Origin of the sequence: Streptomyces sp. 2P-4 (assembly GCF_030167965.1) — a bacterium.
GTDB classification, from domain to species: Bacteria; Actinomycetota; Actinomycetes; order Streptomycetales; family Streptomycetaceae; genus Streptomyces; species Streptomyces globosus_A.
Genome location: NZ_CP095011.1, coordinates 1,884,701 through 1,942,371, shown reverse-complemented (window position 1 = coordinate 1,942,371; position 57,671 = coordinate 1,884,701). Strand labels below are relative to the sequence as shown.

Sequence of the window (57,671 nt, the reverse complement as noted above, 5' to 3'; positions counted from 1 at the left end):
TCGACCTGCTCGTCCCGGTCATCCTCGGCGTCATGGCCGTCCGCTTCATCCGCCATCCCGACCAGCCCGACGCCAACGGCCGGATCGGCGTCGGCCTGTCCGCGCTGGCCGTCGGCGTCCTCGGCCTCGTCCACATCGCCTGCGGCGCGCCCGGCCGGGGCGAGGGCACGACCGCCATGCAGGACGCGGGCGGCCTGATCGGCTGGGCCGCGTCCAAGCCGCTGATCTTCACCATGGGCGCCCCGCTGGCCGTGCCGATGCTGGTCCTCCTGACGGTCTTCGGGCTGCTCGTCGTCACCGCGACGCCCGTCAACGCCATCCCGGAGCGGCTGCGCCGGCTCGGGATCCGGCTCGGCGTCATCGCCCCGAACGAGTACGACGAGGAGTACGGGCCGTCCCCCGCCGCCCGGCGCGGCCGCCACGACCCCGAGCAGTGGCGGGCCCGCGGCGGCCCGGCCGACGCCGGCCCGGACCCGGTGGACATCGAGGAGCAGGCCCTGGCCGCCCGCCGGCGCCGCCCGCGCCGCACGCCGGTCGACCCCGCGGTCGAGCGGGAGATGGACGCCGTCGACGTGGCCGCTGCCGCCGCTGCCGCCCTGGACGGGGTCGTCCTCGGCGGGATGCCGCCTTCGCCGGTGGTCGCCGACCTCACCCAGGGCATCACCCCCGGGCAGGACGGCGCGGAGCCCACGGCGCCGGTGCCGCCGGCCCGCGCCGGCGCGCCCGCCGGTGCGCGCGGCGCCGCCGCCGCGGAGCCGGCCGGCGGGCTGCCGCACGACACCACGGCCGCGGCGTCGGGGACGCTGTCCGTGCCCGACCTGACCAAGGCGCCGCCGGAGCCGCAGCCGCTGCCGCCCCGGGCGGAGCAGCTCCGGCTGCGCGGGGACATCGCCTACGCCCTGCCCTCGCTGGACCTGCTGGAGCGGGGCGGGCCGGGCAAGACGCGCAGCGCGGCGAACGACGCCGTCGTCGCCTCCCTGCGCAACGTCTTCTCCGAGTTCAAGGTCGACGCTGACGTCACCGGCTTCACCCGCGGCCCGACGGTCACCCGCTACGAGGTCACCCTCGGCGCGGCCGTCAAGGTGGAGCGGATCACCGCGCTGACCAAGAACATCGCGTACGCGGTCGCAAGCCCCGACGTCCGGATCATCAGCCCGATCCCGGGCAAGTCGGCCGTCGGCATCGAGATCCCGAACACCGACCGCGAGATGGTCAACCTGGGCGACGTGCTGCGCCTGGCGGACGCCGCCGAGGACGACCACCCGATGCTCGTCGCGCTCGGCAAGGACGTCGAGGGCGGCTACGTCATGGCCAACCTCGCGAAGATGCCGCACGTGCTGGTCGCCGGCGCCACGGGCTCCGGCAAGTCCTCCTGCATCAACTGCCTGATCACCTCGATCATGGTGCGGGCCACGCCGGAGGACGTCCGCATGGTGCTGATCGACCCCAAGCGGGTGGAGCTGACGGCGTACGAGGGCATCCCGCACCTGATCACGCCGATCATCACCAACCCCAAGCGGGCCGCCGAGGCCCTCCAGTGGGTCGTGCGCGAGATGGACCTGCGCTACGACGACCTGGCGGCCTTCGGCTACCGGCACATCGACGACTTCAACCAGGCCATCCGCGAGGGCAAGATCAAGCTGCCGCCGGGCAGCGAGCGGGAGCTCAGCCCGTACCCGTACCTCCTGGTGATCGTCGACGAGCTCGCCGACCTGATGATGGTCGCCCCGCGCGACGTGGAGGACTCCATCGTCCGCATCACCCAGCTGGCCCGCGCGGCCGGCATCCACCTGGTGCTCGCCACGCAGCGCCCCTCGGTCGACGTGGTGACGGGCCTGATCAAGGCGAACGTGCCCTCGCGGCTCGCGTTCGCCACCTCCTCGCTCGCCGACAGCCGGGTCATCCTGGACCAGCCGGGCGCCGAGAAGCTCATCGGCAAGGGCGACGGGCTGTTCCTGCCGATGGGCGCCAACAAGCCGGTCCGCCTCCAGGGCGCCTTCGCCACCGAGGAGGAGGTCGGCAAGGTCGTCCGGCACTGCAAGGACCAGATGGCGCCGGTCTTCCGGGACGACGTCACGGTCGGCCAGCAGCAGAAGAAGGAGATCGACGAGGAGATCGGCGACGACCTGGACCTGCTCTGCCAGGCGGCCGAGCTGGTGGTCTCCACCCAGTTCGGGTCGACGTCGATGCTCCAGCGCAAGCTGCGCGTGGGCTTCGCCAAGGCGGGCCGGCTGATGGACCTGATGGAGTCGCGGGGGATCGTCGGGCCGAGCGAGGGCTCCAAGGCGCGCGACGTCCTGGTGAAAGCGGACGAACTGGACGGAGTGCTCGCGGTCATCCGAGGCGAGGCGCCGTAGGCGCGGCGGGGCGGGGCCGGGCGGATTTCGCGGGCAACCGTTTCCCTTGGGCCCACGTCTAGTTGAGGGGGGTGGCGGCACCGTCCGGTGCGGTACCCGGTGCGCGTGCGGGTCCGGGCGGCCGCCGAAGCGGCACGGGCCCCGGCACGCCATTCGGATGGCGTACGGAGTCCACCCCTCCGGTTGCTCCTCCCTTTCGTCACCCCCCTAGACTGGACATCCAGCAGGTGGCTACACGCTCGAAAGGCGCCCTCGTGTCCATCGGCATCTCCAACTCCCCCGAAGATGAGCGTCCTTCGACCGGCGACCGGTCCGAGGACCGCCCCACCGAACGCACTTCCGAAGGGCCGTCCATCGGGACGGCCCTGAAGAAAGCCCGCATCGTCGCCGGGCTCACCGTCGACGAGGTCAGCTCCACGACGCGCGTGCGCATCCCGATCGTGCACGCGATCGAGGCCGACGACTTCACGCGGTGCGGCGGCGACGTGTACGCCCGCGGCCACATCCGCACCCTCGCCCGCGCCGTCGGACTCGACCCGGCCCCCCTGGTCGAGGCGTACGACGCGGCCCACGGCGGCCGGCCGGCGCCGACTCCGGCCGCGCCCATGTTCGACGCGGAGCGGATCCGCCCCGAGCGGCAGCGGCCCAACTGGACCGCCGCCATGGTCGCCGCCATCGTCGCCGTGATCGGCTTCGTCGGCTTCACCGCCTTCGGCGGCGGCGGGGCCGGGGAGAAGCGGCCCCAGGCCGAGGGCTCCTCCGCCCCCAAGGCCGCGCCCAAGCAGCCCGCCGGCAAGCCGGCACTGCCCCAGCAGAGCCCGGCGGCGCCGAAGCCGGAGCCCTCCGACAGCGCCATCGCCGCCGCGCCCAAGGACCTCGTCACGGTCGTCCTGACCGCCAGCGACGGCGACAGCTGGATCTCCGCCAAGGACCACAGCGGCCGGCTGCTCTTCGACGGAACCCTGGACATCGGCGAGTCCAAGACCTTCACCGACAAGGAATCCATCGACCTCGTGATCGGGGATGCCGGTGTCGTCACGCTGTTCGTGAACGGCAAGGAGATCAAGGACGAATTCCAGCCGGGCCAGGTGGAACGTCTCACATACACCAAGGACGATCCCGTCCAGGGACCGGCCCAGGCGGGCTGAGCTGCACGGAATACGGAATTCCGGATCCCCGGGGTGTCGCACGGCACCCCGGGGATCTTGGTTTGCCGGGCCTTGGGGCGGGGGTCGCCGTTCGGACAAAGTAGTCTTGAGTCCATGCCCGAACGCCGTACCGTCGCCCTTGTCACTCTTGGCTGCGCCCGTAACGAGGTGGACTCGGAGGAGCTCGCAGGCCGCTTGGCGGCGGATGGCTGGGAGCTCGTCGAGGACGCCGCCGAAGCGGACGTCGCCGTCGTCAACACCTGCGGCTTCGTCGAAGCCGCGAAGAAGGACTCCGTGGACGCCCTCCTCGAGGCCAACGACCTCAAGGACCACGGGCGCACCCAGGCCGTCGTCGCCGTCGGCTGCATGGCCGAGCGCTACGGCAAGGAGCTCGCCGAAGCCCTCCCCGAGGCCGACGGCGTGCTCGGCTTCGACGACTACGCCGACATCTCCAACCGCCTCCAGGTGATCCTCAGCGGCGGCAGCGTCGAGGCGCACACCCCGCGCGACCGCCGCAAGCTGCTGCCGATCAGCCCCGCCGAGCGCCAGCAGGCCGCCGACGTCGCCCTCCCCGGGCACGCCCAGGAGCCCGTCCAGGCCCCCGCCGACCTCCCCGAGGGCGTCGCGCCCGCGTCCGGCCCGCGCGCCCCGCTGCGCCGCCGCCTGGCCACCAGCCCGGTCGCCTCCGTCAAGCTCGCCTCCGGCTGCGACCGCCGCTGCTCCTTCTGCGCCATCCCGTCCTTCCGCGGGTCCTTCATCTCCCGCCGCCCCTCCGACGTGCTCGGCGAGACGCGCTGGCTCGCGGAGCAGGGCGTCAAGGAGGTCATGCTGGTCTCCGAGAACAACACCTCGTACGGCAAGGACCTCGGCGACATCCGCCTGCTGGAGACGCTGCTGCCCGAGCTCGCCGCCGTCGACGGCATCGAGCGCGTCCGCGTCAGCTACCTGCAGCCCGCCGAGATGCGGCCCGGCCTGATCGACGTGCTGACCTCCACCCCGAAGGTCGCCCCCTACTTCGACCTGTCCTTCCAGCACTCCGCGCCCGACGTGCTGCGCGCCATGCGCCGCTTCGGCGACACCGACCGCTTCCTGGAGCTGCTGGACACCATCCGCGGCAAGGCGCCGCAGGCCGGCGTCCGCTCCAACTTCATCGTCGGCTTCCCCGGCGAGACCGAAGCCGACTTCGCCGAGCTGGAGCGCTTCCTCACGCACGCGCGGCTCGACGCCATCGGCGTCTTCGGCTACTCCGACGAGGAGGGCACCGAGGCCGTCGGCTACGAGAACAAGCTCGACGAGGACACCATCGCCGAGCGGCTCGCCCACATGCAGCGCCTCGCCGAGGAGCTCACCTCCCAGCGCGCGGAGGAGCGGATCGGGGAGACCCTGGAGGTACTCGTCGAATCCGTCGAGGCGGTCGACGAGGACGGCGACGGCGCCTACGGGCGCGCCGCGCACCAGGCCCCCGAGACCGACGGCCAGGTCCTCTTCACCGACAGCACCGGCCTGGTGCCCGGCCGCATGGTGACCGCCAAGGTCGTCGGCACGCTGGGCGTGGACCTGGTGGCCGAGCCCCTGGAGCTGGAGGAGGCGGCCGGATGAGCGGAGTCCCGGCATCCGCGGCGGGCGGGACCGGCCGCCGGCCCGTTCCCGGCGCGAAGCTGGGGGCCGCGGCAGTGAACCAGGCCAGCCTGTGGAACATCGCCAACATCCTGACGATGATCCGGCTCGTCCTGGTGCCGGGATTCGTGCTGCTGCTCCTCGCCGATGGCGGGTACGACCCGGTGTGGCGTGCGCTGGCCTGGGCCGCGTTCGCCGTCGCCATGATCACGGACATCTTCGACGGGCACCTGGCCCGTACGTACAACCTGGTCACGGACTTCGGGAAGATCGCCGACCCCATCGCCGACAAGGCGATCATGGGGTCGGCGCTGGTCTGCCTCTCCTGGCTGGGAGAGCTGCCCTGGTGGGTGACCGGGGTGATCCTGGGGCGGGAGCTCGGTATCACCCTCATGCGCTTCTGGGTGATCCGCTACGGGGTGATCCCGGCCAGCCGCGGCGGGAAGCTCAAGACGCTGGCGCAGGGCACCGCGGTGGGCATGTACGTCCTCGCGCTGACCGGGGCGCTGGCCACCATGCGGTTCTGGGTGATGGCGGTGGCCGTCGTGCTGACCGTCGTCACCGGTTTGGATTACGTCCGCCAGGCCGTCGTGCTCCGGCGCAGGGGCCTGGCGGCCGAGCGGGCGGCCGCAGCCGAGGAGGCGGCCGCGAGGTGACGGACGCGGTGCGGGGCTCCGCAAGGGGCGCAGGCGCCCCGCGGACGGCGGTGGACCCGGCGCCCGCGGCGCGGACGGCCGCGGAGATCGCCGCGGAGGCGCTCCGGCTGCTTGCGGACGGTGACCAGACCCTCGCTGTCGCCGAGTCGCTGACGGGGGGCATGGTCGCCGCCTCGTTGACGTCCGTACCCGGTGCTTCCCGGTCGTTCCGCGGATCGGTCACGGCGTACGCGACCGACGTGAAGGCGCGGGTGCTCGGCGTCGACGCCGGCCTGCTGGCCGCCGAGGGTGCGGTGAACCCGCAGGTGGCGGTCGAGATGGCGGCCGGCGTGCGGCGTGTGCTCGACGCCTCTTGGGGGATCGCGACCACCGGCGTCGCCGGCCCGGACCCGCAGGACGGGCAACCGGTGGGGACGGTTTTCGTCGCCGTTTCCGGACCGCTGTTCGAGAAAAGCGCCGCGTTGAGGTTGAACGGCTCCCGGGAGGAAATCCGTAGGGAGAGTGCACGCACAGTGCTCGAACTCCTCTTGAGCGAACTCCGCGAGAATGTGCGGGGGCAGGATACGGAACAGAACGGGGGGATTTGATGTTTGCAGCCCTGAGTGAACACGACATCGCTCCCCGCACGGCCGCGGCGCGAGGCGGTACGGTGGGGCGTGAAGGATGCGGCTACACGGTCAGAGGAGGGAGCCACCGATGATTCTGCTCCGTCGCCTGCTGGGTGACGTGCTGCGTCGGCAGCGCCAGCGCCAGGGCCGTACTCTGCGCGAAGTCTCCTCGTCCGCCCGAGTTTCTCTCGGCTATCTTTCCGAGGTGGAGCGGGGGCAGAAGGAGGCGTCCTCCGAACTGCTCTCCGCGATCTGCGACGCGTTGGACGTACGGATGTCCGAGCTGATGCGCGAGGTCAGTGACGAGCTGTCGCTGGCCGAGCTGGCACAGTCGGCCGCGGCAAGCGAACCCGTACCGGTGCCGGTACGCCCGATGCTCAACTCGGTCTCCGTGACGTCCGTCGCGGGCGGGCCGGAGCGGGTGACCATCAAGGCGCCTGCGGAAGCGGTGAACGTCGTAGCCGCTTGAGCGCGAGTGCGCGTGCCGTGAAGGCAAGAGCGTGGCCGGAGCCCCGGCCGGTGCGAGAGCACCGGCCGGGGCTCCTCGCCGTTTCGGGTGCGGGTGCGCAGGGTGTGCGGGAGGATGGACCGCGTCCGGTCGCGGCCTGAACCCGGGAGGCAGCCGTGCGGCGGTTGGCCGTGCCCCTCGCGCTGGCGGCGGGCGTGCTCTGGTGCTGGGCGGTGCTGCGGCTGGTGCTGGAACCGGAGGCCTCCGGGACGCTGGAGGGCGCGGTGGCCGTGGGCGGCTGGGGGCTGGGCGTACTGCCGGTCCACTGCGCGCCGCACCGCGGCCGGCGGAAGGGCCGGGCCGACGGCGGCGGGGCCGCGGCGGGCGGGCGGCCCGATGCGGCGGAGGGCGTACCGGGACCGTACGGCCGCGACTGACGGGACATCAGTCGGGGTGCGGGCCGGACTGGCAGCCGGGACACCAGTACGTCGGGCGGTCGTCCTGGTCGGCCCTGCGCACGGGGGCGCCGCAGCGCAGGCAGGGCAGGCCCAGGCGCCCGTAGACGAACAGGGCGCGGCCCGGCCGGCGGCTGCCGGTGGTGTTGCGGCCCTCGCCCGGGCCGGTGTTGGCGGCGAGCAGCCGCTGCGCCGCTGCGGCCATGCGGACGGCGGTCCTCGGCGCATCGGGCAGGGCGCCGACCGGCGTCCAGGGGGTCGCCCCGGCCATGAAGCACAGCTCGCACTTGTACACGTTGCCGATGCCGGCCAGGTTGCGCTGGTCGAGCAGGGCCTCGCCGAGCGGCCGCTCCGGGGCGGCGAGCAGGTTGGCGGCGGCCCGGTCCGCGTCCCAGTCCGGGCCGAGGAGGTCGGGGCCGAGGTGGCCGACGACGCGGTCCTCGTCGGCGGTGCGCAGCAGCTCCACGACGGGCAGGCGGTAGCCGACGGCCGTGCGGTCGGCGGTGCCGAGGACGGCGCGGACCTCGTACAGGGGGCCGCCGCGCCATTTCCGGCCGGAGGGGAAGACGTGCCAGGCGCCGTCCATGCGCAGGTGGGTGTGGAGGGTCAGGCCGCCCTCGAAGCGGGCGAGGAGGTGTTTGCCGCGGGGGACGACCTCCAGGGTGGTGCGTCCGGTCAGGTCGGTGGTCGCCAGGCGCGGGACGCGCATGTCCCAGACGGCCAGCTCGCGGCCGGCGAGGGCGGCGTGCAGCCGGGCTGCGGCGCGCCAGACGCTGTCTCCTTCGGGCATGGGCCCATTGTGGGCCCGCGGGCACCGGGGAGACGGGCCGAGCCCCTGCGGCCGGGTGGCGCCGCAGGGGCTCGTGAGGGGCCGGGAGGGTTCACCGGGCCGCGGATGCGGCCTGCGGGCTACTTCCAGACGAGGCCCTTGCCCTTGCCGAGGTACGGGTTGCCCCAGTACTCGGCGCCGGAGACCTTGGTCTCGGCGGACGGGGCCAGGGCGACGGCGCAGCCCGTGGCGGTCTGGCCGTTGGTGAAGCCCTTCGGCAGGGAGTCGTTCGGGCACTTCTCGAACTTGCCGATGACGGAGAGCTTGCCGGCCTCGCTGCCGTCGCCGAGCAGGCCCTTCATGTGGCCGACGCTGGTGTACGACAGGTCGACGGTGCCGACGTTCTTGATCGAGTACCGAATGTAGTACGGGACCTTGCCCTTGACCTGGTCGCCGAGCTTGAAGACGTCGAGGTCGGAGGGGTTGCCCTGCTCGATCGCGGTGACGGTGAGGGCGATCGTGCCGCCCTTGGTCTTGCCGTAGTCGAACGGGACGGTGGCCGTCTCGCCGATCTTGAAGGTCTGGCCGGGCTTGGCCGTGTCGCCGGGCGTGCCGCCGGCCGGCGCCCCGCTGCTCTGGCCGGCGTCCGGGGTGGCCGGTGCGGCGCTCTGGTCGCCGCCCGCGGGGGCGGAGGAGGCCGGGGCCGACGGCGCGGGGGCGAGCTCCTCGTTTCCGTTCTTGCAGCCGGTCAGCGTCAGGGTGCCGGCGACCGCCAGGCCGATGACGGCGGTGGTGGCTCGTCGCGTGTTGCTCACAGCTCTTCGTCCCCCATGTAGGTGCACTTTGATGTGGCATCGTCACGAGCGATGCCTGCGGGAATCTTGATAGCCGAGGCGCGGGGCCGCATTCCAGCCATGGCGGGGTCTGTGACATGCTCCGTACATAAGTGCGACGTAAGTGCAACGGCCGAGACCTCACCGAAGCCTTACGGCCGCAGCCGCAGCCCCCGCGGACTCGCGTGGAAGCCGGCCGCCTCCAGCACCCCGCCCAGCGGCGACGTCAGCGCCGGCGCCGCATTGATCCGCTCCACCGTCAGCGCCGGGAGCGTCCCCGCCCGCGACGCCTCCGCCAGCGCGCCCGCCGCTGCGGCCAGCCTCGGATCCTCCGCCTCCGGCCATGCCAGCAGCGTCTTCCCGCCGCGCTCCAGGTACAGCACCAGCTCCCCGTCCACCAGCACCACCAGCGAGCCCGCCTTGCGGCCCGGCTTGTGCGAGGCCCCCGCCGGGGGCTCCGGCCACGGCAGGGCCGCCCCGTACGCGTTCGCCGGGTCCGCCGCGGCCAGCACCACCGCCGCCAGCGGTGGCGGATTGCGCTCCGCCGACCGCAGCCGGTCCACCGCACCGTCCATTGCGAACTGCGCCGCGCCCAGCCCCTCCACCACGTACCCGCGGCGGGCCTGCCCGCTGTCCTCGAACGCCGACAGCACCCGGTACACCGCGCTGAAGCCGCCCTCGACGCCCTCGGCGGCCACCGCCCCCCGCGTCACCACCCCGTGCCGGTCCAGGAGCGTACGGGCCAGGGCGTGCGCCCGGTGGGTCGGATCCGGCGCCTGCTCCGGCACCAGCGACCAGCGGCCCGAGACCGTGGGCGGCCCCTGCCGCACGGCCTGGGCCGCGCCCACCGCGCCGTACCGCCCGCGGGGCACCGTACGGCGCGCCCGGTGGGCGGTGGCCCCGGCCGTGCGGCCCGAGCCCAGCACCGCCCGCAGCGGCGCCAGCGTGTCGTTCGTCAGCCGGCCCGACCAGGCCAGGTCCCACAGCGCGTCCGCCAACGCCGGCTCGGAGGCCTCCGGATGGCGGGCCCGGACCGCCTGCGCGACCTGGCGGAAGAACAGCCCGTACCCGCCCGACAGCGCCTCCAGCACCGCCTCGTGAAGCGGCGTCAGCTCCAGCGGGTGCGCGGCAGGCAGCAGCAGCGGCGCCGCGTCCGCCAGGTACAGCGACACCCACCCGTCCTTGCCGGGCAGGGCCCCGGCGCCGGCCCACACCACCTCCCCGGTGGTGGTCAGCTCGTCCAGCATGGCCGGCGAGTAGCCCGCCACCCGCGAGGGCAGGACCAGCCGCTCCAGCGCCGACGCGGGCACCGGGGCGCCCTGCAGCTGCTCGATCGCCCTGGCCAGGCCGTCGATGCCGCGCAGCCCGCCGCCCAGGTGCTGCCACTGCGGCAGGAACACCGCCAGCGAGGCCGGCGGCACCGGCTCCAGCTCCTCGCGCAGCGCGGCCAGCGAGCGCCGCCGCAGCCTGCGCAGCACCGCCGCGTCGCACCACTCCTGGCCGATCCCCGCCGGATGGAACTCCCCCTGCACGACGCGCCCCGCCGCCGCCAGCCGGTGCAGGGCCCCCTCGGTGACCGCCGCCCCCAGCCCGAACCGGGCCGCCGCGGCGACCGTGGTGAACGGGCCGTGCGTCCGCGCGTACCGCGCGAGCAGGTCGCCCAGGGGGTCCTTCACCGGCTCGGTGAACGCCTCCGGCACGCCCACCGGCAGCGCCGTCCCCAAAGCGTCGCGCAGCCGCCCCGCGTCCTCGACGGCCGCCCAGTGCTCCTCGCCCGCGATGCGCACCCGGATCACCCGGCGGGCCCGCTCCAGACCCCGGGGCCACGCCTCCTGGGCACCCCGCCGGACCAACTCCCCGTCCGTGAGCGGTCCCAGCAGCCGCAGCACATCGGCCACGGATTCCTCGTCCCTGGCCCGCCGGTCCGGCGAGAGCCACTGCAGCTCCTGCTCCAGCTCCGCCAGCACCCCGGCGTCCAGCAGCTCCCGCAGCTCCGCCTGGCCGAGCAGCTCCGCCAGCAGCCGCGAGTCCAGCGACAGCGCGGCCGCCCGCCGCTCCGCCAGCGGCGAGTCCCCCTCGTACAGGAACTGGGCGACGTACCCGAACAGCAGCGACCGCGCGAACGGCGACGGCTCCGCCGTCGTCACCTCCACCAGCCGCACCCGCCGCGCCTCGATGTCCCCCATCAGCTCGGCCAGCCCCGGCACGTCGAAGACGTCCTGCAGGCACTCCCGCACGGCTTCCAGCACGATCGGGAACGACCCGAACTCCGAGGCCACCTGGAGCAGCTGGGACGCCCGCTGCCGCTGCTGCCACAGCGGCGTGCGCCGGCCCGGATTGCGCCGCGGCAGCAGCAGCGCCCGCGCCGCGCACTCCCGGAACCGCGAGGCGAACAGCGCGGAGCCGCCCACCTGGTCGGTGACGATCCCGGCGACCTCCCCGTGGTCGAAGGCCACGTCCGCCGCGCCCAGCGGCGCTTGATCGTCGTCGAACGCGAAGGAGTGCACGGACGCCGGATCGTGGTCGAGGAGGTCCGCCGACAGCAGGTCGGCGTCCGGCAGGCGCAGCACGATGCCGTCGTCCCCGTGCATCACCTGCGCGTCCATCCCGTACTTCTCCGCGAGCCGGGCGCTCAGCGCCAGCGCCCACGGGGCGTGCACCTGCGCACCGAACGGGGAGTGCACCACGACCCGCCAGTCCCCGAGCTCGTCCCGGAACCGCTCGACCACGATCGTCCGGTCGTCCGGCACGTGCCCGCAGGCCTCCCGCTGCTCCGCCAGGTACGCCAGCACGTTCTCCGCGGCCCACCCGTCGAGCCCCGCCGCCAACAGCCGCAGCCGGGCGTCCTCGGCGGTCATCGCACCGACCTCGCGCAGGAACGCGCCGACCGCCCGGCCCAGTTCCAGCGGGCGGCCCAGCTGGTCGCCCTTCCAGAACGGCAGCCGCCCCGGCACCCCGGGGGCCGGCGTGACCAGCACCCGGTCCCGGGTGATGTCCTCGATCCGCCACGACGTGGTGCCCAGGGTGAACACGTCCCCCACGCGGGACTCGTACACCATCTCCTCGTCGAGCTCGCCGACCCGCCCGCCGCCCTTCTTCGGGTCCGCGCCGGCCAGGAAGACGCCGAACAGCCCCCGGTCGGGGATGGTGCCGCCCGAGGTGACCGCCAGCCGCTGCGCCCCGGGCCGGCCCGTGACCGTCCCCGCGACCCGGTCCCACACCACCCGCGGGCGCAGCTCCGCGAACGCGTCCGACGGGTAGCGCCCCGCCAGCATGTCCAGCACCCCGGTGAACGCCGACTCCGGCAGCGCCGCGAACGGCGCGGCCCGCCGCACAAGCGCCAGCAGCTCGTCCAGCTGCCAGGTGTCCATCGAGGTCATCGCGACCACCTGCTGCGCCAGCACGTCCAGCGGGTTCGACGGGATGCGCAGCGACTCGATGGCCCCCGACCGCATCCGCTCCGTCACGACCGCCGCCTGCACCAGGTCGCCCCGGTACTTGGGGAACACCACCCCCGTCGAGACCGCGCCCACCTGGTGCCCGGCGCGGCCCACCCGCTGGAGCCCCGACGCCACCGACGGCGGCGACTCCACCTGCACCACCAGGTCCACCGCGCCCATGTCGATGCCGAGCTCCAGGCTGGAGGTGGCGACCACCGCGGGCAGCCGGCCCGCCTTCAGGTCCTCCTCCACCAGAGCGCGCTGCTCCTTGGACACCGAGCCGTGGTGCGCCCGCGCCAGCAGCGGCGGAGCGCCCAGCGCCGCCCCCGACTGCGCCATCACCTCGGCCGGAGGCGCGCCCTCCGGCAGCCGCTCGCCCACCGCGCGCTCGTACGCGATCTCGTTCAGGCGGTTGCACAGCCGCTCCGCGAGGCGGCGCGAGTTGGCGAACACGATGGTGGAGCGGTGCGCCTGCACCAGGTCGGCGATCCGCTCCTCCACATGCGGCCAGATCGACGGCCGGTCGCCGCCCTCCCGGCCCTCCGCGGCAGGGGAGCCGCCCAACTCGCCCAGGTCCTCGACCGGGACGACCACCGACAGGTCGAACTCCTTCTCCGACGGCGGCTGCACGATCTCCACCCGGCCGCGCGGCGAGAGGTACCGGGCCACCTCCTCCACCGGGCGCACCGTCGCCGACAGGCCGATCCGGCGGGCCGGGCGCGGCAGCAGCTCGTCCAGCCGCTCCAGGGAGAGCGCCAGGTGCGCGCCGCGCTTGGTCCCCGCCACCGCGTGCACCTCGTCCAGGATGACCGTCTCCACCCCGGACAGCGCCTCCCGCGTCGCCGACGTCAGCATCAGGAACAGCGACTCGGGCGTGGTGATCAGGATGTCCGGCGGCCGGGTCGCCAGCGCGCGGCGCTCGGCGGCCGGGGTGTCCCCCGAGCGGATCCCGACCCGGACCTGCGGCTCCGGCAGCCCGAGCCGCACCGACTCCTGCCCGATGCCGGTCAGCGGGCTGCGCAGGTTCCGCTCGACGTCGACCGCGAGGGCCTTCAGCGGCGACACGTACAGCACGCGGCAGCGCTTCCTCGGCTCCGCGGGCGGCGGTTCGGAGGCCAGCCGGTCCAGGGCGGCGAGGAAGGCCGCCAGCGTCTTGCCGGAGCCGGTCGGCGCGACGACCAGGACGTCGGACCCCTGCCCGATGGCCCGCCAGGCGCCCTCCTGGGCGGCGGTGGGCGCACGGAAAGCCCCCGTGAACCAGGAGCGGGTCGCGGGGGAGAACGCCTCAAGCGCAGAGCCGGCCATGCCCCCATCCTGCACCCCGGCACCGACAAGGGCCGTGACCTGCGCACTCGCCGCAGCCGCCGGGCCCGGCCGACCGGACCCGCCGCCGGCCGGGCCGCGGCCGGCGCGCAGAATGGAGGGGTGGCGCGAGCGGACGGCAGGGAGTGGGCGCGGCACTGGCGGTACGCGGAGCTGCCGGGCCTGGACCTGCTGCGCGCCCGGTACGTCAGCCACTCCTTCCCCCGGCACGCCCACGACGGGTACGTCATCGCGGCCGTCACCGGCGGCGTCGAGGAGGTCGGCCTGCCCGGCGGCACCCTGCGCGCCGGCCCCGGCAGCATCGTCCTGATCAACCCCGAGGTCCCGCACACGGCGCGTGCCGGCGTCCCCGAGGGCTGGACGTACGCCACCCTCTACCCCTCCCGCGAGCTGGTCGGCCGCGTCGCCGCCGAGATCGCCGGGCTCCGCGGAACGCCCGGATTCACCGTCGACACCGTCGCCGACCCGCAGACCTCGCACACGGTCACGGAGGTGCACCGGGCCGCCGAGGAGGGCAACGCCCTCGCCGCCGACACCCTGCTGCACACCGCGGTGGCCCGGATGCTGGCCCGGCACGCGGGCCCGCTGCCGGCCGTGCCCGCCGCGAGCGCCGGGGCCGCGGGCGCGGCGCGGGCCCGGGCGGTGCTGCTGGAGCGCATGGCCGACCCGCCGTCGCTGGAGCAGCTCGCCGCAGAGCTCGGGACCAGCCCGTTCGCGCTGCTGCGGGCGTTCCGCGAGCGCTACGGGATGCCGCCGCACACCTGGCTGACCGACGCCCGGGTGCGGCGGGCGCGCCGCCTGCTGGACGCGGGCACCGCCCCGGCCGAGGCGGCCGTCGCCGTCGGCTTCACCGACCAGCCCCACCTGAACAGGCACTTCACCCGCATCGTCGGGGTCCCGCCGGGCGCCTACCGGCGCGAGCGGGCCGGATAGCCGCGCCGCGCCCCTGCCCGCGCCTCCGCCCGCCGGGCCTGCAAGAACGTACAAGACCGGACCCGCCCGCCGTGCGTACCGTCGGGGGGTGCAAGAACGTCAGACGGTGATACGACAGGACCGGCCCGCCCCCGGGGACACTTCCGGGGCGGCGGGTGCGGGCGGCGCAGCGGAGCCCGCCGGGCGGCCGCGCGGCCGGGTGGTGCGCGACGCCCTCGGGGTCGGGGTGGCCGTCGGCCTGTCCGGCTTCGCGTTCGGGGTGACCGCCGCCGGATCCGGGGTGAGCGCCCTCCAGGCGTGCGTCCTGAGCCTGTTCGTCTTCACCGGTGCCTCGCAGTTCGCGCTGGTCGGGGCGCTCGCCGCGGGCGGCAACCCGTTCACGGCCGCCGCCGGCGCCTTCTTCCTCGGCACCCGGAACGCCTTCTACGGGCTGCGCCTGTCGCAGCTGCTCGCCCTGCCGCGGGCCGTGCGCCCGCTCGCCGCGCACTGGGTGATCGACGAGACCGCCGCCGTCGCGCTGGCCCAGCCCGACCGCCGCTCGGCGCGCCTCGGGTTCACCGTGACCGGCCTGACGCTGTACGTGCTGTGGAACCTCACCACCCTGCTCGGGGTGCTCGGCGCCGAGGCGATCGGGGACACGGCCGCCTGGGGGCTGGACGCCGCCGGCCCCGCCGTCTTCCTGGCCCTGCTGGCGCCGATGCTGCGGACCGGCACCGAGCGCGCCGTCGCCGTGCTCGCCGTCGTCCTCGGGCTGGGCCTGCTGCCCGTGCTGCCCGCCGGGCTGCCGGTGCTCGCCGCCGCGCTCGCCGCCCCCGCGATCCTCTGGCTGAAGGGACGCCGCAAGTGAACGTGTGGCTCGCCATCGTGCTGACCGCCGCCGGCTGCTACGCCGTCAAGCTGGCCGGGCTCCTCGTGCCCGCCGGGGCGCTGGAGCGGCCCCTGGTGCGCCGGCTCGCGGGACTCCTGCCGGTCGCCCTGCTCGCAGCGCTCACCGCCCAGCAGACCTTCGGCGCCGGGCAGCAGGTCGTCCTCGACGCCCGCGCGGCGGGCCTGGCCGCCGCCGGGATCGCGCTGCTGCTGCGGGCCCCGTTCCTGCTCGTGGTCGGGGCGGCCGTCGCCGTCACCGCGGGCGTGCGCGCCCTGGGCGGGTAGGGCCCCGGCGGCCGGGCGGGATACTGGGGTCATGCGGTTGACGATTTTCTGGGAGCGGATGGCCGAGCACTTCGGGGCCGGCTACGCCGACTCCTTCGCGCGGGACCACGTCATGTCCGAGCTCGGCGGGCGCACCGTCCACGAGGCGCTGGAGGCGGGCTGGGAGGCCAAGGACGTCTGGCGCGCGGTGTGCTCCGCCGTGGGCGTGCCTGATTCGCTGCGCTGACGCCGTCGGCCGTTTGCCCGTACGCCAGGCGGGTGGGACAGACTGGGCGGCGTGGCAGCCACCGACGACACGACCGAGCGCACCGGGCCGCCGCCCGCGCGCAGCGACGACGAGGCCCGGCCGGGAGGCGGCGACCCCGCCCCGGGCCCGGCCGCCGGCCCCGCCGCGGCGCCCGCGGCGACCGCCGCGGCGGCGGTCCGCGCGGCGGCCGCCGGCGAGCGGATGCCCCGCTGGCTGCCGCGCGCCGTCGTCCTCGTCCTGGCCCTGATCGCCTGCTACCGCCTCGGCAGCTGGGCCTTCCACCAGCTGATCGGGCTGCTCGTCAACATCCTGATCGCGTTCTTCCTCGCCCTCGCGATCGAGCCCGCGGTGTCCCGGATGGCGGCCCGCGGCGTGCGCCGGGGGCTCGCCACCTTCCTGGTGTTCCTCGCGGTGCTCGTCGTGTCCGTCGGATTCGTCGTGCTGCTCGGCTCGATGCTCGCCGGGCAGATCGTCGAGATGGTGGAGAGCTTCCCCCGCTACCTCGACTCGGTGATCGGCTCGATCAACGCGACCTTCCACACCGAGCTGTCCCGGCTCGCGATCCAGGACAGCCTGCTGCACTCGGACTGGCTGCAGAAGTACGTCCAGGACAGCGCGAGCGGCGTGCTCGACGTGTCCGCCACCGTCCTCGGCGGGCTGTTCCGGCTCCTGACGGTCGGCCTGTTCGCCTTCTACTTCGCCGCGGACGGGCCGCGCCTGCGGCGCGCACTGTGCTCCGTGCTGCCCCCGTCGAAGCAGGCGGAGGTGCTGCGCGCCTGGGAGATCGCCGTCGCCAAGACGGGCGGCTACCTGTACTCGCGCGGGCTGATGGCCCTGGTCTCGGGGGTCGCCCACTACGTGCTGTTCGCGGTCCTGGGGGTGCCCTACGCGCCGGCGCTCGCGGTGTGGGTGGGGCTGGTCTCGCAGTTCATCCCCACCATCGGCACCTACCTGGCGGGCGCCCTGCCCATGCTGATCGCCTTCCCGGTCGATCCGCTGTACACGCTGTACGTCCTCGGCTTCGTGGTGGTGTACCAGCAGTTCGAGAACTACGTCCTCCAGCCGAAGCTGACCTCGCGGACGGTGGACATCCACCCCGCCGTCGCCTTCGGCTCGGTGATCGCGGGGACGGCCCTGCTGGGCGCGGTCGGGGCGCTGATCGCGATCCCGGCCGTCGCCACGCTGCAGGCCTTCCTCGGCGCGTACGTCAGGCGGTACGAGCTGACCGCGGGCGCCGACGCGGGCGCGCCTACGCCTGGTCCGCGCCGCCGAGTACGGCTGCCAGGGCTTCGCTGACGGCCGCCTCGGTGGCGGCCTTGTCGAGACCGGCGCCGCACAGGACGCCCTCGCCGTGCTCCAGTTCGAGCAGGGCCAGCAGGATGTGCTCGGTGCCGACGTAGTCGTGGCCGAGGCGCAGGGCCTCGCGGAACGTCAGCTCCAGGGCCTTCTTCGCGGAGGCGTCGAAGGGGATCAGCTCCGGCAGGGCGCCCTCGGCCGGCGCGGGCAGCGCGGCGCGGGCCGCGGAGCGCACGGCGTCCGGCGCGACGCCCTGTGCCCGCAGGGCGAGCATCGCGAGGCCCTCCGTGTCGGCGACCAGGCCGAGGACGAGGTGCCCGGTGCCGATCTCGGTGTTGCCGGCGGTTCGGGCGGCCTCCTGCGCGGCCACGACGACGTTGCGGGCGCGCGGCGTGAAGCGGCCGAAGCCCTGGGCGGACTCGCCGGCCCCGCCTTCCTTGTCGGCCTTGGGGACGAAGCGCTTCTGGGCGGCCTGCCGGGTGACGCCCATGCTGCGGCCGATGTCGGTCCAGGAGGCGCCGGAGCGGCGGGCCTGGTCCACGAAGTGGCCGATGAGGTGGTCGGCGACGTCGCCCAGGTGCTCGGCGGCGACGACCGCGTTGCTGAGCTGGTCGAGGGCGTCGGTGTGGGCCTTCTTGATGACCTCGATCAGGTCGTCGAGGCGGACCGGGACGGTCGTGCGAACGGGTTCCTGAGAAGGGTTCGTCATGAGTGCAACCCTAGGTTGACAGTCCATTGAGTGTCAACCGCGGGTTGTCAATCGGCTGGGCCGGGGCGCGGTCGCGCCTGCCCGGGGGAGGCCGTCGGAGGTCCTGCCGGGTCGGCTTGACAGGGAAATCGAACATCCATTCTGATGGGTTATCCACAGCCGAAACGGGCGTGGGAGCGGATTGTCAGTGGCACGCGTTAGCGTCAATGACGTGAAGCGATCGACTCAAGCAAACCGGGTGGAACCCATGGCAGGCACCGACCGCGAGAAGGCTCTCGACGCCGCTCTCGCCCAGATTGAACGGCAATTCGGCAAGGGTGCGGTCATGCGCCTGGGCGACCGGCCGAACGAGCCCATCGAGGTCATCCCGACCGGGTCGACCGCTCTGGACATCGCCCTCGGCGTCGGCGGCCTGCCGCGCGGCCGCGTCGTCGAGATCTACGGCCCGGAGTCCTCCGGCAAGACGACCCTGACCCTGCACGCCGTGGCCAACGCGCAGAAGGCCGGCGGCACCGTCGCCTTCGTCGACGCGGAGCACGCCCTCGACCCCGAGTACGCCCGCGCCCTCGGCGTCGACACCGACAACCTCATCCTCTCCCAGCCGGACACCGGCGAGCAGGCCCTCGAAATCGTGGACATGCTCGTCCGCTCGGGCGCCCTCGACCTCATCGTCATCGACTCCGTCGCCGCGCTCGTGCCGCGTGCGGAGATCGAGGGCGAGATGGGCGACTCGCACGTGGGCCTCCAGGCCCGCCTGATGAGCCAGGCCCTCCGCAAGATCACCAGCGCGCTCAACCAGTCCAAGACCACCGCGATCTTCATCAACCAGCTCCGCGAGAAGATCGGCGTCATGTTCGGCTCCCCCGAGACCACCACCGGTGGCCGGGCGCTCAAGTTCTACGCCTCCGTGCGCATCGACATCCGCCGCATCGAGACCCTCAAGGACGGCACCGAGGCGGTCGGCAACCGGACCCGCTGCAAGGTCGTCAAGAACAAGGTCGCGCCGCCGTTCAAGCAGGCCGAGTTCGACATCCTCTACGGCCAGGGCATCAGCCGCGAGGGCGGTCTGATCGACATGGGCGTGGAGCACGGCTTCATCCGCAAGGCCGGCGCCTGGTACACGTACGAGGGAGACCAGCTCGGCCAGGGCAAGGAGAACGCCCGCAACTTCCTGAAGGACAACCCCGACCTCGCCAACGAGATCGAGCGGAAGATCAAGGAGAAGCTCGGCGTGGGCGTCCGCAAGGGGGCCCAGCCCGCCGCGGAGGGCACCGCCGAGGTGACGGCCGCCGCTGCCGACGGCGACGCCAAGAACGTTCCCGCCCCCGCGTCGAAGGCGAAGACGGCCAAGGCCGCCGCCGCCAAGAGCTGACCCGGTGCGGGAACACGACGGGGACGGCGGCTCCGGCACGACGAGGGCCGAGCGGGAGCTGCCGCCCCAGAGTCCCGAAGAGCAGGCGCGGGCGATCTGCCTGCGCCTGCTCACCGGGATGCCGCGCACCCGGCGCCAGCTCGCGGACGCCCTGGCCAAGCGCGGCATCCCCGACGAGGCCGCCGAGGAGGTCCTCTCCCGCTTCGAGGAAGTGGGCCTCATCGACGACGCCGCGTTCGCCGGCGCCTGGGTCGAGTCCCGCCACCGCGGGCGGGGCCTCGCCCGCCGGGCCCTCGCGCAGGAACTCCGCACCAAGGGCGTCGGCGCCGCCCTCGTCCAGGAAGCCCTCGGCCAGCTGGACTCCGAGCAGGAGGAGCAGACCGCCCGCGAGCTGGTCGAGCGCAGACTCCGCTCCACGCGCGGCCTCGACCGGGACAAGCGGATCCGGCGCCTGGCCGGGATGCTCGCCCGCAAGGGCTACCCGGAGGGCATGGCCCTGCGCGTGGTCCGCCGCGCCCTCGAAGCCGAGGGCGCGGACGACGGCGAGGGCGACGGCCTCGGGCCCGGCGCGGGGTATCCGGAGGACTGACGCGCAGGCCAGGGCGCCCGTCACGGGCCGCCGACTCCGCGTACGGACGAGGCACGCCCCGCCCGTAGGGGCCGCGGGCCCGCTCCGGAAGGGCACCGGTGCGGATCGGCCGCGTTTCCGCCACAGCGGCCGCGGGACGGTCAGTCGACCGCGCCGGAGGGCGTGGTGGACGGGGTGCGGTCCGGCGTGGCGGGGGCTCCCATGCGGACGGCGTCCGCCGCCTCGTACAGCTCGGCCGGCCGTACGCCCGCGAACGTCGCGGCGAGGTGCCCGTCGGGCCGGACCAGCAGCACGGTGTGGGCCGGGGCGCCCGGGTAGCCGTCGGCGACGAGCAGGTCCGCCCGCACCGGCAGGGCGCTCACCGCCGCGGCGAGCCGGGGCATCAGCCCGGCGCCGAGCCAGTGCCGCCGGTCCCATACCCCGGTGCCCGGGGCGACCAGCACCACCAGCAGCCGGCCCCGGCCGAGCATGTCGCGCAGCGGGACGGTCGAGCCGTCGGGGGCCGACACGGGGACGTTCGCGACGGGGCCGCCCGGATCGGTGGCCGTGGGCACCTCGCGCACCGCCACCGGCGGCGCATAGGCGGGCAGCGCGCCGAGCGGGCCGCGGCCCAGGTGGCCGTCGGTGAGGAGGGCTTCGCCGCTGCGGCCGGAACCCGGCAGCAGGGTCCGCAGCCCGCCGCCCCCGCGGAGCGCGGGTACGGCCTGGTCGGCGGCCCGCAGCCGGGCGGCGACCGCGGTGCGCCGCTCGTCCTCGTAGCTGTCCAGCAGCGACTCCGAGGCGCCGTGGTGCCAGGCCAGCGCCAGCTTCCAGGCGAGGTTCTCGGCGTCCCGGAGCCCCTCCTCGACGCCCTGGGTGCCGAGGGCGCCCAGGAGGTGCGCGGCGTCCCCGGCGAGGAAGGCGCGGCGTTCCCGCCAGCGGATGGCCAGCCGGTGGTGCAGCGTGTGCACCCCGGTGTCGAGGAGGTCGTACGGGGGAGTGGTGCCCTCGCACCAGGAGGCCATCGTGTCCCGGATCAGCGTCACCAGCGCATCCGGCGTGACGAGTTCCCCGCGGGCCGGCAGCAGCCAGTCGAGCCGCCACACCCCGTCGGGCAGCGGCCGGGCGGTGGTCTCGTGCGGCGGGTCGCGGTGCAGGAGCGCCTCGCCCGGCCAGGGCAGCTCGGTGCGCAGCGCGGCCACCGCATGCCGCTCGACGGCGGTGCGGCCCGGGAAGCGGATGCCGAGAAGTTTGCGGACGGTCGATCGCGCCCCGTCGCAGCCGACGAGGTGGCTGCCCCGCCACCAGGTCGTCTCCGCGCCGCGAGTGTGGGCGGTGACGCCGCGGTCGTCCTGCTCCAGGGCGTCGAGCCTGCTGTCGGTGACCAGGTTGACCAGCGGGTGGACCGCGGCGGCGCCGCGCAGCCCCCGGGTGAGGGCGTGCTGGGGCACATGCAGCGGAGCCGGCTCGTCGTCGAAGGTGATCCGGCCGGTGTCGCGGCCGCGCCGCCGCGTGCGCCAGGCCGCGTACGACGCGCCTTCGTCGCGCAGGGGCGCACAGCCCAGGCGGTGCACCATGGCGGCGGTGTCGGAATGGAGGACGACCGTCCGGGCAGGCCGGGGGAGGTCCTTGCCGGGCCCCTCGTCGAGTACGACGGACGGCACGCCCTGGCCGGCCAGGGCGAGGGACAGGGCCAGCCCGACCGGCCCCGCACCGACGACGATCACCGGGTCCACGAGGCGGCTCCCGATGTCCGGTATGTGATCACAGAACGTATGCAACCCACTGGAGGTGCCTGCGTCAAGTGACACCCTCCCCGGGCATGCGCGTGGTGCGGCGGATGGGATCCGCCGCACCACATGTGCCACGCCTGTTCATTGACCGGGTGTCAGGGAACCGGCGCCGGGCCGGCGCCGTCCCTCCCGGGTCAGGGGGCCTTGCCCACGCCGGCCGCGCCGCCCGCGTCGACCTCGGCCACATCGCCCTCGACGACCGCGCCCGTGCCCTTCTTCGACTGCCGCAGCCGGCGTTCGAGGAACGAGGCGAGACCGGTGAGCGCGAAGTTCACCGCGATGTAGATCAGGGCGATCACGACCATCGTCGCGATGGTGTTGCTGTAGTTGGCGGAGATCTGCCGGTTCATCGACATCAGGTCCGCGAAGCCGAGGACTGCGCCGCCGAGCGCGGTGTCCTTCAGGATCACGACGAGCTGGCTGACCAGTGCCGGCAGCATCGCCGTGACGGCCTGCGGGACCAGGACGTAGACCATCATCTGGCCCTTGCGCATGCCGATCGCCTTGGCGGCGTCGGTCTGGCCGCGCGGCAGCGACAGGATGCCGGCCCGGACGATCTCGGCGATGACCGAGGCGTTGTACAGGACGAGGCCGGTGACCACCGCGTACAGCGGGCGCAGGTCGGAGCTGACGGTGCCGAGCAGCACGTACAGCGCCGAGCTGAAGATCATCAGCATCAGGACCGGGATGGCCCGGAAGAACTCCACGACCGTGCTGACCGGGACGCGCACCCACGCGTGGTCGGAGAGTCGGCCGATGCCCAGCAGCGCACCGAGCGGCAGGGCTATCACCATGGCGATCAGGCCGGCCTTCAACGTCTCGACGAGGCCGGGGAGGAGGAAGGTCGTCCAGATCTGGCTGTCGGTGACGAAGGGGGTCCACTTGTCGGCGTCGAGCTGGTTCTGCTCGGCCATGAGAGACAGGACCCACCACAGAACGAGCCCGAGAAGCGCCAGGAAGACGCCGGTGTAGATCCAGTTGCGGATCTTGGCCTTGGGGCCGGGGGTGTCGTACAGAACGGAGCTCATCGCTTCACCGCCACTCGCTTGGCCACCCAGCCCAGCAGCAGGCCTGTGGGCAGGGTCAGCAGGACGAAGCCGAGGGCGAAGACCGCGAAGACTGCGAAGAGTGCGTCCGCCTCGTTCTCCAGCATTTCCTTCATCAGCAGGGCCGCTTCGGCCACACCGATGGTCGCCGCCACCGTGGTGTTCTTGGTGAGGGCGATCAGTACGTTGGTGAGCGGCGCGATGACCGCCCGGAAAGCCTGGGGGAGCACGATCAGGGTGAGCACCTGGAAGAAGCTCAGGCCCAGCGCGCGGGCGGCCTCTGCCTGCCCGACGGGCACCGTGTTGATGCCGGAGCGCAGCGCCTCGCAGACGAACGTGCCGGTATAGGCGATCAGGCCCAGGACCGCCAGGCGGAAGCCGATCTCCTTGAAGTTCTCACCGCCGAGCGTGATCTTCAGGGTCTGGTTGAGGCCCAGCGAGCACCCGATGATCAGCAGGGTCAGCGGCGTGTTGCGCACGGCGTTGACGTATGCGGTGCCGAAGGACCGCATGATCGGGACCGGGCTGACCCGCATTCCGGCCAGCATCGTCCCCCAGATGAGGGAGCCGATGGCTGAGTAGAGGGTGAGCTGAACCGTCACCCAGAAGGCTCCGAGCACGTCGTATTGCCCGGAAGTAAGAAAGTCGAACACGTTGCCCTGCGCTCTCCCCAGGATGGCCGGTGGGACGCGCCGCCGCCCGCGTCGGGCGGGCGGCGGCGCGTCCCACCGAAGAATCAGCTGCCTTCGGTGATCTGCGGGGCCGGCTCCGCCTTGTAGCCGGCGGGACCGAGGTTCGCGTCCACCGCCTTCTGCCAGGAACCGTCCTCGACCATCTTCTTGAGCGCGGCGTTGACCTTGGTCTGCAGGTCCTTGTCACCCTTCTTCAGACCGATGCCGTAGGGCTCGTCGCTCATCTTCAGGCCGACCAGCTTGAACTTGCCCTTGTTCTTCTCCTGCGCGGCAAAGCCGGCGAGGATCGAGTTGTCGGTGGTCAGGGCGTCGATGGAGCCGTTCTCGAGGCCGGTGAGGCACTCGGAGTAGCCGCCGAGCTGCTGCAGGTCCGCGTCGGGCGCCAGCTTGTTCTTGACGTTCTGCGCCGACGTGGAGCCGGTGACCGAGCAGAGCTTCTTCTTGTTGAGGTCCTCGGCCTTGGTGATCGAGGTCTCGTCCGCGCGGACGAGCAGGTCCTGGTGGGCCAGGAAGTACGGGCCCGCGAAGTCGACCTTCGCCTTGCGCTTGTCGTTGATCGTGTAGGTGGCGACCACGAGCTTGACGTCGCCGTTCGCGATCAGGTTCTCGCGCTCGGCGCTGACGGCCTGCTTGAACTCGATCTGGTCGGGCTGGTAGCCGAGCTCCTTCGCCACGTACGTGGCGACGTCGACGTCGAAGCCCGTGAACTTGCCGTCGGGCGTCTTCAGGCCCAGGCCCGGCTGGTCGAACTTGATACCGATGACGATCTTGTCCTTGCCGCCGCCGGCGGTCCCGCCGTCGCCGGCCGAGCCGCTGCCGCCGCCGCAGGCGGTCGCGGTCAGGGAGAGGACGACGGCCACGGCTGCGGCCGCGCCGGCCTTGAAGAGCTTCATGGTGAACTTCCCTCGGATGAGACGTTGTTGGACGGCGAGCGGCGGCGTGAGCCGCCGGGCCGCCACGGGATCAGTACCAAACGGAGCCGTCAGTGGTGCAGGATCTTCGAAAGGAAGTCCTTGGCGCGGTCACTGCGCGGGTTGCTGAAGAACTGCTCGGGCTGGGCCTCTTCGACGATCTTTCCGTCGGCCATGAAGACGACGCGGTTGGCCGCGGAGCGGGCGAAGCCCATCTCGTGCGTGACGACGACCATCGTCATGCCCTCGGCGGCGAGCTGCTGCATGACCTCCAGCACCTCGTTGATCATCTCCGGGTCGAGGGCCGAGGTCGGCTCGTCGAAGAGGATCACCTTCGGGTCCATGGCCAGCGCGCGGGCGATCGCCACGCGCTGCTGCTGGCCGCCCGAGAGCTGCGCCGGGTACTTGTCGGCCTGTGTTCCGACGCCCACCCGGTCGAGCAGGGCCTGGGCCTTCTTCGCCGCCGTGGCCTGGTCCGTCTTGCGGACCTTCATCTGGCCCAGCATCACGTTCTGCAGCACCGTCTTGTGTGCGAAGAGGTTGAAGGACTGGAAGACCATGCCGACGTCGGCACGCAGCCGGGCCAGCTCCCGCCCCTCCGAGGGCAGTTCCTTGCCGTCGATCGTGATCGTGCCGGAGTCGACCGTCTCCAGCCGGTTGATCGTCCGGCACAGCGTCGACTTGCCCGATCCCGAAGGACCGATCACCACGACGACCTCACCGCGGGCAATGCTGAGATTGACGTCCTGAAGCACGTGCAGCGCGCCGAAGTGCTTGTTGACGTTGCTCAGTACGACCAGGTCGTCAGCGGCCTCGGCCGCACCCTTCGCGTCCTTGGTCACTGATACTCCGCTCATCGGCTTCTTGCTCCGTCCTCCTCGGTTGGGAGGACAGTAGTGACGCCGTCCTCACACCGTCACCACATCTGAGGGAGAATTGAGGATAACGATACGGCCTCGCCCCGATACGCTCCGTGCGCGCTGCAACGCCCTCCGCTCCGAGCCCGTACCGGGTGCATAACGGAAGGCGCACGGGACCGGAACCCCCTTGACGCGGGGGCGCTCATCAGCGTGGATGCTCTGTGGCCCTGACCGCAGACCAAGATCGACAGGACGCCAGGAAAGGGGGACGCCCGTGAGGCTGCTGCTCGTGGAGGACGACGACCACGTCGCCGCCGCCCTGTCCGCGATCCTCGCGCGGCACGGCTTCCAGGTGACGCACGCCCGCAACGGCGAGGAGGCCCTCCAGGCCCTGCTGCCCGCCGGGGCGCCGCCCTTCGGCGTGGTGCTCCTCGACCTCGGCCTGCCCGACCAGGACGGGTACGAGGTCTGCGGCAAGATCCGCAAGCGCACCTCGACGCCCGTCATCATGGTCACCGCCCGCTCCGACGTGCGCTCCCGCATCCACGGCCTCAACATGGGCGCCGACGACTACGTCGTCAAGCCCTACGACACCGGCGAGCTGCTCGCCCGCATCCACGCCGTCGCCCGGCGCACCGGCGTCTCGGAGGAGGCTGCCGCCTCCCCGGCCGCGGCGGGCGCCCCGGGCGCCGTCCGCGTCGGGCCCGTCAGCATCGAGCTGCCGACCCGGCGCGTCAGCGTCGACGGCACCGACGTGCCGCTCACCCGCAAGGAGTTCGACCTGCTGGCCCTGCTCGCGCAGCGGCCCGGCGTCGTCTTCCGCCGCGAGCAGATCATCAGCGAGGTGTGGCGCACGAGCTGGGAGGGGACGGGACGCACCCTGGAGGTGCACGTGGCGTCGCTGCGCTCCAAGCTGCGCATGCCCGCCCTGATCGAGACCGTCCGCGGGGTGGGCTACCGGCTCGTCCCCCCGGCCGCCCCCTAGGCGGGCCCCGGCGTGCGCGCCCGGCTCCTCCCGCTGCTCGTCGTCCTGATGGCGGGCGTCCTGCTCGCCCTCGGCTTCCCGCTGGCCGTGAGCCTGGCCGCCGGCCAGCAGCAGCGGGTCATCGTCGACCGGATCGACGACAGCGCCCGCTTCTCCGCGCTCGCCCAGTTCGTCTTCGACGCCGAGGCCTCCGGCAGCACGGGCGCCGCCGACCGCCGCGAGACCCTCCAGCGGGAACTGGCCCGCTACCAGGAGCTGTACGGCATCCGGGTGGGGATCTTCTACCGCGACGACAACGCGATGGTCCGGGCGCCCGGCTGGTGGCAGCTGCCGGAGAAGGGCGAGGGCCGGGACGCCTTCAAGGAGGCCCTCGCCGGGCGGCGCAGCCACGACCCACCGCAGGTGTGGCCCTGGCAGACGCAGGCGAAACTCCTCGTCGCCTCGCCGGTCGTCCTCGACGGCGACGTCGTCGCGGTCGTGGTCACCGAGTCGCCGACCGACCAGATGCGGGCCCGCACCCTCAGCGGATGGCTGATCATCATCGCGGGGCTCGCCGCGGCGATGCTCCTCGCGTTCGGCGCGGCGCTCCAGCTGACCCGCTGGGTGCTCAAGCCCGTCCGCACCCTCGACGCGGCAGCCCACGGCATCGCCACCGGCCGGATGAACTCGCGCGTCGCGGCCTCGGGCGGCCCGCCGGAACTCCGGCGCCTCGCCCGCTCGTTCAACGAGATGGCCGACAACGTCGAGGAGGTCCTGGAACAGCAGCGGGCGTTCGTCGCCGACGCCTCCCACCAGCTGCGCAACCCGCTCGCGGCGCTGCTCCTGCGGATCGAACTGCTCGCCCTCGAACTGCCCGAGGGCAACGAGGAGATCGCGTCCGTGCGCGCCGAGGGCAAGCGCCTGGCCCAGGTGCTGGACGACCTGCTGGACCTGGCCCTCGCCGAGCACGCCTCCGCCGAACTCACCCTCACCGACATCGGGGCGCTCACCGGCGAGCGGGTCGCCGCCTGGCGGCCCTACGCCGAGGAGAAGGGCGTACGCCTCCGGGAGGCGGGGCGCTCCGCCGTCACCGGATGGGCCGACCCCATCGCCCTGTCCAGCGCCCTCGACGCGGTCATCGACAACGCCCTGAAGTTCACCCCCGCCGGCGAGGAGGTGGAAGTCTCCGTCGCCGCGGACGGGGCGTTCGTCCACGTCGTCGTCGCCGACCGGGGGCCCGGACTGACCGAGGAGGAGCTGCTCCGCATCGGCGACCGGTTCTGGCGCAGCGGCCGCCACCAGAACATCAAGGGCTCCGGGCTCGGCCTGTCGATCTCCCGGGCGCTGCTCACCTCGGGCGGCGGCTCCCTCTCGTACGAGACGAACCGGCCGCACGGGCTCCGCGTGACCGTCGCCGTGCCGCGCAGCGCCCCGCACGGCGGCTGACCCCGGCCGGTGCCCCCTCGCCGGCCGGGGCGGCCCGGTCAGCCGGTCCACGCGAGCGCCGTGCGCGCCGGGGCGGATGCCGCGTACAGCTCGTCCACGGCCCGCACCTCGAAGGCCGCCGCCCGCTCCCGCCCCGCGCGGACGACCTCCGGCAGGTACAGGGCGGTGCCGCACGTGCCGCCGAGGAACCTGCGGCCGCCGCCCGGGAGCAGCCGGTGCAGCTCGTAGTGGCGGACGGGTCCGGCGGCCCGCCGCCACGACAGGCGCACCTCGGCCGCGCCGTCCCGCCGGGCCGCGGCGTCCACGCGCAGGGTGTGCGGGGCACCCGGGCGCCGGTGCGGGGTGTCGTCGCGTACCGACACCGCGCCGACCCGCCACGCCACCGCCGTGCGGCCGAGTGCCGTGATCCGTACGGCCAGCCCGTACGCGGTCCGGCCCGCCAGGCGCGACAGCCCGACCCGCGCCGTGCGCCACCCGGCCCCCGGCCGTGCCCCGCCCGCCGCGAACCAGGAGTACGGGACCGGCCCGCCCGGGGCATGCGGCTCGCGCACCGCGACACCGACCTCGACGGACACCGGCGCCGAACCGGGCTCCGCGCGGTGCACCAGCTCCAGCACGCCCGCCGCCGGCAGCGCGAAGCGCGTGCCGTGCAGCCCGACGGCCGCGGGTGCGGTGAGCGGGCCCGCCACGAGGAGGCTGGAGCCGCCGCGCCAGGCCGCGGCGAAGTCCAAGGCCGCCTCCGGGCGCGGCCCGGCGGTGTCCACGACCCAGCGGCGGCCCGGCAGCCGGTCCTGGAGCCCCAGGTGGTTCCACGGCGTGTCGGACACGGCCCGCCCCGCCTCGTACCAGCGCTCGCCGTGGCCGGTGTTGAAGGAGCAGGCGAACGGCAGCGCACCGACGGTCGAGCGGTCCGCGACGACCGTGGCGGGCGCCCGCCAGCCGCGCTCGGGCGCCGGGCGGGCGGGGTCCGCGGACTCGCCTGTCCAGAACCGGTCGTCGGCCCGGTGGAAGGCGCCGGGGGAGCGGTCCGCGAGGTGGTTGCGCGTCCACTCCGGCCGGTAGAAGCCGATGCCCGCCACGTGGTCGCGGTCGCGCGGCACGATCGCGTCCCAGTCGACCGGCGCGTCCCAGCCCCGGGCCTCCGTGTCGACCGCCGCCCACAGCTCGTGGCGGCTGCGGCCGAGCCGCTCCGCGAGCGCGCCCGAGTCGGCGAGGCTCCGGCGGCTCCAGCGGAAGTCGACGAAGAAGCCGTCCGAGACGGGCCCCGCACGGTCCTCGAAGAACTCCCGGTTCAGGTGGTTCAGCGCGCCCTGCCAGCCCACCCGCCCGGTGTCGTTCATCGCGTCGTACCAGGTGGTCCGCAGCCCGTGCGGTGCGCCGGCCGCGCGCAGGGCGCGCAGGAAGCCCCGCATCCGGCCGGCGAGCAGGCTGTCACCGCCGTCGGTCTCGGCGTTGACGAACCAGCCGTCGAAGCCGTACGCGGCGGCCACCTCGGCCAGCTTCTGCGCGAGCGGGAAGCGGCCGGAGGCGTCCTGCTGCACCAGGTCCCGCGTCCACTGCAGGTCGCCGCCGTACGCGACGGGCGGGAGGAAGACGCTCCCGAGGACGCGGACGCCGTTGCGGTGCGCGGCGTCCACGACGGGCGCTTGGGGGGCGAGAACGAGGCCCTCGCCGGCGGAGCCGCCCCAGAACACCAGCTCGTCGATGTACGCCCAGTGCGTCAGGGCGTAGGCGTCGGAGGTCGGGGAGCCCTGGGCGGGGTTGCCGGCGGTGGGCCCGAAGGAGACGAGCGCGGCGATCCGGGCCTGCCCGGCGCGGGCGCCGGGGCGGACGGGCACCGGGGTGAAGCGCTCCGCGAGCGGCACGGAGGCGGTGTTGTACGCGAGGTCCGGATCGGACTCGGGGGCCCACTCCTTCAGCGAGCGCCACACGATGCCGGGGCCGGGGGAGCCCGGGGGCAGGGAGTCCGGGAACCAGTAGGAGGCGTACGGGGCGAGGCCGCCCGGGCCGCCCGGTGCGGCGGCGGCGGCCGGCGGCGGCGCGGCGGCCGCGTGCGCCGAGGCTGCTGCGGGCGCTGCGGGCCCTGCGTGCGCCCGGCCCGTGGCGCCGAGCAGGGCGGCGGCCCCCGCCCCGGCGCCGGCGGCGACCAGCCAGCGCCGGGTGGGGCGCGGGCCCGCGGCGGAGGCGGCCGGGGAGGGGAGCGGGGGCCGGGGGGAGGGCGTACGAGGGTGGGCGCTGTCGTCGGCCTCGGACATGCGGGCTCCTCGGATGGGGGTCAGGTGTCGGATCTCGGACGCCTTACGACGTCCCGCACGCGCAGCACCTCGGTGATGCCGCGCGCGGACAGGTGGGCGGGGTCTGCGGCCGCCTCCGCGAGGACCGCCGCGGGGCGGACCCCGTCGGCGGCGAGCACCGCCCAGGCCTCGAAGAACGCGCCGCCGGGCGCGCACGCCGCCCGGCCGGGCGCGGCCGGCCCCCCGCCGCCGTCCAGCACCAGCGCGGTGGTCCGTGCGGGCGGGCGGTGCGCGCGGCCGCGCCACGCCGCGGCGACGCGGGCGACCTCCGCCGCGGCCGGCTTGGGGCGCCGGTCGTTGGCCAGCAGCCCGAGCCCGTACTCCGGCTCGGGGAAGTCGGCGAGGTCCCGGGACACGTCGTGTGAGCACCACCAGGTGACGCCCCACAGGTCCGGGCAGTCCAGGGCGGCGGCGAGCGTCGCCGCGGTGAAGGCGGCCGCGTGCTCCGGCGGGATCAGCGGCGCCGGCGCGCCGACCTCCTGGAGCCACACCGGGCGGTGCGGGTCCGCGGCCCACGCCTTGGACAGCTCGATCAGGTACGCGGCGTGCTGCTCGGTGGCGGCGCCGGTGCGGCCGTGCCGCTGCGCGGTCCCGTTGAACACCCATGAGTGCACGGCGGTGGCCGCGCCGAGGCGGGCCGCCTGGGCCGGGGTGAAGGGGTGCCCGTCCCGGAACCAGACGGCGTCGTACTCGGCGTGCAGGTGGAGCCGGCCCGGCGCACCGCGCTCGCAGGCGGCCAGCATCCGCTCCAGCCAGCGGCCGGCCTCCCCGGGCGAGACCGGGTCGGGGTCGGGGTGCGGGGGGCCGGAGAACTGGTTGACCTCGTTGCCGACCGTCATGCCGAGGAAGTTGGGCCGGTCGGCGAGGGCCGCGGCGAGGGCGTGCAGGTACTCCTCCTGCCCGGCGACCACCTCCGGATCGCGGAAGATGTTCCTGCGGTGCCAGGTGGCGGTCCAGGACGGCAGGAAGTCGAAACTGGACAGGTGCCCTTGCAGGCCGTCGACGTTGACGTCGAGGCCGCGCTCGGCGGCCGCGTCCACGAGCGCGACGAGCTGCTCCACGGCGCGCGGCCGGATCAGCGCCCGGTTCGGCTGGAACACCGGCCACAGCGGGAAGACCCGTACGTGGTCCAGTCCCAGCGCGGCGATCGAGTCGAGGTCGGCCGCGACCTCGTCCGCGTCGAAGTCGAGCCAGTGGTGGAACCAGCCGCGCGACGGCGTGTAGTTGGCGCCGAACCGGAGGGTCCGGGCCGGTGCCGGGGCGGGCGGTTGCAGGGGCGGGGTGGCGGCGGTGCCGTCGTGCATGAGGCGTCCCGAGGGCTCGGGGGAAATCTCCGGACGCCGACCAACGTGCCGCGCGGGAGAGCGGATGGCAACGACGCGGATTCCGCCACCGGCGCGGCCGGAGCCCCAGGGGAGTACGGCTCCGGCGCCGGCCGCATACTGGGACCGACCCCGTCCAGGAGCCGCCGTGACCACTCCCCGCCCCGCCTTCCCCGCGCCCGGCCCCGCCGACCCGGGCGACGGCGCCACCGTGGCGATCGACATCGGCGGAACCAAGATCGCAGGCGCGCTGGTCGGGCCTGACGGGACGATGGACTCCGCCACCCGCCGCCCCACGCCGCGCGGCGCGGCCGGCGACGGCGACGCGGTGTTCGCAGCCGTCGCCGAGGTCGTCGCCGAGCTGGCCCGCTCCCCGCTGTGGCCGAGCGCCGTACGCTGCGGCATCGGCAGCGCCGGCCCCGTCGACGCCTCGCGCGGCACGGTCAGCCCGGTCAACATCGGCGCCTGGCGCGACTTCCCCGTCCGCGCCCGGGTCGAGGCCGAACTGGCCCGCCACGGCGCGCCCCTGCCGACCGTGCTCGTCGGGGACGGCGTCGCGATGACCGCGGCCGAGCACTGGCTGGGCGCCGCGCGCGGGCGTGCCAACGCCCTGTGCATGGTCGTCTCCACCGGCGTCGGCGGCGGCCTGGTCCTCGACAACCGGCTCCACCCCGGCCCCACCGGCAACGCCGGCCACATCGGGCACATCAGCGTCGCCTTCGACGGCGAGGCGTGCGCCTGCGGCGGCCGCGGCTGCGTGGAATCCCTCGCCTCCGGCACGGCCATCGCACGGTGGGCCCTCGCCCGGGGCTGGGTGCCCGACGGCGACGACACGGCGGCCGGGGTCGCCGCGGCAGCGGCAGCCGGGGACCCCCTGGCTCTCGCCGCCTTCGACCGGGCGGGCCGCGCCCTCGCCGCCGCCATCGCCGCCTGCGCGACCCTCACCGAGACCGACCTCGCCGTCATCGGCGGCGGCGTCGCGGCCGCGGGAGACATCCTCTTCGGGCCGGTCCGGGCCCACCTCGCCGACTACGCCGCGCTGTCCTTCACCGGCGGCCTGGAGGTCGTACCGGCCGCCCTCGGCACCGACGCCGGGCTGATCGGCGCGGCCGCGGCCGCGATGATGCTGCTGCCGGCTGCCTAAGGCTTCACGGAGCGGTAGTACCGCTGGGCGCCCTCGTGCAGGTCCAGCGGGTCGGTGTAGATCGCCGTCCGCAGGTCCACCAGCTGCGCCGCGTGCACCTGCTGCCCGATCCCGTCCCGGCTGTTGATCACGGTGCGGGTGAACTGCTCGGTCAGCTCCGGATCCGCATCCTCCGTCGTGACCAGCAGGTTCGGCACGGCCAGCGTCGCCACCGCCGAGGTGTTGCGCGCCCGCGCGTACGCGTCCTGCGGCATCACCGCCGACCGGTAGTAGCGGGCCGGGCTCCCGCTGCCCTGGAGGTCCTCCACCAGGTCCCCGAGCTGCACGAGCCGGATGTCGAAGCGCTCCGACAGCTCCTTCACGGCGTTCGTCGGCAGGCCGCCTGACCAGAAGAACGCGTCGATGCGCCCGGCCTCCAGCTCCGCCGGCATGGTGTCGATGCCGATCGACACCGCCTTGACGTCGCGCGCCGGGTCCAGCTTGGCCGCCGCCAGCAGCCGCTCCGAGATCAGCCGCACCCCGGAGGCCGGCTGCCCTATCGCGACCCGCTTGCCGCGCAGGTCCCGCGCCGACTGCACCGGCGACCCGGCCGGCACCACGAGCTGCACGTAGTCGTCGTAGAGCCGCGCGCACCCGCGCAGCTCGTCCGCGCCGCGCTTGCCGTCCGTCCGGTACTTGGCGACCGCGTCCGCCGTCGCGATGGTGAAGTCGGCCTCCCCGGACGCCAGCCGCTGCAGGTTCTCCTGCGAGCCCTCGCTGGGCGCCAGCCTGACCTCCACGCCGGGCATGTCCTGCGCCAGCGCCACGTCGAGCAGCTGCCCGTACCGGTGGTAGACGCCGGTGCGGCCGCCGGTGCTGAGCGTCAGGTCGCCCTTCAGCTGCGGCTCCGCGAAGGGCCGCAGCCACCACAGCAGCGTCCCGAGCACGGTGAGCACGGCCACCGCCCCCCACAGGACGGTGCGCCTGCCGAAACGGGGCGGAACGAGAACCATGGCCGCGATCCTGCCACCGACGCGCCGAGCTGTCACGGGCAGCCCGGTCCCGGGGGCGGGCGGAGGCCGCCCGGGCACCGCCTACCCTTGTTGCATGACCAGCAGCAGCGACCGGAGCACGGCAGTGGACGTCAAGGGAACATACGAGGTGCGCACCTACGGGTGCCAGATGAACGTGCACGACTCCGAGCGGCTCTCCGGTCTGCTGGAGGAAGCCGGATACACCCGGGCCCCGGAGGGCTCCGACGGTGACGCCGACGTCGTCGTGTTCAACACCTGCGCCGTCCGCGAGAACGCCGACAACAAGCTGTACGGCAACCTCGGCCGGCTCGCCCCGATGAAGACGCGGCGCCCCGGCATGCAGATCGCCGTCGGCGGCTGCCTCGCGCAGAAGGACCGGGACACCATCGTCAGGAAGGCCCCCTGGGTCGACGTGGTCTTCGGCACCCACAACATCGGCAAGCTGCCCGTCCTGCTGGAGCGCGCCCGCGTGCAGGAGGAGGCGCAGATCGAGATCGCCGAGTCCCTGGAGGCCTTCCCCTCCACGCTGCCGACCCGCCGCGAGTCGGCCTACGCCGCCTGGGTCTCCATCTCCGTCGGCTGCAACAACACCTGCACCTTCTGCATCGTCCCGGCGCTGCGCGGCAAGGAGGAGGACCGCCGCCCCGGCGACATCCTCGCCGAGGTCGAGGCGCTCGTCGCCGAGGGCGTCAGCGAGATCACCCTCCTCGGCCAGAACGTCAACGCCTACGGCTCCGACCTCGGCGACCGCGAGGCCTTCAGCAAGCTGCTGCGCGCCTGCGGGCAGATCGAGGGCCTGGAGCGGGTCCGCTTCACCTCGCCGCACCCGCGCGACTTCACCGACGACGTGATCGCCGCGATGGCCGAGACGCCGAACGTGATGCCGCAGCTGCACATGCCGCTCCAGTCGGGCTCGGACCCGATCCTGAAGGCGATGCGCCGCTCGTACCGCCAGGAGCGCTTCCTCGGCATCATCGAGAAGGTCCGCGCGGCCATCCCGCACGCCGCGATCTCCACCGACATCATCGTGGGCTTCCCCGGCGAGACCGAGGAGGACTTCCAGCAGACGATGCACGTCGTGCGCGAGGCCCGCTTCGCGAGCGCCTTCACCTTCCAGTACTCCAAGCGGCCCGGCACCCCGGCGGCCGACATGGACGGCCAGATCCCCAAGGAGGTCGTCCAGGACCGCTACATGCGCCTGGTGGCCCTCCAGGAGGAGATCTCCAGGGAGGAGAACAAGAAGCAGGTCGGCCGCACCCTGGAGGTCATGGTCGCCGAAGGCGAGGGCCGCAAGGACGGCGCCACGCACCGCCTCTCCGGCCGCGCCCCCGACAACCGCCTGGTCCACTTCACCAAGCCGGACGAGGAGGTCCGCCCCGGCGACGTGGTCACCGTCGAGATCACCTACGCCGCCCCGCACCACCTGCTGGCCGAAGGCGCGGCGAAGGCCGTGCGGCGCACCCGCGCCGGCGACGCCTGGGAGAAGCGGAACGCCGCCCCGGCGCAGCCGCAGGGCGTCATGCTCGGCATCCCGACGCTGGGGGTGCCGGCTCCGCTTCCGGAGTCCGCCCCCGGCTGCGGCATCAGCGGCTGACCCGCCCCGCCGCCCCCGCCTCTCTCCGGGCCGCCCGCGGCCGCTGCGTCCGCGCGGCGGCTGCCGGGCGGCCCGGCGCCGTACCCGGCGCCGCTGCGGCCGGGCCGCGGGCGCGCCCGGTGAATCTTCCCCGCCGCGGCACTAGGCTGCGGATCATGCTCGTAGCCGCCGCCGTCTGCCCCGCCCCGCCCCTCCTCGTGCCCGAGGCCGCCGCCGGGGCCGCCGCCGAACTCGGGGACGCCCGTACCGCCTGCTCCGACGCGCTCGCGGTGCTCGCCGCCTCCCGGCCCGACCTGCTCGTCGTCGTCGGCGCCGCCGCCGAGGACGCCGCCGGGACCTACCCCGAGGGCAGCCCCGGCACCTTCCGCCCCTTCGGCGTCGCCGCCGACGTCCGCCTCGGATCCGCCGGAGAGCCGGCCGCGGCCGCGCCGGAGCGAACGCTGCCCACCCCGCTCGCCGTCGGGGCCTGGCTGCTGGCCCGCGCCCGCTGGGGCGCCGCCCCCCTCGAAGGCCTCGCCGTCGCCGAGACGCTTCCGACCGCGGAGTGCCTGGCCGCCGGCCGGGTGCTCGCCGCCCGCGCCGACCGCGTCGCCCTCCTCGTGATGGGCGACGGCAGCGCCCGCCGGACGCTGAAGGCGCCCGGCTACCTCGACGAGCGCGCCGCCGGCTTCGACGCCGCCGCGGCCCGCGCCCTCGCCGACGCCGACCCGGCCGCCCTCGCCGCCCTCGACGCGGGCCTCGCCCGCGAGCTCCTTGCGGCCGGCCGCGCCCCCTGGCAGGTCCTGGCGGGCGCCGCCGAGGACGCCGGCCTCGCCGGGCGGCTGCTGTACGAGGACGCGCCCTACGGGGTCGGCTACTTCGTCGCCGCCTGGTCCTGACCGGCCGGCCCGCGCGCCCGTACGCCGCCGGCGCGCGGACACGGCGAAGGGGCGCGGGCCCGCAACCGGGCCCGCGCCCCTTCCGCAACCGCCTCAGGAGGAGGCGGGCGGCACTGTCGGCCCGCCGCCCGGCTCCTCCCGCTGCGCGATCCTGCCCAGGGCTTCCTTCGCCTTGCCCGTCCCCGACGTGATCCTGTCGCTGTACTTGCCGTTGGTCTTCGCGTCCACCACTCCGGCGACCTTTTCCAGGCCCGCACCGATCGCGCCCTCGTGCTGCTGCACGAGGCCGCCGGCCCTCTCCTTCGCCGGAGCGAGCCTGGCCTTCAGATTGTCCAGCAGACCCATGGTCACCTTCCTGTCGCCGTGCCTACTTCAGGGCGCCCTCGCCGGCCCCGCTGTCCGCGGCCTCCCGAGCCGACTGCTGCTTCGGGATGTCGGCGGCCTCCGCCGCCGGAGCCTCCGCCGGCTCGGCCCCGCCACCGGAACCGGCTGCCGCAGCGGCCTCCTCGGACTCCGCCGTCACGTCCGCCGCCGCGGCCGGCTCGGCCGCGGCTCCGTCCTTCCGGCCGAAAAACCGACTGAAAACACCCATGTCCACTCCCTTAACGCTACTCGTGAGGGTGAAGTTCCCACCGGCCCCGCCGCGCCTTCGCCCGGCGCGCGCCCGGGGGAACCACGACAGGGCAACGACCCCGTCCGCCCGCCGTCACGTAGCTCGATCGGGTACACGCCGGAGGGTTTGCGAGACTGGGGCAGTGAGTAACGCAGCCCCCGCCCCGCGGGTCATCGCCGTCGTCGGCCCCACCGCGGCCGGAAAGTCCGACCTGGGCGTGGCCCTGGCCCGCCACTTCGGCGGCGAGGTCGTCAACGCCGACTCCATGCAGCTGTACCGGGGGATGGACATCGGCACCGCCAAGCTGACGACCGGGGAGCGCGGCGGCGTCCCCCACCACCTCCTCGACATCTGGGACGTCACCGAGACGGCCAGCGTCGCCGAGTACCAGCGCCTGGCCCGCGCCGAGATCGACGCCCTGCTCGCCCGCGGCCGCACGCCCGTCGTCGTCGGCGGATCCGGCCTGTACGTGCGCGGCGCCCTCGACGTCATGGAGTTCCCCGGCACCGACCCGGAGGTGCGCGCCCGGCTGGAGGGGGAGCTGGAGCGCGGCGGCCCCGGCGCCCTGCACGCCCGCCTCGCCGCCGCCGACCCGGCGGCGGCGCGCGCGATCCTGCCCGGCAACGGCCGCCGCATCGTCCGCGCCCTGGAGGTCATCGAGATCACCGGGAAGCCGTTCACCGCGAACCTGCCCGGCCACGAGGCCTTCTACGAGACTGTGCAGATCGGCGTCGACGTGGCCCGGCCGGAGCTCGACGAGCGGATCGCGCAGCGCGTCGACCGCATGTGGGAGGCCGGACTCGTCGACGAGGTGCGCGCACTGGAGGCCCGCGGCCTGCGCGAGGGCGTCACCGCCTCCCGCGCGCTGGGCTACCAGCAGGTCCTCGCCGCCCTCGCCGGCGAGTGCACCGAGGACGAGGCCCGTGCCGAGACCGTCCGCGCCACCAAGCGGTTCGCCCGCCGGCAGGACTCCTGGTTCCGCCGCGACCCGCGGGTCCACTGGCTCAGCGGCGCCGCCGCCGACCGGCGGGAACTCCCCCGACTCGCGCAGTCGTTGGTCGAACGGGCGATTACAGCCTGATCACGTGATGGCATCGGGACGCCCCGCGCGTCCGTTCGGGGCCCCGGGCCGTGCCATCATCAAATTCCGCGGGTGTGGTCACCGGCGGTGAACGGCAGCGTGCGGAGTCCGAGTGGGGAGGGCGCGTGGCAATGGAGGCCGGCCCTCGCGACACCGGGCGCGACGGGGCCCGAGACGAAGCGGACCCGACGCTCCTCGGCGAGCCCGCCGACGGCGACGGCCTCGGGCTGCCCGCGGACCCCCAGCGGCTCACCACCGACGGGCCCGACGCCTCCGACACCGCCGACGGAGAGGACGCCTCGGGGCCCGCGTACGAGGTCGAGCTCCGCCCGCAGCGCAAGCTCCGCATCTGGCAGATCGCCCCGATCGTGATGCTGGCCGCCGCCGGCTCCCTGATGTTCGCCTTCCCGCTCGCGTTCGAATTCGGCGACGGCGGAGCCGTCGTCGCCATGCTCGGCTTCCTGATCAGCTCCTGCGCCGCCGGCTGGGGCATGATGGCCGCCCGCCGCGTCGGCTACACCTGGCCGGGGCTCCCGCCCCGCGGCAGCGGCCGCCGGCCCGACTGGCGCTTCGCCGCGCTGTACGCGATCGTCGCGCTGGCCGTCGTCGCCCTCGCCGCCTACCGGGTGGCCCGGCTCCGGTAACCGCACCGGCCCTCCCGCCCGCCCCGCCTGCGACCTGCGCGGAAACCGGGTCGGTACCATGGTCCCGTGACGCAGACCAGCCTCTCCTTCCTCAAGGGCCACGGCACCGAGAACGACTTCGTGATCGTCCCGGACCCGGACAACGCGGTCGAACTGACCCCGGCCGCCGTCGCGAGGCTCTGCGACCGCCGCGCCGGCATCGGCGCGGACGGCGTGCTGCACGTCGTCCGCTCCGCCGCCCACCCCGAGGCCGCGCACATGGCCGGCGAGGCCGAGTGGTTCATGGACTACCGCAACAGCGACGGCTCCGTCGCCGAGATGTGCGGCAACGGCGTCCGCGTCTTCGCCCGCTACCTCGAACACGCCGGCCACGCCGAACCCGGCGACCTCGCCGTCGCCACCCGCGGCGGCGTCAAGCACGTCCACCTCGACAAGAGCGGTGACGTCACCGTCTCCATGGGCCGCGCCGCGCTCCCCGACGAGCAGGTCACCGTCGTCGTCGGCGACCGCGCCTGGCCCGCCCGCAACGTCAACATGGGCAACCCGCACGCCGTCGCGTTCGTCGAGAGCCTCGACCACGCCGGCAAGCTCCTGGAGGCGCCCCGCTGCAGCCCCGCCGAGGCCTACCCGGCCGGGGTGAACGTCGAGTTCGTCGTCGACCGCGGCCCCCGCCACGTCGCCATGCGCGTCCACGAGCGCGGATCCGGCGAGACCCGCTCCTGCGGCACCGGCGCCTGCGCCGTCGCCGTGGCCGCCATCCGCCGCGACGGACTCGACCCCGCGGCCACCGGAGCACCCGTCACGTACACGGTCGACCTCCCCGGCGGTACCCTCTACATCACCGAACACCCCGACGGCCGGATCGACATGACCGGACCGGCCGTGATCGTGGCGGCGGGGGAGTTCGACCCCTCCTGGCTCAAGGAAACGGCCTTCGCCTGAAGGTTCCCTCTCATGGGTGATCCGTTTCACGCTCAGCGAGAGGCGGACTGCGCCACGTGGTGGGGTCGGTAGCATCAGACACCGGCCCCGAGGGCTCACCCCATGCCCGCCACAGCCGGTCGAAGCCGCCGGAGGTGCCCATGAGTGCAGAGGCCACGAACCCCGAAGCACGACCCGAAGCGCGCCCCGAACTCCGCAGACGGGGCCGTACCCGCATCGACCTGCGCCGACTCGGGCGCGCCGCCCTCCTCGGGCCCGCCCCCCGGGACCGGCTGCCCGACGCCATCGGCCACGTCGCCGAGGCGCACCGCGCCCACCATCCGGACGCCGACCTCTCCGTCCTGCACCGCGCGTACCTCCTCGCGGAGTCCTCCCACCGCGGCCAGATGCGCAAGAGCGGTGAGCCGTACATCACACACCCGCTCGCCGTCACCCTCATCCTCGCCGAACTCGGCGCGGAGACAACGACCTTGACGGCCTCCCTGCTCCACGACACCGTCGAGGACACCGAGGTGACCCTCGATCAGGTCCGCGCCGAGTTCGGCGAGGAGGTCGGCTTCATCGTCGACGGCGTCACCAAGGTCGAGAAGATCGACTACGGGGCCGCAGCCGAGCCCGAGACCTTCCGCAAGATGCTCGTCGCCACCGGCAACGACGTCCGCGTCATGTCCATCAAACTCGCCGACCGGCTCCACAACATGCGCACCCTCGGCGTGATGCGCCCCGAGAAACAGGCCCGCATCGCCAAGGTCACCCGCGACGTCCTCATCCCGCTCGCCGAACGGCTCGGCGTCCAGGCCCTCAAGACCGAACTCGAAGACCTCGTCTTCGCGATCCTCCACCCCGAGGAGTACGAGCGCACCCGCGCCCTCATCGCCGCCCAGGCGGGCAGCGACCCGCTGCCCGGCATCGCCGACTCCGTGCGCTCCGTCCTGCGCGACGCCGGCATCGCCGCCGAAGTACAGGTCCGGCCGAGGCACTTCGTGTCCGTCCACCGCGTGTCCCTCAAACGCGGCGAGCTGCGCGGCTCCGACTTCGGCCGCGTCCTCGTCCTCGTCGGCGAGAACGCCGACTGCTACGCCGTGCTGGGCGAGCTCCACACCTGCTTCACCCCGGTCGTCTCAGAGTTCAAGGACTTCATCGCCGCCCCCAAGTTCAACCTCTACCAGTCGCTGCACACCGCCGTCGCCACACCCGACGGGTACGTCGCCGAAGTCATCGTCCGCACCCGCCAGATGCACCGCGTCGCCGAGGCCGGCGTCATCGCCCTCGGCAACCCGTACGCCACCGGCGACCACGCCGACGGCGACGAGGAGCGCGCCGACCCCACCCGGCCCGGCTGGCTCGCCCGCCTCCTCGACTGGCAGCGCTCCGCACCCGACCCCGACACCTTCTGGAGCGGGCTGCGCGCCGAACTCGCCCAGGACCGGGAGATCACCGTCTTCCGCCCCGACGGCGGCACGCTCGGCCTCCCCGCCGGCGCCACCTGCATCGACGCCGCCTACGCCCAGCACGGCGAAGCCGCCCACGGCTGCATCGGCGCCCGGGTCAACGGGCGCCTGACCTCGCTGGGCTCACGGCTCTCCGACGGCGACACCGTCCAGCTGCTGCTCTCCCACGACTCCTCCTCCGGCCCCGGCGCCGACTGGCTCGACCACGCCCGCACCACCGCCGCCCGGATCGCGATCACCAGCTGGCTCCGGCAGCACCCCGACGGGGCCACCCCCACCACCACACCCGCCCGCGCCCCCCTGTCCGTCGTCGGGGCCCGCGGCGGAGGCGGCAACGCCGTCGCCGACCTGCCCGACGCCACCGTGCGCCTGGCCGGCTGCTGTACGCCGGTCCCGCCGGACGCCGTCGCCGGGTTCGTCGTCCGCGGCGGGGCCGTCACCGTCCACCGCGTCGGCTGCGAGGCCGTGGCCCGGATGCGGGCGCTGGGCCGCACCACCGTCGCCGTCCACTGGCGGGCCACCGCCGACTGCCGCGTCACCCTCACCGCCGAATCGTTCGGCCGCCCCCACCTGCTGGCCGACCTGACCGAAGCCATCGCCCGCCAAGGCGTCGAAGTCGTCTCCGCCACCGTCGAACCGCCCGTCGAGCAGCGCGTCCGGCACACCTACACCCTCCAGCTGCCGGACGCCGCCGGGCTGCCCGCCCTCATGCGGGCCATGCGGAACGTGCCCGGCGTGTACGACGTCGGCCGCGCCTGACCGGCGGGCCGCCGCCGCGGACCGCGCCCCGCCGGTGCCGGGCCGTGGCGGGCCGTCAGCCGCACGGCGGCCCCTCCCGCGCCCGGAGGTCCCGTTCGGGTGGAACCGTCGCGCGCCGTACCCGGCCGCGCGGCGGGCGCTGGTAAGCGGTGGGGGATGCAGCTCACCTCCCCGCGCCTGCGCGCCTCCCTGCTCGCCGCGGCCTCCCTCGGCCTGGTCGCCGCCGCGCTGCCCCCGCCGACGCCGCTGGGCATCGGAGACCCGCTGTTCCCGCACCTGGGCAACCCCGGCTACGACGTCCTCTCGTACGACCTCTCCCTCACCTACAAGGACAACAGGACCCCCCTCGACGCCGTCACCCGGATCGACGCCCGCGCCCTCACCGCCCTGGACCGCATCAACCTCGACTTCACCCACGGAACAGTCGCCTCCGCCGAGGTGAACGGGCAGCCCGCCGCCTTCGAGAGCGTCGGCGAGGACCTCGTCCTCACCCCCGAGAGCCCCGTCGCCCCCCACACCCCGCTCCGCATCGCCGTCCGGCACACCAGCGACCCGCGCGGCGCCGCCGACGGCGGCTGGGTCCCCACCGCGGACGGACTCGCCATGGCCAACCAGGCCGACGCCGCCCACCGCGTCTTCCCCTGCAACGACCACCCCGCCGACAAGGCCTACTTCACCTTCCGGATCACCGCCCCCGAAGGGCTGACCGCCGTCGCGAACGGCGTCGCCGGCGCGCTGCCCGTCCGCACCGCCGCCGGCCCCACCACCTGGACGTACCGGACCCTGCACCCCATGGCCACCGAGCTCGCCCAGGTCTCCATCGGCGAATCCGCCGTCCTGCACCGCACCGGCCCCCACGGCCTGCCGCTGCGCGACGTCGTCCCCGCCGCCGACCGGGCCCGCCTCGAACCCTGGCTGAAGAAGACCCACGGCCACATCGCATGGATGGAGGAGCGCGTCGGCCGCTACCCCTTCGAGAACTACGGCGTGCTCATCGCCCAGGCCCAGACCGGCTTCGAGCTCGAAACGCAGACCCTCTCCCTCTTCGAGAGCGGCCTCTTCGCGGGCGACGGCTACCCGGAGTGGTACGTCGAGGCCGTCATGGTCCACGAGCTCGCCCACCAGTGGTTCGGCGACAGCGTCACCCCCCGCACCTGGTCCGACCTGTGGCTCAACGAGGGCCATGCCACCTGGTACGAGGCCCTCTACGCCGACCACCTCGGCAAGTACTCCCTGGAGCGGCGCATGCGCGAGGCGTACGAGCGCTCCGACCAGTGGCGCGCCTCCGGAGGCCCCCCGGCCGCCCCCAAGCCCGCCGCCCCCGGCCAGAAGATCGGACTGTTCCGGCCCGTCGTCTACGACGGCTCCGCGCTCGTCCTGTACGCCCTGCGCCAGGAGATCGGCGCGGCCGCCTTCGACCGCATCCAGCGCCGCTGGGTCACCGAGCACCGCGACGGCGTCGCCGGCACCGCCGACTTCGTCCGCCTCGCCTCCCAGGAGGCCGGACGCGACATGGAGCCCTTCCTGAAGCCCTGGCTGTACGGCAAGACCACGCCCCCGATGCCCGGACACCCGGAATGGGGCGGCGCGAAAAGCGTGTGACCCGGCAGGAAGGGGCATGCCACCATCGACGGGGCCGCACCGCGCCGGGGAATCTCCCGGCCGCATGCGACGTTGCACACGTCAGTAAGGTGTCGCACGTGCTTCCGGCGGCCGCAGCCGCCGGGAAACGGCCCCGACCGCCCACCGCGGCCGGGCACCCGCCGAGGCGGGCCCCTTCCGACACCGCCCACACACCGACGTAAGGATCCAATGACCTCCTCTTCTTCCGCTTCCCAGGACGCGCGGGCCGCACAGGACGACGTGCGCGAACCGCAGAGCTTCACCGAGAGCCTCCGGGCCGACGCCCTGATGGAAGAGGACGTCGCCTGGAGCCACGAGATCGACGGAGACCGGGACGGCGACCAGTTCGACCGCTCCGAGCGCGCCGCACTCCGGCGCGTCGCAGGCCTCTCCACCGAGCTCGAAGACGTCACCGAGGTCGAGTACCGGCAGCTCCGCCTGGAGCGCGTCGTCCTCGTCGGCGTGTGGACGTCCGGCACCGTGCAGGACGCCGAGAATTCCCTCGCGGAGCTCGCCGCCCTCGCCGAGACCGCCGGCGCCCTCGTCCTCGACGGCGTGATCCAGCGCCGCGACAAGCCCGACCCGGCCACCTTCATCGGCTCCGGCAAGGCGCGCGAACTGCGCGACATCGTGCTGGAGAGCGGCGCCGACACCGTCGTCTGCGACGGTGAGCTCAGCCCCGGCCAGCTCATCGCCCTCGAAGACGTCGTGAAGGTCAAGGTGGTCGACCGGACCGCGCTCATCCTCGACATCTTCGCCCAGCACGCCAAGTCCCGAGAGGGCAAGGCGCAGGTCGCCCTCGCGCAGATGCAGTACATGCTTCCGCGCCTGCGCGGCTGGGGCCAGTCGCTGTCCCGGCAGATGGGCGGCGGCGGAGGCGGCGGTATGGCCACCCGCGGCCCCGGTGAGACCAAGATCGAGACGGACCGGCGCCGGATCCGCGAGAAGATGGCGAAGATGCGCCGGGAGATCGCGGAGATGAAGACCGGCCGCGACATCAAGCGCCAGGAGCGGCGCCGCAACAAGGTGCCCTCCGTCGCCATCGCCGGCTACACGAACGCCGGCAAGTCCTCCCTGCTCAACCGCCTCACCGGCGCGGGCGTCCTCGTCGAGAACGCCCTGTTCGCCACCCTCGACCCGACCGTCCGCCGGGCCGAGACGCCCAGCGGCCGGGTGTACACCCTGGCCGACACCGTCGGCTTCGTCCGGCACCTGCCCCACCACCTCGTCGAGGCCTTCCGCTCCACGATGGAGGAGGTCGGGGACGCCGACCTCATCCTGCACATCGTGGACGGCTCGCACCCCGCCCCGGACGAGCAGCTCGCCGCCGTCCGCGAGGTCATCCGGGAGGTCGGCGCGGCCGACGTGCCCGAGATCGTCGTGGTCAACAAGGCGGACGCCGCGGACCCGCTGGTCCTCCAGCGGCTCCTGCGCATCGAGCGGCACTCGATCGCCGTCTCCGCGCGCACCGGGCAGGGCATCGAGGAGCTCCTGCGGCTCATCGACGCCGAACTGCCCCGGCCGTCCGTCGAGGTCGAAGCCCTCGTGCCGTACACCCACGGCTCGCTGGTCGCCCGGGCGCACGCCGAAGGCGAGGTGGTCTCCGAGGAGCACACCCCGGAGGGCACCCTGCTCAAGGTGCTCGTCCACCCGGAACTGGCCGCCGAACTGGCGCCGTTCGTTCCGGCCAAGCAGTAGCCGCGCCGCCCGCACCGCCGGGCGCGCGAAAGCCGAGTGCCCCCTGCACGCGCAGGGGGCACTCGGCCGTGTCCGGCTGCCGGACTACCTGAACTTGGCGCTGACCGCGTCGAAGATCCCCTTGGCCTCCGGGCCCAGCCGCGGACCCGCCAGCCAGCCCGCCTTCGCCGGGCCGATCGAGGTGTTCGACACCAGCGCCGGCTTGCCGTCACTGCCCGCGGCGATCCAGCCGCCGCCCGACGAACCGCCCGTCATCGTGCAGCCGATGCGGTACATGACCGGATCGTTCGCCTTCAGCGTCAGCCGCCCCGGCTTGTCGGTGCACTGGTACGCCTTCTGCCCGTCGAACGGGGCCGACGCCGGGTAGCCCGTCGCCGTCATCCCGGACAGCTTCGGCACCGCCGGCGCGTTGAACTCCACCGGGAGCGCCGCACCGACCGTCTCCTCCAGCGACTTGCCGGTGCTCTTCTCCGGCACCACGTGCAGCACGGCGAAGTCGTACGGGGCACCCGCACCGCCCGTCGGCCCGCCCGTGGAGATCCACTGGTCGGAGGTCTGCGCCCAGTCGCTCCACCACACGCCGTACGGGGCCACCTCCTGCCGCGGCGCGCCCTTGAGCTGCGCCGCCGACTTGCCCGCGCTGTTGTACGACGGGACGAAGGCGATGTTCCGGTACCAGCCGCCGGCCTTGCCGGCGTGCACGCAGTGCCCGGCCGTCCACACCAGGTTCGACTTGCCCGGGCGCGCCGGGTCCTTCACCACGGTCGCCGAGCACACCATGGAGCCCTCGGGGCCGTCGAAGAACACCTTGCCCGACGCGGGGATCGTCGAGCGGTACGGCGTGGCCGCCGGCTTCGCCGGCACCGCCGCCGGAGCCGGGTCGGTGACGCCCTGGTCCCTGCCCGCGTCCGGATCGACCGCCGGGGGCTGCGGCGTCTTCGCCGCCTCCCGCATCCGGTCCGGGTCCCACAGGCCCTCGATGACCGGGTTGATGTAGTCGCCCGCCTCGCGGAGCCAGTCCTCCTTCTTCCAGTTCTTCCACTCACCTCCCCGCCACTTCTCCAGGTCGATGCCGTGCTGCTTCAGCTTGTCCTTCAGCTGGTCCGGGATCTTGATCCCTTCGCCTCCGGACGGAAGGCTCGCCGCCACGGTGGGCTTGGCGTCGCCGCCGGCCTCCCCGTCGCCCGGGCCGCAGGCGGCGGTCATCGCGAGTGCCGCCGCGCACAGGATCGCGGTGACCGGTCGGTTCGGTCGCATGTCGTGAGTCCCCCTGGTGTTTCCGGGCATGGGCTGCGGACGCCGTGAGGTGCGGCCGCGGATGCAGCACCCCACTATGCCGTCGCAGTCGGGGACGGCGCAGCCCGCCCCCTCGGTTCCCGTCCGGCCCCCGGGCGGCCCGGACTTCCCGCCGCGCCGCCCCAAGGTTCTTGCGCCCGCCCCGTGTTCCGGCGCCGCCGCCGTCGTTGGTACGTACGGGAGAGCGGGGCGGGCGGGGAAGCGGAATCCGGGTCAGAAACGATCCGGCAGGGCGATTTCAGTGCGGGAGGTCCGACACTCGTGGCATTGGCGGAGCAGCACACGGCCCCGGCCCAGGTACCGCCCCAAGGGGGCCCGGCACCCGGAGCGGGCGGAGCGGCCGCGGCGGAGGGCATCCTGCGGCGGCAGGCGATGCGGGAGTCCGCGGCGCGCACGTACGCCCGCTCCCTGCCGATCGTGCCCGTCCGGGCCCGCGGCCTCACCATCGAGGGCGCGGACGGCCGCCGCTACCTCGACTGCCTGTCCGGCGCGGGCACCCTCGCGCTGGGGCACAACCACCCCGTGGTGCTGGAGGCCGTACGCGGCGTCCTCGACTCGGGGGCCCCGCTGCACGTCCTCGACCTCGCGACGCCCGTCAAGGACGCCTTCACCACCGAGCTGTTCGCCACCCTGCCCGGCGGACTGGCCGCCGACGCCCGGATCCAGTTCTGCGGGCCCGCCGGCACCGACGCGGTGGAGGCCGCACTCACCCTGGTCCGCACCGCGACCGGGCGCTCCGGGCTCCTCGCCTTCACCGGCGCCTACCACGGCATGACCGCGGGCTCCCTCGGCGCGTCGGGCGGCGCCCCGGACGTGCGGGTGACGCGGCTGCCGTACCCGCAGGACCACCGCTGCCCGTTCGGCGTCGGCGGCGCCGAGGGGGCGCGGCTCGGCGCCCGCTGGACCGAGAGCCTGCTCGACGACCCCAAGGGCGGCGTGCCGGCGCCGGCCGGCATGCTCGTCGAGCCCGTGCAGGGCGAGGGCGGGGTCCTGCCCGCCCCGGACGCCTGGCTGCGCAGCATGCGCGAGATCACCGCGGCGAGGGACATCCCGCTCATCGCGGACGAGGTGCAGACGGGCGTCGGCCGGACCGGCGCCTTCTGGGGCGTCGACCACGCCGGGGTCGTCCCCGACGTGATGGTCATGTCGAAGGCCATCGGCGGCAGCCTGCCGCTGGCGGTGATCGTGTACCGGTCCGCGCTGGACGTGTGGGCGCCCGGCGCCCACGCCGGCACGTTCCGCGGCAACCAGCTCGCGATGGCGGCCGGCGCCGCGACCCTCGCCTACGTACGGGAGAACCGCCTCGCCGAACGCGCCGCGGAACTCGGTGCACGCATGCTCACCGACCTCCGCGGGCTGGCCGCGCAGCAGCCGTGCGTCGCGGACGTGCGGGGCCGCGGCCTGATGATCGGCGTCGAACTCGCCGACCCGGCGACCGGTGCCGCCGCGAGCGGCCTCGCCGCCGCCGTCCGCGGGGAGTGCCTGCGCCGCGGCCTGATCGTGGAACTGGGCGGCCGCCACTCCAGCGTCGTACGCCTCCTGCCGCCGCTGACCATCACCGACGAACAGGCCTCGGCGGTCCTGGACCGCCTGGCGGACGCCATCGCCGCCGCCACAAGCCACCACCCCTCCTAGTGCTGTGGCCGGGAAGGTCCACCGGGTCACGGCGCCCGGCACGGCGCCTCGCCGCGTTGGCGGACCGCACACGTACGCCCCGTACGCGCTGCGGCCCGCCGACTTGCGATGCACCGCACCGGACACCGCGCCCCGGCAAACCTTCCCGGTCACAGCACTAGGGCCTGTATTGAGTTGCCCCGCGGCGTCGCGACGCCCGGCACGCACCCTCGGCGCACGAGCCGAATCTCCTAGTAGCTCCGCTACGAGGACATTCGTCCCGCACACCGAGGGCACGCACCGAACGCCGCTCCTTGCTCCACGGGGCAACTCAATACAGGCCCTAGCGCACCCACCGCCCCGCAACGGCCGCTGCCCATGAGGGCCGGCCCCGCCAGGCACCGAGCCGCCCCGACCCGACCAGCGGGCGAGGCCTGACAGCAGCCACCGCCCTCGGCGAAGACGCCCCGCCGGGGGGCGGGCCCCGCCCGCGGCGGCCACCCGGCCGCCGGCAGACCGCCGTCGGCGAGGCCCGCCCCCGGAAGCCCCGAGGGCATCCCCGCCCCCCGGCACAACCGCCGCCACCCCAACGGAACGGAGACACCTCGGCGATGAGCGAGCCCCCCGACACCCCCGAGCCCCGCCTCCCCCGCACCGACCGCGGCCCGGCAGCCGCCCCGGCCCCGCACGGGCTGGACACCGGAAGCCCGCATGCCGAGGCAGCCCCGCGTCCGCGGCCGGGAACGACCGCCGGCCCCGCCACCTGCGGTGCCCCCTCCGGGCCGCAGGGCGAGGAAGCCGAGAGCCGGGTGCCGCGCCAGAAGCAAGGCGGACTGCGCGGGCACGGCGGGGCGGGCCGAGGCGGGCCCGGGCTGCTGCCCGAGCCGCCCGACCATCCCGACCCGGCCGCCGAGGCCGAGTCCGCGGCCGTGGAGAACCTCCTGCGGTGCTGGGTCCGGGAGCGGGGCATCGGCCGCCCCGACGGTCCCGTCGGGGAGCCCTTGCGCATCCCCCTTCCCGCTTCCGGCACCGCGGTGGCCGCCGGCGTGCGCCACTGGTCCGCGGCCGGATGGCACCGCTTCGGCGCCGCCCGGATCGAAGGCGCCCCGGCCGGTGCCCCGGCCCTGGACGCCGTGACCCTCGCCGCGCTGCTCGCCCGCGAGGCCGGCGGCGGCGCGCCCCACGCCACCGATCTCGTCGCCCGCGTCGCGGACTCGGTCCGACGCACCGCCCGGTTCATCGCCGACCGGCGCGAACGCCCTCGGCCGCCCGCGCCCGTCGACGGTGATGCGTTCCTGACGTCCGAACAGTCCCTCCTCCTCGGCCACCCCCTCCAGCCCGACCCGAAGAGCCGCGAGGGGCTCTCCGACGCCGAAGCCCGCCGCTACTCACCCGAACTCCACGGCTCCTTCCCCCTGCACTGGTTCGCCGTCGCACCCGGCGCCCTCGCCACCGACTCCGCCTGGACCGAACGCGGCCGCCCCGTGTCCGCCGCACGGCTCCTGGCCCGCCTCGCACCCGGCCTGCCGGCACCCGAAGGCACCACCCCCCTTCCCCTGCACCCCTGGCAGGCCCGCGACCTGCTCCACCGCCCCGCCGTCGCCGCCCTCCTCGGCGACGGGCTCCTCCACGACCTCGGCCCGCACGGCGAGCCCTGGCACCCCACCTCCTCCGTCCGCACCGTGGCCCGCCCCGGCATCCCCGTGATGCTCAAGCTCTCCCTCGGCCTGCGCATCACCAACTCCCGCCGCGAGAACCTCCGCAAGGAGCTCCACCGCGGCGTCGAGGTGCACCGGCTGCTCCGGACCGGCCTCGCAGAGCAGTGGCAGGCCGCCCACCCCGGCTTCGACATCGTCCGGGACCCCGCCTGGGTCGCCGTCGACGCCCCGGACGGCAGCGCCGTCCCCGGACTCGACGCCGTCCTGCGCCACAACCCCTTCCGCCCCGGCGACGACGCCCTGTGCATCGCCGCCCTCACCTCGCCCCGCCCCCTGCCGGGCCGGCCCGGCATGCGGTCACGGCTCGCCGACACCGTCCACCGGCTCGCCGCCACCACCGGGCGCACCCCGTCCGCCGTGTCCGCCGAGTGGTTCCTGCGCTACCTCGACCACGTCGTCCGGCCCGTCCTCGCCTTCGACGCGCTCGCGGGCATCGCCCTCGAAGCCCACCAGCAGAACACCCTCGTCGTCCTCGACACCGACGGCTGGCCCGCCGGCGGCCGCTACCGCGACAACCAGGGCTACTACTTCCGAGCCTCCCGGCGCGCCGAGCTGGAGCGCCGGCTCCCCGGCATCGGCAGCGCCAGCGACACCTTCGTCTCCGACGCCGTCACCGACGAGCGCTTCGCCTACTACCTCGGCATCAACAACGTGCTGGGCCTCATCGGGGCCTTCGGCTCCGAGCGGCTCGCCGACGAGCGCGTCCTCCTCGCCGCCTTCCGCCGGTTCCTCGGCCGGGCCCGCGGCCTCGGGCCGCTGCCCGCGCTGCTGCTCGACTCGCCCACCCTGCGCTGCAAGGCGAACCTGCTGACCCGCCTGGGCGGCCTCGACGAGCTCGTCGGCCCCGTCGACGCGCAGTCCGTCTACGTCACCCTCTCCAACCCCCTCCACGATTGAGCGACCGATGCCCTCCACCGACACCCAGGCCCCGCCCTCCGTCCCCGCCCCGGCGGCCGCCACCGGCCCCACCACCGCGCACCCGGCGGAGCTGCGGCTCAGGGCAGGCCTGCTGCCCCTGCTCGCCGAGGCCGACCTGCTCGACTCGCCCAGCGGCTGGGGCAGCACCCGGACCGCCGCCGGGGCCTTCCGCCTGGAGCCCGTCCGCCTCGACCGCGACCTGGACCTGGTCACCCGCTGGATGAACGACCCCGAAGTCGCCGCCTACTGGGACCTCGCCGGACCGCAGTCCCTCACGGCCGCACACCTGCGGGCCCAGATCGACGGCGACGGCGGCAGCATCCCCTGCCTCGGCCTCCTCGACGGCACCCCCGTCAGCTACTGGGAGGTCTACCGGGCCGACCTCGACCCGCTCGCCCGCCACTACCCCGCGCGCCCCCACGACACCGGTATCCACCTGCTGATCGGGGACGGCAGGAACCGCGGCCGCGGCCTCGGGACCGCACTGCTGCGCGCGGTCGCCGACCTCGTCCTCGACAACCGCCCGCGGTGCACCCGCGTCATCGCCGAACCGGACATCCGCAACACCCCCTCCGTCTCCGCCTTCCTCGGCTCCGGCTTCCGCTGGACCGGGAACATCGACCTGCCCGGCAAGCGCGCGGCCCTGATGGTCCGCGAGCGGGCGCTCCGCAGCCTCATCTGAGCTGAGCCGCACCCCGCAGCCCACAGCGCACCCCCGCCCTCCCGGGCCGCCTGCCGTCCTTCCCCCCGAAAACGCCCGGCGCGCGCCGCGGGGTTCCCGCCTCCCGTCGCCCTTTCCGGTGATCGGCCATCCCGGTGATGGCCGTCACCGTCGGTGGCGCCCCGTAGGCTGGGGGGTGCTATGACGAAGCCCTCCCTCCCCGACCTGCTGCACGCCGCCGTCTCCGCCGTCGGCGGCACGGAGCGGCCCGGCCAGGTCGCCATGGCCGAAGCAGTCGCCGAAGCGATCGACGACAGCACGCACCGCCTGATCCAGGCCGGAACCGGCACCGGCAAGTCCCTCGGCTACCTGGTCCCCGCCCTCGCGCACGGCGAGCGCGTCGTCGTGGCGACGGCGACCCTCGCCCTGCAGCGGCAGCTCGTCGAGCGCGACCTGCCCCGGACGGTCGAGGCACTGCACCCGCAGCTGCGCCGCCGGCCGCAGTTCGCCATGCTCAAGGGCCGGTCGAACTACCTGTGCCTGCACCGGCTGCACGAGGGCGCCCCCCAGGACGAGGAGGAGGGCCTCTTCGACCAGTTCGAGGCCGCCGCCCCCACCAGCAAGCTCGGCCAGGACCTGCTGCGGCTGCGCGACTGGGCGGACGAGACGGAGACCGGCGACCGGGACGACCTCACGCCCGGCGTCTCCGACCGCGCCTGGAGCCAGGTGTCCGTCTCCTCCCGCGAATGCCTCGGTGCGACGAAGTGCCCGTACGGCGCCGAATGCTTCGCCGAGGCGGCCCGCGAGCGGGCCAAGCTGGCCGACGTGGTCGTCACCAACCACGCCCTGCTCGCCATCGACGCCATCGAGGGCGCGCCCGTCCTGCCGCAGCACGAGGTGCTGATCGTGGACGAGGCCCACGAGCTGGTGTCCCGTGTGACCGGCGCCGCCACCGGCGAACTCACCCCCGGGCAGGTCAACCGGGCGGTGAAGCGGGCCGCGAAGCTGGTCGACGAGAAGACGGCCGACTCCCTCCAGACCGCCTCCGAGTCCTTCGAGCGCGTGATGGAGCTGGCGCTCCCGGGCCGGCTGGAGGAGATCCCCGAGGACCTCGGGTACGCGCTGGCGGCGCTCCGCGACGCCGCACGCGACGTGATCTCGGCGATCGGCTCCACCAGGGACAAGTCCGTCGCCGACGAGGACGCCGTCCGCAAGCAGGCCCTGGCCTCCGTGGAGAACGTGCACGCGGTGGCCGAGCGGATCCTCGCCGGCTCCGAGTACGACGTCGTCTGGTACGAGCGCCACGACCGCTTCGGGGCGACGCTGCGGGTCGCCCCCCTGTCGGTGTCCGGGCTGCTGCGGGAGAAGCTGTTCGAGGACCGCTCGGTCGTCCTCACCTCGGCGACCCTCAAGCTCGGAGGGGACTTCAACGGCGTCGCGGCCTCGCTGGGCCTGTCCCCGGAGGGCGTCGAGGCGGACGACGCGCCGGTCTGGCGGGGCCTGGACGTCGGCTCCCCGTTCGACTACCCGAAGCAGGGCATCCTCTACGTCGCCAAGCACCTGGCGACACCCGGCCGCGAGGGGACCCGCGGCGACATGATGGACGAGCTCGCCGAGCTGATCGAGGCGGCCGGCGGCCGCACCCTCGGCCTGTTCTCGTCCATGCGCGGCGCCAAGGCGGCCGCCGAGGAGCTGCGCGGCCGGCTCGACCACCCGATCCTGCTCCAGGGGGAGGAGACCCTCGGCGAGCTGATCAAGAACTTCGCCGCGGATCCGCGGACCTGCCTGTTCGGGACGCTGTCCCTGTGGCAGGGCGTGGACGTCCCCGGCCCCAGCTGCCAGCTCGTCATCATGGACCGCATCCCCTTCCCCCGGCCCGACGACCCGCTGATGAGTGCGCGCCAGAAGTCGGTCGAGGAGCACGGCGGCAACGGCTTCATGGCCGTCGCCGCGACGCACGCGGCGCTGTTGATGGCCCAGGGGGCGGGCCGGCTCGTCCGCGCCGCGGGCGACCGGGGCGTCGTCGCGGTCCTGGACCCGCGGCTCGCGACGGCCCGGTACGGCAGCTTCCTGAAGGCGACGCTGCCGGACTTCTGGTACACCACGGACCGCAACCAGGTCCGCCGCTCCCTGGCCGCGATCGACTCGGCGGCCAAGGCCGACGGCAAGTAGTCCGAGCCCCGAGCCCCGAGCCCCGAGCCCCGAGCCCGGGGCTCGGGGCTCGGGCATGGAACAGCTCCGGGACCGGCGCAGTGGGTCCCGGAGCTGGCTGGCGGGGCCGGGTTCAGACCCGGCGCAGTACGGCGACGACCTTGCCGAGGATGGTCGCCTCGTCGCCGGGGATCGGCTGGTACGCCGCGTTGTGGGGGAGCAGCCACACGTGGCCGTCCTCGCGCTTGAAGCGCTTGACGGTGGCCTCGCCGTCGAGCATGGCGGCCACGATGTCGCCGTTCTCGGCGACGGGCTGGCGGCGGACCGTGACCCAGTCGCCGTCGCAGATCGCGGCCTCGATCATGGAGTCGCCGACGACCTTGAGGACGAAGAGCTCACCGTCACCGACGAGCTGCCGCGGTAGCGGGAAGACGTCCTCCACGGACTCCTCGGCGAGGATCGGGCCGCCGGCCGCGATCCGGCCGACCAGGGGGACGTACGAGGCGGCGGGCTTGCCGGTGGTGTCCGTGGGCTGCGAGCTGGGCTGGTCCGAGCCGCGCACCTCGTACGCCCGGGGGCGGTGCGGGTCGCGGCGGAGGAAGCCCTTGCGCTCCAGGGCCATGAGCTGGTGGGCGACGGACGAGGTGCTGGACAGGCCGACCGCCTGGCCGATCTCCCGCATGGACGGCGGGTAGCCCCGGCGCTGCACGGAGTCCCGGATGACCTCGATGACCCGGCGCTGCCGGTCGGTGAGCCCGGAGCTGTCGGCGCGGATGCCTGGGGGGCGTCCTGGAAGGGAGCGAGCGGGGCGGACGGCGTCCGCCTCCGGGGTCAGGCTTGCGCTTGCGTCGTTCATGGCATGCACCGGCTCGAGTCGGCTTTGGGAGCGGTTCTGGGCAGTGATGGCGGCACTGTCTGCGGTGGTGGTCACGTCGGCGGCCCCTCTCGAAATGTTCTCCCTAGCTGGACAACGGTAATTGCTTTCGAAAGGTTGCGCCAAACACACGTTCGAGTGAAAAATCGCGGATCGACCTGCGTGATCACAATGGCAGGTGTATTGGGTCGCGCATTTCCGAACGGAGGTTCGGATGGTTCTCCGCTGCCTACGGTACCGTTCCCGGTCGGGCCGCGGCCCTCCCGGTCCGGCCCCAGTGTGGCACCGCGGGCGGCCGCGCCCCTGCACCCCGCTCCACGACACGCGGTAGCGGACCAAATCCGCCGCGCCACAAGATCTAGTGGTTGTATGGGCGCCGCAACCCATACCTAGTGGTCCAGGGGAGCGCGGGGGTCTCACAGGCCCCGTGGATCGCATATGCTTGGGCCTGCTCCACGAGCCCCGGCAGAGCGACTCCGCCGCACAGGGCCCGGAGGGGTGATTCAGTCGTGCCTAGAGAAGGGTGAGGGACCATGCACTGCCCCTTCTGCAGGCACCCCGACAGCCGCGTCGTCGACAGCCGCACCACGGACGACGGCACGTCGATCCGCAGACGCCGCCAGTGCCCGGACTGCTCCCGTCGCTTCACGACGGTCGAGACGGCCTCGCTCATGGTGATCAAGCGCAGCGGTGTCACCGAGCCCTTCAGTCGCACCAAGGTCATCTCCGGCGTGCGCAAGGCGTGCCAGGGCCGGCCCGTCACCGAGGACGCCCTCGCCAAGCTCGGCCAGCGGGTCGAGGAGGCGGTGCGCGCCACCGGGAGCGCCGAGCTCACCACCCACGACGTCGGTCTGGCCATACTCGGCCCGCTCCAGGAACTCGACCTCGTCGCGTACCTGCGCTTCGCGAGCGTGTACAAGGCGTTCGACACCCTTGAAGACTTCGAGGCCGCCATCGCGGAACTGCGCGAGCGGCGGCCCCGCCCCGAGGAGTGCGGGCCCGCCGGGACCCCCCAGGTCCCCGTGCCCGCCTCCGCCTCCGACTGACCGGGCGGCGTGCCGCGCTCCGGCGCGACACGCCGCCCGGCCGGAGGCCGCCCGGTGCAGCCGGGAGAAGGAACGTAACAAGACACAGCACTGTGCCTCGGAATAGCGCTGGCACTTTAGGGCGTTTTTGCCCGTATATGGGAGGCAGGCGGCATGACAGAGACGGCGAGCAGCTCGGCACGCGGTTCCCGCGCCAAGGGAACCAAGGGCGCCAAGGGCGGCCTGCGGATCGAGCGCATCCACACCACCCCGGGCGTGCATCCGTACGACGAGGTGAACTGGGAGCTCCGTGACGTCGTCATGACGAACTGGCGCGACGGCTCGGTCAACTTCGAGCAGCGCGGCGTCGAGTTCCCCGACTTCTGGTCGGTGAACGCGGTCAACATCGTCACCAGCAAGTACTTCCGCGGCGCCGTCGGCACGCCGCAGCGCGAGACCGGTCTGAAGCAGCTCATCGACCGCATCGTGAAGACGTACACGAAGGCCGGCGAGGACTACGGCTACTTCGCGTCCCCCGCCGACGCGGAGATCTTCGAGCACGAGCTGACCTACGCCCTCCTGCACCAGATCTTCAGCTTCAACTCCCCGGTGTGGTTCAACGTCGGCACGCCCCAGCCGCAGCAGGTCTCCGCCTGCTTCATCCTGTCCGTCGACGACTCCATGGAGTCGATCCTCGACTGGTACAAGGAAGAGGGCATGATCTTCAAGGGCGGCTCCGGCGCCGGCCTGAACCTCTCCCGCATCCGCTCCTCCAAGGAGCTCCTCTCCTCCGGCGGCAACGCCTCCGGCCCCGTCTCCTTCATGCGCGGCGCCGACGCGTCCGCCGGAACCATCAAGTCGGGCGGCGCCACCCGCCGCGCCGCCAAGATGGTCGTCCTCGACGTGGACCACCCGGACGTCGAGGACTTCATCGAGACCAAGGTCAAGGAAGAGGAGAAGATCCGCGCCCTGCGCGACGCGGGCTTCGACATGGACCTGGGCGGCGACGACATCACGTCCGTCCAGTACCAGAACGCCAACAACTCCGTCCGCGTGAACGACGAGTTCATGACGGCCGTCGAGAACGGCACCTCCTTCGGCCTGCGCGCCCGCATGACCGGCGAGGTCATCGAGCAGGTCGACGCCAAGGCGCTCTTCCGCAAGATGGCCGAGGCCGCCTGGGCGTGCGCCGACCCGGGCATCCAGTACGACGGCGTCATCAACCACTGGCACACCTGCCCCGAGTCCGGCCGCATCACCGCGTCGAACCCGTGCAGCGAGTACATGCACCTGGACAACACGTCCTGCAACCTCGCCTCCCTGAACCTGATGAAGTTCCTCGACGACGACGGCAAGGGCGACCAGTCCTTCGACGCCGAGCGCTTCGCCAAGGTCGTCGAACTCGTCATCACGGCCATGGACATCTCCATCTGCTTCGCGGACTTCCCGACGCAGAAGATCGGCGAGAACACCCGCGCCTACCGCCAGCTCGGCATCGGCTACGCCAACCTCGGCGCGCTGCTGATGGCGACCGGCCACGCCTACGACTCCGACGGCGGCCGCACCCTCGCCGCGTCCATCACCTCGCTGATGACCGGTACGGCCTACCGGCGCTCCGCCGAGCTCGCCGCGATCGTCGGCCCGTACGACGGCTACGCCCGCAACGCCACGGCCCACAAGCGCGTCATGAAGCAGCACGCCGACGCCAACGCCGCCGCCCCGCGCACCGACGACCTCGACAACGCCATCTGGGCGGCGGCCACCGAGGCCTGGCAGGACGTCCTGCGCCTCGGCGAGAAGAACGGCTTCCGCAACTCCCAGGCCTCCGTGCTGGCCCCCACCGGCACCATCGGCCTCGCCATGTCCTGCGACACCACCGGTGTCGAGCCGGACCTGGCGCTGGTGAAGTTCAAGAAGCTCGTCGGCGGCGGCTCGATGCAGATCGTCAACGGCACCGTCCCGCAGGCCCTGCGCCGCCTGGGCTACCAGGAGGAGCAGATCGAGGCGATCGTCGCCCACATCGCCGAGCACGGCAACGTGATCGACGCCCCCGGCCTGAAGACCGAGCACTACGAGGTCTTCGACTGCGCCATGGGCGAGCGCTCCATCTCCCCGATGGGCCACGTCCGCATGATGGCCGCGATCCAGCCCTGGATCTCCGGCGCGATCTCCAAGACGGTGAACATGCCGGAGTCGGCGACCGTCGAGGAGATCGAGGAGATCTACTTCGAGGCGTGGAAGATGGGCGTCAAGGCGCTCGCGATCTACCGCGACAACTGCAAGGTCGGCCAGCCGCTCTCCGCCAAGAAGAAGGAGGAGGAGAAGGCCGAGGTCACCGAGAAGACCGAGGAGACGATCCGCGCGGCGGTCGAGAAGGTCATCGAGTACCGCCCCGTCCGCAAGCGCCTCCCCAAGGGCCGCCCGGGGATCACCACCTCCTTCACCGTCGGCGGCGCCGAAGGCTACATGACGGCCAACTCCTACCCGGACGACGGCCTCGGCGAGGTCTTCCTGAAGATGTCGAAGCAGGGCTCGACCCTTGCCGGCATGATGGACGCCTTCTCGATCGCCGTGTCGGTCGGCCTCCAGTACGGCGTGCCGCTGGAGACCTACGTCTCGAAGTTCACGAACATGCGCTTCGAGCCCGCCGGCATGACGGACGACGCGGACGTGCGGATGGCGCAGTCGATCGTCGACTACATCTTCCGCCGCCTG

The 57,671-nt window shown here is 73.9% G+C and carries 47 protein-coding genes (2 of these 47 running past the window's edge); 31 read left to right on the top strand and 16 right to left on the bottom strand.

All coding sequences use genetic code 11. The features are described from left to right. The 7 genes from MUK52_RS08050 to MUK52_RS08020 form a co-directional block, all read left to right on the top strand. Positions 1 to 2,357: the 3' portion of an FtsK/SpoIIIE family DNA translocase gene (locus tag MUK52_RS08050; protein WP_284575332.1), read on the top strand. 418 nt of this gene lie to the left of the window's left edge; 2,357 of the gene's 2,775 nt are visible here — the last part of the coding sequence; the start codon falls outside the window, past its left edge; it ends in the stop codon at positions 2,355 to 2,357. A gap of 254 nt (positions 2,358 to 2,611) precedes the next feature. Next, positions 2,612 to 3,505 (top strand): helix-turn-helix domain-containing protein, encoded by an 894-nt coding sequence (locus MUK52_RS08045; RefSeq protein ID WP_114054464.1) that lies wholly within the window; start codon positions 2,612 to 2,614, stop codon positions 3,503 to 3,505. A 114-nt stretch (positions 3,506 to 3,619) separates the two neighbouring features. Further along, positions 3,620 to 5,104 (top strand): 30S ribosomal protein S12 methylthiotransferase RimO, encoded by a 1,485-nt coding sequence (gene rimO / locus MUK52_RS08040; protein WP_114054465.1) that lies wholly within the window; start codon positions 3,620 to 3,622, stop codon positions 5,102 to 5,104. Beyond that, positions 5,101 to 5,778 (top strand): CDP-diacylglycerol--glycerol-3-phosphate 3-phosphatidyltransferase, encoded by a 678-nt coding sequence (gene pgsA, locus MUK52_RS08035; protein ID WP_114054466.1) that lies wholly within the window; start codon positions 5,101 to 5,103, stop codon positions 5,776 to 5,778. Before rimO ends, pgsA begins: the two co-directional genes overlap by 4 nt. 50 nt (positions 5,779 to 5,828) lie before the next feature. Further along, positions 5,829 to 6,365 (top strand): CinA family protein, encoded by a 537-nt coding sequence (locus tag MUK52_RS08030; RefSeq protein ID WP_428985482.1) that lies wholly within the window; start codon positions 5,829 to 5,831, stop codon positions 6,363 to 6,365. Between the two features lie 109 nt (positions 6,366 to 6,474). Continuing rightward, positions 6,475 to 6,855, top strand: a complete 381-nt coding sequence (locus tag MUK52_RS08025; RefSeq protein ID WP_114054467.1) for a helix-turn-helix domain-containing protein — start codon at positions 6,475 to 6,477, stop codon at positions 6,853 to 6,855. Positions 6,856 to 7,010: 155 nt separating this feature from the next. Beyond that, entirely contained in the window at positions 7,011 to 7,271 is a 261-nt protein-coding gene (locus MUK52_RS08020; RefSeq protein WP_114054468.1) for a hypothetical protein, read from the top strand. A gap of 7 nt (positions 7,272 to 7,278) precedes the next feature. Here the strand turns inward: MUK52_RS08020 and MUK52_RS08015 are convergent, their stop codons facing one another. The 3 genes from MUK52_RS08015 to MUK52_RS08005 all read right to left on the bottom strand — a co-directional run bounded on the left by MUK52_RS08015 (position 7,279) and on the right by MUK52_RS08005 (position 13,636). Then, on the bottom strand, positions 7,279 to 8,079 hold the full coding sequence (locus MUK52_RS08015) for a DNA-formamidopyrimidine glycosylase family protein (protein ID WP_284575328.1): 801 nt from the start codon (positions 8,077 to 8,079) through the stop codon (positions 7,279 to 7,281). A gap of 119 nt (positions 8,080 to 8,198) precedes the next feature. Then, the gene (locus MUK52_RS08010) at positions 8,199 to 8,873 is read right to left on the bottom strand and encodes a hypothetical protein (RefSeq protein ID WP_114054470.1); all 675 of its coding nucleotides are present in this window, start codon (positions 8,871 to 8,873) and stop codon (positions 8,199 to 8,201) included. A gap of 170 nt (positions 8,874 to 9,043) precedes the next feature. After that, positions 9,044 to 13,636 carry an ATP-dependent helicase gene (locus tag MUK52_RS08005; RefSeq protein WP_284575324.1) on the bottom strand — a complete coding sequence of 1,531 codons (4,593 nt, stop codon included), beginning with the start codon at positions 13,634 to 13,636 and terminating at the stop codon, positions 9,044 to 9,046. Between the two features lie 120 nt (positions 13,637 to 13,756). Here MUK52_RS08005 and MUK52_RS08000 point away from each other — a divergent pair, with 120 nt between their 5' ends. From MUK52_RS08000 to MUK52_RS07980, 5 genes are all read left to right on the top strand, one after another. Then, positions 13,757 to 14,587 carry an AraC family transcriptional regulator gene (locus MUK52_RS08000; protein WP_114054472.1) on the top strand — a complete coding sequence of 277 codons (831 nt, stop codon included), beginning with the start codon at positions 13,757 to 13,759 and terminating at the stop codon, positions 14,585 to 14,587. A gap of 88 nt (positions 14,588 to 14,675) precedes the next feature. Further along, complete coding sequence (locus tag MUK52_RS07995; RefSeq protein WP_502963549.1) at positions 14,676 to 15,434, top strand: AzlC family ABC transporter permease; 759 nt, start codon at positions 14,676 to 14,678, stop codon at positions 15,432 to 15,434. Beyond that, positions 15,431 to 15,739, top strand: coding sequence for an AzlD domain-containing protein (locus MUK52_RS07990; protein WP_114054474.1), 309 nt, complete (start codon positions 15,431 to 15,433; stop codon positions 15,737 to 15,739). The genes MUK52_RS07995 and MUK52_RS07990 overlap by 4 nt, the downstream gene beginning before the upstream one ends. Positions 15,740 to 15,770: 31 nt before the next feature. Then, positions 15,771 to 15,965 carry a DUF3046 domain-containing protein gene (locus tag MUK52_RS07985; RefSeq protein WP_125542710.1) on the top strand — a complete coding sequence of 65 codons (195 nt, stop codon included), beginning with the start codon at positions 15,771 to 15,773 and terminating at the stop codon, positions 15,963 to 15,965. Positions 15,966 to 16,187: 222 nt separating this feature from the next. Continuing rightward, a complete protein-coding gene (locus MUK52_RS07980) occupies positions 16,188 to 17,282 on the top strand; it encodes an AI-2E family transporter (RefSeq protein ID WP_284581676.1) in 1,095 nt (364 codons plus the stop codon). Here the strand turns inward: MUK52_RS07980 and MUK52_RS07975 are convergent. Next, positions 17,236 to 17,991: a Clp protease N-terminal domain-containing protein gene (locus MUK52_RS07975; RefSeq protein WP_114054476.1), complete on the bottom strand. Its 756-nt coding sequence runs from the start codon at positions 17,989 to 17,991 to the stop codon at positions 17,236 to 17,238. The two genes, MUK52_RS07980 and MUK52_RS07975, sit on opposite strands and share 47 nt — an antisense overlap. A 247-nt stretch (positions 17,992 to 18,238) precedes the next feature. Here MUK52_RS07975 and recA point away from each other — a divergent pair, with 247 nt between their 5' ends. Further along, complete coding sequence (recA, locus tag MUK52_RS07970) at positions 18,239 to 19,363, top strand: recombinase RecA (RefSeq protein WP_284575319.1); 1,125 nt, start codon at positions 18,239 to 18,241, stop codon at positions 19,361 to 19,363. Between the two features lie 4 nt (positions 19,364 to 19,367). Further along, positions 19,368 to 19,952 (top strand): recombination regulator RecX, encoded by a 585-nt coding sequence (recX, locus tag MUK52_RS07965; protein WP_114054478.1) that lies wholly within the window; start codon positions 19,368 to 19,370, stop codon positions 19,950 to 19,952. A gap of 140 nt (positions 19,953 to 20,092) precedes the next feature. Here recX and MUK52_RS07960 read toward each other — a convergent pair whose 3' ends face one another. From MUK52_RS07960 to MUK52_RS07940, 5 genes are all read right to left on the bottom strand, one after another. After that, positions 20,093 to 21,667, bottom strand: a complete 1,575-nt coding sequence (locus tag MUK52_RS07960; protein WP_114054479.1) for an FAD-dependent monooxygenase — start codon at positions 21,665 to 21,667, stop codon at positions 20,093 to 20,095. A 191-nt stretch (positions 21,668 to 21,858) separates the two neighbouring features. Continuing rightward, complete coding sequence (locus MUK52_RS07955) at positions 21,859 to 22,752, bottom strand: amino acid ABC transporter permease (RefSeq protein ID WP_284575316.1); 894 nt, start codon at positions 22,750 to 22,752, stop codon at positions 21,859 to 21,861. Then, on the bottom strand, positions 22,749 to 23,423 hold the full coding sequence (locus tag MUK52_RS07950) for an amino acid ABC transporter permease (RefSeq protein ID WP_284575314.1): 675 nt from the start codon (positions 23,421 to 23,423) through the stop codon (positions 22,749 to 22,751). The genes MUK52_RS07955 and MUK52_RS07950 overlap by 4 nt, the downstream gene beginning before the upstream one ends. An 83-nt stretch (positions 23,424 to 23,506) precedes the next feature. Continuing rightward, positions 23,507 to 24,355, bottom strand: a complete 849-nt coding sequence (locus MUK52_RS07945; protein ID WP_284575312.1) for a glutamate ABC transporter substrate-binding protein — start codon at positions 24,353 to 24,355, stop codon at positions 23,507 to 23,509. An 89-nt stretch (positions 24,356 to 24,444) separates the two neighbouring features. Further along, entirely contained in the window at positions 24,445 to 25,230 is a 786-nt protein-coding gene (locus MUK52_RS07940; protein WP_114054483.1) for an amino acid ABC transporter ATP-binding protein, read from the bottom strand. 277 nt (positions 25,231 to 25,507) lie between these two features. On the opposite strand from MUK52_RS07940, the gene MUK52_RS07935 reads away from it, so the two are divergent. Next, positions 25,508 to 26,218, top strand: coding sequence for a response regulator transcription factor (locus MUK52_RS07935; protein ID WP_114054484.1), 711 nt, complete (start codon positions 25,508 to 25,510; stop codon positions 26,216 to 26,218). A gap of 12 nt (positions 26,219 to 26,230) precedes the next feature. Beyond that, a complete protein-coding gene (locus MUK52_RS07930; RefSeq protein WP_114054485.1) occupies positions 26,231 to 27,643 on the top strand; it encodes a sensor histidine kinase in 1,413 nt (470 codons plus the stop codon). A 38-nt stretch (positions 27,644 to 27,681) separates the two neighbouring features. Here MUK52_RS07930 and MUK52_RS07925 read toward each other — a convergent pair whose 3' ends face one another. Both MUK52_RS07925 and MUK52_RS07920 read right to left on the bottom strand, forming a co-directional pair. Further along, positions 27,682 to 29,898, bottom strand: coding sequence for an endo-beta-N-acetylglucosaminidase (locus MUK52_RS07925; protein ID WP_284575309.1), 2,217 nt, complete (start codon positions 29,896 to 29,898; stop codon positions 27,682 to 27,684). 20 nt (positions 29,899 to 29,918) lie between these two features. Then, positions 29,919 to 31,241 (bottom strand): glycoside hydrolase 5 family protein, encoded by a 1,323-nt coding sequence (locus MUK52_RS07920; RefSeq protein ID WP_284575308.1) that lies wholly within the window; start codon positions 31,239 to 31,241, stop codon positions 29,919 to 29,921. Between the two features lie 166 nt (positions 31,242 to 31,407). On the opposite strand from MUK52_RS07920, the gene MUK52_RS07915 reads away from it, so the two are divergent. Next, a complete protein-coding gene (locus tag MUK52_RS07915) occupies positions 31,408 to 32,403 on the top strand; it encodes an ROK family protein (protein WP_502963548.1) in 996 nt (331 codons plus the stop codon). Here MUK52_RS07915 and MUK52_RS07910 read toward each other — a convergent pair. Then, the gene (locus MUK52_RS07910; protein WP_114054488.1) at positions 32,400 to 33,395 is read right to left on the bottom strand and encodes a TAXI family TRAP transporter solute-binding subunit; all 996 of its coding nucleotides are present in this window, start codon (positions 33,393 to 33,395) and stop codon (positions 32,400 to 32,402) included. The genes MUK52_RS07915 and MUK52_RS07910 overlap by 4 nt on opposite strands. A 94-nt stretch (positions 33,396 to 33,489) precedes the next feature. Between MUK52_RS07910 and miaB the strand changes: the two genes are divergently transcribed. Beyond that, a complete protein-coding gene (gene miaB, locus MUK52_RS07905) occupies positions 33,490 to 35,010 on the top strand; it encodes a tRNA (N6-isopentenyl adenosine(37)-C2)-methylthiotransferase MiaB (protein WP_284575306.1) in 1,521 nt (506 codons plus the stop codon). A 155-nt stretch (positions 35,011 to 35,165) separates the two neighbouring features. Further along, positions 35,166 to 35,888, top strand: coding sequence for a class III extradiol ring-cleavage dioxygenase family protein (locus MUK52_RS07900; RefSeq protein WP_114054490.1), 723 nt, complete (start codon positions 35,166 to 35,168; stop codon positions 35,886 to 35,888). 93 nt (positions 35,889 to 35,981) lie between these two features. Here MUK52_RS07900 and MUK52_RS07895 read toward each other — a convergent pair whose 3' ends face one another. Together MUK52_RS07895 and MUK52_RS07890 are read right to left on the bottom strand one after the other, a co-directional pair. After that, positions 35,982 to 36,233, bottom strand: a complete 252-nt coding sequence (locus MUK52_RS07895; RefSeq protein WP_114054491.1) for an antitoxin — start codon at positions 36,231 to 36,233, stop codon at positions 35,982 to 35,984. 22 nt (positions 36,234 to 36,255) lie between these two features. Further along, the gene (locus MUK52_RS07890) at positions 36,256 to 36,480 is read right to left on the bottom strand and encodes a hypothetical protein (protein ID WP_284575304.1); all 225 of its coding nucleotides are present in this window, start codon (positions 36,478 to 36,480) and stop codon (positions 36,256 to 36,258) included. A 163-nt stretch (positions 36,481 to 36,643) separates the two neighbouring features. Between MUK52_RS07890 and miaA the strand changes: the two genes are divergently transcribed. From miaA to hflX, 6 genes are all read left to right on the top strand, one after another. After that, positions 36,644 to 37,582 (top strand): tRNA (adenosine(37)-N6)-dimethylallyltransferase MiaA, encoded by a 939-nt coding sequence (gene miaA / locus MUK52_RS07885; protein WP_114054493.1) that lies wholly within the window; start codon positions 36,644 to 36,646, stop codon positions 37,580 to 37,582. A gap of 131 nt (positions 37,583 to 37,713) precedes the next feature. Beyond that, positions 37,714 to 38,226, top strand: a complete 513-nt coding sequence (locus MUK52_RS07880; protein WP_114054494.1) for a hypothetical protein — start codon at positions 37,714 to 37,716, stop codon at positions 38,224 to 38,226. 66 nt (positions 38,227 to 38,292) lie between these two features. Beyond that, a complete protein-coding gene (gene dapF / locus MUK52_RS07875) occupies positions 38,293 to 39,168 on the top strand; it encodes a diaminopimelate epimerase (RefSeq protein ID WP_284575301.1) in 876 nt (291 codons plus the stop codon). Between the two features lie 140 nt (positions 39,169 to 39,308). Continuing rightward, complete coding sequence (locus tag MUK52_RS07870) at positions 39,309 to 41,378, top strand: RelA/SpoT family protein (protein WP_114054496.1); 2,070 nt, start codon at positions 39,309 to 39,311, stop codon at positions 41,376 to 41,378. Positions 41,379 to 41,534: 156 nt separating this feature from the next. Continuing rightward, positions 41,535 to 42,980, top strand: a complete 1,446-nt coding sequence (locus MUK52_RS07865) for a M1 family metallopeptidase (protein WP_114054497.1) — start codon at positions 41,535 to 41,537, stop codon at positions 42,978 to 42,980. 210 nt (positions 42,981 to 43,190) lie between these two features. Beyond that, a complete protein-coding gene (hflX, locus tag MUK52_RS07860) occupies positions 43,191 to 44,699 on the top strand; it encodes a GTPase HflX (protein ID WP_114054498.1) in 1,509 nt (502 codons plus the stop codon). A gap of 84 nt (positions 44,700 to 44,783) precedes the next feature. On the opposite strand, the gene MUK52_RS07855 is transcribed toward hflX, so the two are convergent. Further along, positions 44,784 to 45,956, bottom strand: coding sequence for a trypsin-like serine peptidase (locus MUK52_RS07855; protein WP_114054499.1), 1,173 nt, complete (start codon positions 45,954 to 45,956; stop codon positions 44,784 to 44,786). A gap of 300 nt (positions 45,957 to 46,256) precedes the next feature. On the opposite strand from MUK52_RS07855, the gene MUK52_RS07850 reads away from it, so the two are divergent. The 4 genes from MUK52_RS07850 to MUK52_RS07835 all read left to right on the top strand — a co-directional run bounded on the left by MUK52_RS07850 (position 46,257) and on the right by MUK52_RS07835 (position 53,078). After that, positions 46,257 to 47,630, top strand: a complete 1,374-nt coding sequence (locus tag MUK52_RS07850; RefSeq protein WP_502963547.1) for a diaminobutyrate--2-oxoglutarate transaminase family protein — start codon at positions 46,257 to 46,259, stop codon at positions 47,628 to 47,630. 590 nt (positions 47,631 to 48,220) lie between these two features. Further along, a complete protein-coding gene (locus tag MUK52_RS07845; RefSeq protein WP_284575297.1) occupies positions 48,221 to 50,224 on the top strand; it encodes an IucA/IucC family protein in 2,004 nt (667 codons plus the stop codon). A 7-nt stretch (positions 50,225 to 50,231) separates the two neighbouring features. Then, positions 50,232 to 50,927, top strand: a complete 696-nt coding sequence (locus MUK52_RS07840) for a GNAT family N-acetyltransferase (protein WP_114054502.1) — start codon at positions 50,232 to 50,234, stop codon at positions 50,925 to 50,927. A gap of 180 nt (positions 50,928 to 51,107) precedes the next feature. Continuing rightward, the gene (locus MUK52_RS07835; RefSeq protein ID WP_114054503.1) at positions 51,108 to 53,078 is read left to right on the top strand and encodes an ATP-dependent DNA helicase; all 1,971 of its coding nucleotides are present in this window, start codon (positions 51,108 to 51,110) and stop codon (positions 53,076 to 53,078) included. Positions 53,079 to 53,190: 112 nt separating this feature from the next. On the opposite strand, the gene lexA is transcribed toward MUK52_RS07835, so the two are convergent. After that, positions 53,191 to 53,988, bottom strand: a complete 798-nt coding sequence (lexA, locus tag MUK52_RS07830) for a transcriptional repressor LexA (protein ID WP_114054504.1) — start codon at positions 53,986 to 53,988, stop codon at positions 53,191 to 53,193. A 476-nt stretch (positions 53,989 to 54,464) separates the two neighbouring features. Between lexA and nrdR the strand changes: the two genes are divergently transcribed. Together nrdR and MUK52_RS07820 are read left to right on the top strand one after the other, a co-directional pair. Continuing rightward, on the top strand, positions 54,465 to 54,977 hold the full coding sequence (gene nrdR / locus MUK52_RS07825; protein WP_114054505.1) for a transcriptional regulator NrdR: 513 nt from the start codon (positions 54,465 to 54,467) through the stop codon (positions 54,975 to 54,977). Positions 54,978 to 55,130: 153 nt separating this feature from the next. Next, positions 55,131 to 57,671 carry the 5' portion of a vitamin B12-dependent ribonucleotide reductase gene (locus MUK52_RS07820; RefSeq protein ID WP_114054506.1) on the top strand. 345 nt of this gene lie beyond the right edge of the window, so 2,541 of the gene's 2,886 nt are visible here — the first part of the coding sequence; it begins with the start codon at positions 55,131 to 55,133; the stop codon falls past the right edge of the window.

What these genes read in the sequence shown, in the direction of transcription:
- MUK52_RS07895 (WP_114054491.1), bottom strand. Translation starts at nt 36,233, where the DNA reads ATGGGTCTGCTGGACAATCTGAAGGCCAGGCTCGCTCCGGCGAAGGAG.
- MUK52_RS07945 (WP_284575312.1), bottom strand. Translation starts at nt 24,355, where the DNA reads ATGAAGCTCTTCAAGGCCGGCGCGGCCGCAGCCGTGGCCGTCGTCCTC.
- MUK52_RS07900 (WP_114054490.1), top strand. Translation starts at nt 35,166, where the DNA reads ATGCTCGTAGCCGCCGCCGTCTGCCCCGCCCCGCCCCTCCTCGTGCCC.
- MUK52_RS07910 (WP_114054488.1), bottom strand. Translation starts at nt 33,395, where the DNA reads ATGGTTCTCGTTCCGCCCCGTTTCGGCAGGCGCACCGTCCTGTGGGGG.
- MUK52_RS07880 (WP_114054494.1), top strand. Translation starts at nt 37,714, where the DNA reads ATGGAGGCCGGCCCTCGCGACACCGGGCGCGACGGGGCCCGAGACGAA.
- MUK52_RS07865 (WP_114054497.1), top strand. Translation starts at nt 41,535, where the DNA reads ATGCAGCTCACCTCCCCGCGCCTGCGCGCCTCCCTGCTCGCCGCGGCC.
- rimO (WP_114054465.1), top strand. Translation starts at nt 3,620, where the DNA reads ATGCCCGAACGCCGTACCGTCGCCCTTGTCACTCTTGGCTGCGCCCGT.
- MUK52_RS07985 (WP_125542710.1), top strand. Translation starts at nt 15,771, where the DNA reads ATGCGGTTGACGATTTTCTGGGAGCGGATGGCCGAGCACTTCGGGGCC.
- MUK52_RS07925 (WP_284575309.1), bottom strand. Translation starts at nt 29,898, where the DNA reads ATGTCCGAGGCCGACGACAGCGCCCACCCTCGTACGCCCTCCCCCCGG.
- MUK52_RS07870 (WP_114054496.1), top strand. Translation starts at nt 39,309, where the DNA reads ATGAGTGCAGAGGCCACGAACCCCGAAGCACGACCCGAAGCGCGCCCC.
- MUK52_RS08015 (WP_284575328.1), bottom strand. Translation starts at nt 8,079, where the DNA reads ATGCCCGAAGGAGACAGCGTCTGGCGCGCCGCAGCCCGGCTGCACGCC.
- MUK52_RS07975 (WP_114054476.1), bottom strand. Translation starts at nt 17,991, where the DNA reads ATGACGAACCCTTCTCAGGAACCCGTTCGCACGACCGTCCCGGTCCGC.
- miaB (WP_284575306.1), top strand. Translation starts at nt 33,490, where the DNA reads ATGACCAGCAGCAGCGACCGGAGCACGGCAGTGGACGTCAAGGGAACA.
- MUK52_RS08025 (WP_114054467.1), top strand. Translation starts at nt 6,475, where the DNA reads ATGATTCTGCTCCGTCGCCTGCTGGGTGACGTGCTGCGTCGGCAGCGC.
- recA (WP_284575319.1), top strand. Translation starts at nt 18,239, where the DNA reads ATGGCAGGCACCGACCGCGAGAAGGCTCTCGACGCCGCTCTCGCCCAG.
- MUK52_RS07980 (WP_284581676.1), top strand. Translation starts at nt 16,188, where the DNA reads ATGCCCCGCTGGCTGCCGCGCGCCGTCGTCCTCGTCCTGGCCCTGATC.
- MUK52_RS07840 (WP_114054502.1), top strand. Translation starts at nt 50,232, where the DNA reads ATGCCCTCCACCGACACCCAGGCCCCGCCCTCCGTCCCCGCCCCGGCG.
- nrdR (WP_114054505.1), top strand. Translation starts at nt 54,465, where the DNA reads ATGCACTGCCCCTTCTGCAGGCACCCCGACAGCCGCGTCGTCGACAGC.
- pgsA (WP_114054466.1), top strand. Translation starts at nt 5,101, where the DNA reads ATGAGCGGAGTCCCGGCATCCGCGGCGGGCGGGACCGGCCGCCGGCCC.
- MUK52_RS07890 (WP_284575304.1), bottom strand. Translation starts at nt 36,480, where the DNA reads ATGGGTGTTTTCAGTCGGTTTTTCGGCCGGAAGGACGGAGCCGCGGCC.
- MUK52_RS08005 (WP_284575324.1), bottom strand. Translation starts at nt 13,636, where the DNA reads ATGGCCGGCTCTGCGCTTGAGGCGTTCTCCCCCGCGACCCGCTCCTGG.
- MUK52_RS07920 (WP_284575308.1), bottom strand. Translation starts at nt 31,241, where the DNA reads ATGCACGACGGCACCGCCGCCACCCCGCCCCTGCAACCGCCCGCCCCG.
- MUK52_RS07955 (WP_284575316.1), bottom strand. Translation starts at nt 22,752, where the DNA reads ATGAGCTCCGTTCTGTACGACACCCCCGGCCCCAAGGCCAAGATCCGC.
- MUK52_RS07855 (WP_114054499.1), bottom strand. Translation starts at nt 45,956, where the DNA reads ATGCGACCGAACCGACCGGTCACCGCGATCCTGTGCGCGGCGGCACTC.
- MUK52_RS07845 (WP_284575297.1), top strand. Translation starts at nt 48,221, where the DNA reads ATGAGCGAGCCCCCCGACACCCCCGAGCCCCGCCTCCCCCGCACCGAC.
- hflX (WP_114054498.1), top strand. Translation starts at nt 43,191, where the DNA reads ATGACCTCCTCTTCTTCCGCTTCCCAGGACGCGCGGGCCGCACAGGAC.
- MUK52_RS07940 (WP_114054483.1), bottom strand. Translation starts at nt 25,230, where the DNA reads ATGAGCGGAGTATCAGTGACCAAGGACGCGAAGGGTGCGGCCGAGGCC.
- MUK52_RS07835 (WP_114054503.1), top strand. Translation starts at nt 51,108, where the DNA reads ATGACGAAGCCCTCCCTCCCCGACCTGCTGCACGCCGCCGTCTCCGCC.